Below are 55,314 nucleotides of genomic sequence, written 5' to 3'. Positions count from 1 at the left end.
CATGACCTTGACCAACCCCGCGACCTCCATCGTCTGGCCGCTGCGGAAGAACAGGTGGATGGCGAACCACAGGGCCAGCTGGCCGATCACCCCGACCGAGGCGGCCGAGATCAGGGCCAGGGCCCGCGCGGGCTGAAGCTCTCGCCCCCAGCGCTCGAACAGTGGCCCGCCGGCGAAGATCCACAGGAACGACGGCGCGAAGGTCACCCAGGCCGCCATCAGCCCGCCCAGCACGGCCAGCAGCCACGCCCACTCGGCCGGCGCGGTCTGGAAGGCCCCGACGAAGCCGACGAAGACGAAGACCAGGATCAGCGGCCCTGGCGTGGTCTCGGCCAGGCCCAGGCCGTCCAGCATCTGGTTGGCCGTCAGCCAGCCGAACCCCGAGGCAGCCTGGCCGATATAGGCCAAGGCCGCATAGGCGCCGCCGAAGCTGATCGCCGCCAGCCCGCCGAACGACAGTCCCATCCAAGCCAGGACCGAGCCCGGCGCGACCAGCCACGCCAGGGCGATCGGGGCGATCCACAGGGCCAGGCACGCCAGGGCCGTCTTCGCCTGCCCCTTCAACGGCGCGGGGCGCGGCGCCGACTTGTTCCCCGCCTTGGTCGTCGCCCAGCCCAGGACGCCGGCGGCCAGGATCACCAACGGGAACGGCAGGGTGGTGAAGGACAGCGCCACGAAGGCCGCGCCACAGACGAAGGCCGCCAGCCGGTCCTTAATCGCGCGTTTGCCGATCTTGATGAGCGCCTGCAGCACCAGCGCCACCACCGCCGCCTTCAGGCCCAGCAGCACCGGCCCGGCCCAGTCCGAGCGACCGTGCGCGACATACAGCGCCGACAGCCCCAGCATCACGGCCAGGCCCGGCAGCACGAACAGTAGCCCCGCCGCCACGCCGCCCCGCACGCCATGCAGTCGCCATCCCAGCCAGGTGGCCAGCTGCTGGGCCTCCGGCCCCGGCAGCAGCATGCAGAAGCTCAAGGCCCGCGCGAACGTGTCCTCGTCGATCCAATCGCGCTGTTCGACCACTTCCTTATGCAGCAGCGCGATCTGGCCGGCCGGACCGCCGAACCCCAGCAGCCCGATCTTCAGCCAGACCGGCAGGGCCTGCGCCAGGGTCGGCGGCGTCTTGCTCACGTGCGCCAGACGCGCGAGCGGCCGCCCTTGTCGCCCAGGCGCGCGGCGATCCAGTCGCCGGCCTGCGCCGCCGCCTCGTCGATCGCGGCGGGCGCGCCGATCATCACCATCGCGCAGCCGTTCATCTTCATGGGATCCGTCAGGGGCCGGAGGCGGAGCTCGGCCACTAACAGGTCACCTGTGACGGTTTCCATCATCCGCAGGAAGGCGTCGAAGGTCTCCAGGTCCTTGATCGGCAGCCAGATGGCGAAGGTCGCGTCAGGCGCGCGGGCCAGGGCCGCCTTGGTCGTCTCGGCGATGCGCTTGTAGTCGTCCGGCCGCTCGAACGGCGGGTCGATGACCACGAACGCCCGGCCGCCCCTGCCCGCCTGCTGGACGGCGGTCGCGAAACCGTCGGCTTCCAGGGCCTGGGCGTTGGCGTAGGGCGCCAGGGTCTTGCGCAGCAGCGCCGCGTCGTCGGGGCGCAGCTCGCAGCCCGCATAACGATCGGCCTTGCGCAGGCCCCGCGCCATCAGCAGCGGCGAGCCAGGATAAAGATCGCCCTCCCGCCCGCCATTCATGTCAGCCACCGCCTTCAGCAGCGGACCAAACACCGCCGGCGCGTCATCGGCCGCCTTTAGTCGGAAGATCCCCGCCTGGGCCTCGCCCGAACGCCGAGCCATCTCGCCGGACAGGTCATAGCCCCCTGCCCCGGCATGGGTGTCGACCATCGACACGGCGTCGCTCTGGTCCTGGAGCGCCGACAGCATGGCCAGCACGATCGCGTGCTTGTGCAGGTCGGCGAAGTTGCCGGCGTGGAAGGCGTGGCGGTAATTCATCCCCGCTCCTACCACGCCCCGTGGGCGCGACCAGCCTCACGAAGCTCCTGGACCATCATGTCCTTCAGGACCTGCGGCCCGACGATCTCGATATCGCCGCCCCAGGTGAACAGGTGCCAGGACAGCTCACGCATGCCGCCGGCCCGGAAGGTCACCGTCACCGAACCGTCCGCTTCCTGGGTCACCTTCTGGGTGGCGTGGAAGCGCCAGCGCAGGGCGTCCTCGGCGCGGCGCGGATGGATCCGCAGCACCACGTCCTGGATCTCGTCGTGATAGATGCCGAAGCTCTCGTCGGCGAAGGCCTGCAAGCTGAAGTCCTCGGGCGGCGAGGCCGGCCTATCCAGAACCTTCAGGTCGCTCATCCGGTCCAGGCGCCACGAGCGCGGACCGCCCGCTCCTTCCGACGCCACCAGATAGTTGCTGCGCCCGAACAGGACGCCCAGCGGCGTCACCTCCCGCGTGCGGCCCGGCGTGGTGCCGCCCTTGTAGGTGAACGACAGGGCCGACAGGCCCATGATCGCCGTGCGGATGGCGGTCAGCAGCGCCTGATCCTCGAACGGCCGCGGACCGGCGTGGACGGCGATGGTCTCGGCCTGGACCAGGGCCTCGACGTCGGGGGCCACCTTGCGGCGGGCCGCGCCGCGCAGGGCCGACAGCAGCTTGCCCTCCAGAGCATAGAGCGAGGCCGCCCGCGCCTCGGCGCCCGAGGCCTTGTAGCTGTCGGCGGCCGAGCGCAGCGCCGCCAGCTCCTCGGCGGTCGGGGTCTGGAACACGCCGTCCAGGCCCGAGGGGATTCGGAAACGCTTGGTCGGCGGGTCGTCGATCGCCTCCATCTGCGGGAAGGCGGTCCAGACGGCGTCACGCATCCGCTCGGCGGTGCGGCGGCCCACGTCCAGGGCGCGCGCCATCTCGTCCAGGGTCATGCCCTCGGCCGAACCGGCCAGCATCCGGGCCAGATCCAGGAGCCGTGTAGCTTTCTCGTGTCTCATGCGTTCCTCAAGCGGAGGGGCAACTTACGACCGCTTCTGACGCAATGCCTGGTCATTGTTCGGATGTCGAGACTGGAGAAGCCAATGTCCCGCTTTGCTTGCAACCCCTGGACCACCGCCCCCGTGAACCAGGCCATGATCTCGGCAGTGATGGACTTCGCCGACATCCATCGCGACATGGGCAACGGCCGCACCCTGCGCCGGATCAGCCACGAGCGCGCGGCCAAGGCCGACATGTTCCTGCTGCTGGGCCGCGACGTCGAGCGCGTGATCGACATCGGCCTGGTGTGGAACGACCGCGAGGACCAGATCGTGCGTGTCACCGACGACGCCGAACTGCGCGAATCCCGCCTGCAGGTCTGGGAAGAGGCCTTCGACCTCTTCGAGACCGAAGAGACGGACGAAATGGCCCCGCCGATGCGCCTCGTGGCGTGAAACTCGCCAGGCACGCACCTTCCGCGTGCAAAGCGGGCGTACCCAACTGCCTAAAATCCGAGACCTGCCGCCGCGCAAAACGGCGCCATTGAGGCGCCGGCGCGGTTGTGACCGTTTCTAGAACAGCTCCCATTGCCGAACGCCGGAACCTGCCTCCCCATGAATTCATCGGGGGAGTATCCGATGATTTTTTGCGTGAATGTCAAAAATCATAATCGTCGGGAGAAAAACGCCATGGAAGAGGGAATCATTACGCGTCAATAAACACAATGAGGGGGTTACTAATGACTCGGCGTTTTAAACCTGCCCTTCTGGCGGGTATTTCCGCGCTATCTGTTACTTTCGGATACTCTGCACAAGCTTTCGCCGCCGCACCTGATGCGCCGGCCGATCAGAACGAAATCGACGTCGTCATCGTCACCGGCACGCGCCAGACTGGCCTGCGCGTCATCGACAGCCCCGCCCCCGTCCAAGTCGTCGACACCAGCACGCTGGAACGCACCGGCGCGGTCGACCTGCGTCTCGGCCTGGCCAACCTGGTCCCCTCGTTCAACGCCCAGGCCTTCGGCGGCGACACCGCCAACCTGACCCTTTCGGCCCGCCTGCGCGGCCTCTCGCCCAACCAGGCCCTGGTGCTGGTCAACGGCAAGCGCCGTCACACCACCGGCAACCTGGCCGTGCTGTCGGGCGTCTACCAAGGCGCCGCCGCCGCCGACCTGGGCTTCATTCCGATGGCCGGCATCGGCCGCATCGAAGTGCTGACCGACGGCGCCGCCGCCCAGTACGGCACCGACGCCATCGCCGGCGTCGTCAACATCATCCTGAAGAAGAACGTCTCGGGCGGCTCGATCTCGGCCACCGGCGGCGAATATTTCGACGGCGGCGGCAAGACGGCCGGCGGCTCGGTCAACATCGGCATGGCGCCGACCGAGAGCAGCTATCTGAACATCACCGTCGAGAGCAAATACCACGGCTTCTCGAACCGCGGCCTGGGCGACCAGCGCGTCGTCAACCCGGCCAGCCCGGGCTACTCGGCCGCCAACAACGCCGTCGAAAGCCTGATCCCAGGCTATCCGAACCTGAACCTGATCTCGGGCGACGCCGAGTACCGGATCAACAACCTGGCCTTCAACGCGGGCGTCGAGCTGCCGGGCGACTTCGAGGTCTATTCGTTCGGCACCATGGGCCACAAGGACGCCTCGGCCTACGAGAACTACCGCCGCTACAACCGCATCCAGGGCAAGATGGGCGCGGCCGATCGGCCCTTCCCGCTGGGCTTCTCGCCCCGCGAGCGCATCATCGAGGACGACTACGGCCTGACCCTGGGCGTCTCGGGCAAGCTGGCCGGCTGGGACATGGATCTGTCCTCGACCTACGGCAAGGACGACATCGAGGTCCGCGTCGAGGACTCGGCCAACGCCAGCCTCTACACCGACACCTCGACGACCACGACCAAGGGCTTCACCCCGACCTCGTTCCACGCCGGCAGCTGGCGCACCACCCAGTGGACCAACAACCTCGATCTGCGCCGCGGCTTTGACGTCGGCCTGGCCACGCCGCTGGACGTCGCCCTGGGCTACGAGCAGCGTCGTGACACCTATCGCATCGGCCAGGGCGACGCGGCCTCGACCTACAAGGAAGGCTCGCAGTCGTATCCGGGCTTCCAGAAGACCGACGCCGGCGGCCACGCGCGCACCAGCTGGGCCCTGTACGGCGACTTCGCCGTCAGCCCGATCGAGGCCTGGAAGATCGACGCGGCCATCCGCTACGAGAAGTTCAGCGACTTCGGCGACACCACCGTCGCCAAGCTGACCAGCCGCTATGACTTCAGCGAGATGTTCGCCGTCCGCGGCACGGTCTCGACCGGCTTCCGCGCCCCGACCCTGGCGGAATCGTTCTACTCGGCCACCAACGTCTCGCCGACCAGCGCCTTCGTGCAGCTGGCCCCGAACTCGCCGGCCGCCCGCCTGCTGGGCATCGACGCTCTGAAGCCGGAGAAGTCGAAGAACTACAGCCTGGGCATCGTCGCGCACCCGATCCCGAAGATGACGGCCACGATCGACGTCTATCAGATCAATCTGAAGGACCGGATCTTCGGCTCCAGCTCGGTCTACGGCATCCGCAACGGCGTCGTGGTCAACAGCAACGTCAACGCCGCGATCGCCGCCAACGGCAACATCCTGGACAGCACGGTCGCCAGCACCGGCATCAACATCTTCTCGAACGGCCTGGACACCCGCACCCGCGGCCTGGACTTCGTGGTCTCGTACCCGACCGACCTGGGCGACGCGGGCCGCATCGACTGGACGCTGTCGGGCAACTTCAACAAGACCAAGATCACCAAGGTCAAGACACCGCCGGCGGCGCTCGCCACCACCAGCGCCGCCTTCCCGACCGGTCAGGTCCTGTTCGCCGGCAACGCCGCCTCGCTGCTCGAGAAGGCCGCGCCGAAGTACAAGATCGGCCTGAACGGCCTCTACACGTTCGGCAAGGTCTCGCTGTCGCTGACCGAAACCTTCTACGGCAAGGCCGAGGCCCTGTCGGATCCCGGCACCGGTCCGTTGCTGAACACCGTGGCCAGCGCCACGGCGATCACCGACGTCGAGCTGTCCTACAAGTTCCTGAAGGGCGTCACCGCCGCGATCGGGGCCAACAACGCGTTCAACAAGTATCCGGACAAGTTCACGACCGCCTTCCAGACCGCCTGTATCGCTTCGGGCGGCGGCTGCGTGACGCAGTACCCGGGCTTCTCGCCGTACGGCATCAACGGCGGCTACTACTACGGCCGCCTGACCTACGCCTTCTAAGGCTTGGGATCAGACTGAATAGCGAAGGGGCGGACCGCAGGGTCCGCCCCTTTTGCTTTGGGGATCAGAGCCCCTTGCCCATCCGCATCAGCGGCACGCGGTAGCCGCCCGAGGTCACCGCCTCGAACGCCTCGATGTCGTGGTAACCGCAGGCGCGGTACAGCGGCACGCCGCCCATGGTGGCGGCCATCTCCACGTTGGCGAAGCCCTCGGCGCGGGCGGCGTTCTCGCAGGCGTCCAGGATCAGACGGCCAACGCCTTTGCGGGTGTGATCGGGGTGGGTGTACATGGCCCGCACCCGGGCGGCGTCGACCTTGGGGTCCAGCAGCGCCGCGTCGCGTCCGGCCGAGTGGTCGCCGCCGAACAGGGTGGCGCGCCGGCTCCAGCCGCCGCAGCCGGCGATCTCGCCCCCGTCCTCCACCACGAAGTACGTGCCGTCGGCGATCAGCTGGGTGTCCAGGCCCATGATCTCGAAAGAAGCCTTCACGCCCTCGGGCGGCAGGAAGTCCTGCAACAGCTCGCCGATCGCGCGGTCCATCAGGGCCTTTAGCACCGGCATGTCGTCGGTGCGGGCCAGGCGCAGGATCAGGGCGGGTGCGGACGAAGTCATAGGGGCTCCATGTCGGGTCGCCGAGCGGCGAGCAAAACAGGGATTCGGCGAGTCCGTGGCGATCTTTCGACCCCGCCCACCGATCGCTCAAAGACCGCCCCAGGCGCCCAATGGTCAGGCGTCGGACCGGTCATCCTGCGTCTTTACTGAAAACGGATTGCGCGGCGAAGGTCAGGATTTCGAGATGCAGGCCAACCGGCGCGACGTGATCCGCCGGCAATAACGGGCGGGGATGTAATGAGCGGATTGGACACGTCTTCGGCGGGTGGCGTACTCACACGCCGTCGGTTCTTCGAAAGCTTGGCCGCGGTCGGCGGCATGTCGTTGGTTCTGTCGGGCATGGAGGCCCTGGGCTTTAGCCAAGCTTCGGCCACCGAACTGCCGCCCGAGCTGACGGGCGGGGCCAAGAACACCAAGGTGGTGATCCTGGGCGCGGGCCTGGCGGGCATGACCGCCGCCTACGAACTCAGCAAGGCCGGCTACCAGGTGCAGGTCCTTGAAGCCCGCAGCTTTGCCGGCGGCCGCTGCCAGACCGCGCGCAAGGGCTTCAAGCACACCGACCTGATCGGCCACGAACAGACCTGCGAGTTCGACGACGGCCACTACATCAACCACGGCCCGTGGCGGATCCCGTACCACCACCGCTCGACCCTGCACTACACCAAGCTGTTCGGCGTGCCGCTGGAGAGCTTCGTCAACGACAACGACGCCGCCTACATCTATTTCGAGAAGGGCAAGGGCCCGCTGAACGGCAAGCCGGTCCGCAAGGGCGAAGTCGCCGCCGACATTCGCGGCTACACCGCCGAGCTGGTCGCCAAGGCCGCCAGCCAGGGCCAGCTCGACGCCCCGCTATCGGGCATGGATAAGGAGCGCTTCGTCGCCTACGTGGTCAACGAGGGGCGCCTGTCCAAGGACCTGGCCTACAAGGGCACGGAAGGGCGCGGTTTCTCGATCCACCCCGGCGCCGGCGTCGATCCCGGCCCCGGCAAGGAGCTGGCGCCCTACGCCTTCAAGGACGTGCTGGACAGCAACGCCTGGAAGGTCCTGAGCTCGGTCACCGGCTACGAGCAGCAGCGCACCATGCTGCAGCCGATCGGCGGCATGGACCAGATCGCCAAGGCCTTCGAGAAGCAGGTCGGCCCGATGATCCGCTACGGCGCGGTGGTCGAGAAGATCAAGCAATCGCCCACCGGCGTGACGGTCGCCTACAAGGGCGCCGACGGCAAGGCGGCCGAGGTCACGGCCGACTACTGCCTGTGCACCATCCCGCTCAGCGTGCTGAAGCAGATCGATGTCGACGCCTCGGCTCCGTTCAAGGCGGCGATGGAGGGTGTCGCCTACGCGCCGGTCAACAAGATCGGCCTGCAGATGAAGAACCGCTTCTGGGAAGAGAAGCACCACATCTATGGCGGCCACATCTATACCGACCTGGCCGGCATCAACTCGATCACCCTGCCCTCCTATGGCTGGCAAGGTCAGAAGGGCGTGCTGCTCGGCTACTACGCGTTCGGCGGCGAAGCGGCCCGGATCAGCGCCAAGAGCCCGGCCGAACGCGCGGCCTTCGCCGTGGCGGCCGGCCAAAAGATCTTCCCCGAATATGCCGACGCCTACGAGAACGCCTTCTCGTTCAGCTGGCACCTGGCCGAATATAATCTCGGCGGCTGGGCCGAGTGGGGCGAGACTGGCCGCAAGGACAGCTATCCCGTCCTGTGCCAGCCCGACGGCCGTCTCTATCTGGCCGGCGAACACTTGAGCTACCTAGGCGGGTGGCAGGCCGGCGCCATCGAGTCGGCCTGGCAGCAGATCGCCAGAATCCACGCCCGCGTGCAGCAAGCTTAAGACTTCGAGGACCTGATGACCTTCGCTTATCGTCTCGCCGCCCTCTGCTTGGCCGCCGGCCTGGCCGCGCCGGCGATCGCCTCCGCCGACGGCAAGTCGCTGTTCAACGACAACTGCTCGGCCTGCCACCAGGTGACCGGCAAGGGCGTCAAGGGCGCCTTCCCGGCCCTGGCCGGCTCGCCGTTCGTGCAAGGCCCGCCGCTGGTCGTGACGACCACGGTGTTGAACGGCCGCGCCGGCATGCCCGCCTTCAAGGACGACCTGAACGACGCCGACCTGTCGGCGATCCTGACCTATGTCCGCGCCTCGTGGGGCAATAAGGGCGCGGCCGTCCAGCCCGCCGACGTCGCCAAGGCCCGCGTGGCCGCCAAGGCCGCCGCCAAGGCGCGCGGCCTCCAGGCTCACTGATCTTTCGTACCGCTCAAAGGGAGAAGACCATGAAACGCCTCATCGCTCTGGCCGCCGGCATCGCCGCCCTCGCCGGCTTCGACGCCGCCGCCCACGCCCAGGACATCGTCCGCGGCGGCGACCCCAAGTCGCCGATCGCCAGCGTTGTCACCGTGCCGGCCGGCTACGACACCATCTACGTCTCGGGCATGACCCCGCCGGTGATCGACGAGAAGGCCACGGGCGTCGCCAAGTTCGGCGACACCAAGACCCAGACCCTGGGCGTCATCGGCCGTATCGAGGCCGCCCTGAAGAGCCAGGGCGCGACCCTGGGCGACGTCGTCATGATGCGCGTGCTGCTGGTCGGCGACCCGGCCAAGGGCGGCAAGATGGACTTCGCCGGCATGATGGAAGGCTACAAGACCTTCTTCGGCACCGAAGCCCAGCCCAACAAGCCCGCTCGCATCACCAGCCAGATCACCGCCCTGGTGCAGGACGGCATGCTGGTCGAGATCGAGGCCCAGGCGGCGCGGAAGAAGTAGCGACAGAACCGAAACCTCGCCCTTCGACAAGCTCAGGGTGAGGTTTCTGCTGATACGCCGTGCCAACCCTCGCCCTCACCCTGAGCCTGTCGAAGGACGAGGACGACGCACCGCAGACCCGATTTCACCGTTACGCGAAATTAATTTCGTGACAACGTTGTCAGATCGATTTCAAACGTCTATATGGAATTCAGCCCTTTCGGGCGTTTCCTCCCAATGACTCGGCCGCCTTCTTCTCCTGGAAGGCGGCCGTTCTTTTGTCTGGGCTACAGGAAACCCTCTCTCATGGAGAGAGGGAGGGACCCACGCCGCAGGCGTGGGAGGGTGAGTGGGTACACCGCCGCCCGATAGTCCGCCCCGTTGCGAACCTCCGAACCAAGCGGCACCTTCATGGCATGAGCGAAGATGCGCCGAACTTTGAAGAAGAATGGCAGCGCCAATCCTTGGCGGCGGTCGACCAATTTGCATCGACCCTAAGAGGCCTGCACCGGACAAATCCCTGGCCGGAGCGTTCGCTGCTTCCCAGCGCCATCAATCACCTGATGACGGAACTTTGGGATCTAGGCTTTACCCAGACTGAAATCCGAGAAGCGTTCGAGGAAGCGATAGCTGACATGCCGCGCTACGCAGCTGGTGAGAACCTCTAGATCCCGTAACCTCTCACCCTCCCACCGCTTCGCGGCGGGCCCCTCCCTCTCTCTATGAGAGAGGGGTCTTAGGCTCTCCCGACGAGGACGGATCCTCCGGCTTCGGCTTCTTCTTGCCGCCGAACTTGATCAGGCCGAAGCCGACGGCGAAGCCCAGGATCAGGCCGATGGCCATGTTGTCGATCAGCGCGCCGAAGATGATGCCGCCACTGACGCCCAGGACGAAGCCCACGCCACCCTTCTTGTCCATCTGACGCCTTTCGCGGTTCGGTTGAGGCTTAGCTTCTGGGTGCGCCGGGGTGGAGGTGTCAAGCGGCGAACACCGCCCCTCCCGATACTCGATCGGACCAAACAGCCCAAAACCAAGACATACTTCGATACGAACTAGCAATTCTTTGAAATCATTCAATTTTTCAATGTATAAATGCTCAGCCAATGAGCTTCCGGACGCTCAATATTTAATCTGAGACCAGCATACAGGCGCACTTCATCGTCACTATGCTTCGTCGAAGGCAGTTCACGTCTCAGCCTTTGGACATTCGACACGTCCTTCCGCTCGACCGGAAGACCACGGGGTCGTCGTCCAAAGGGGATAGATAATGAAATACGCCAAGACCGCCGCGCTCGCCGGCGCCGCCATGATGCTGGCCCTGGCCTCGGCCGGGTCGGCTTCCGCCCAAGCCATGACCACGCCCTCGATGAGCTGGCCCCTGGCCGCCAATCCCAAGCCCAGCACGATCGACGCCGGGCCGTTTGGCAATGTCTATGTCACCGGCGCGATCAGCGGCATCGGCTATACGCAGGATCGGGCGGCCAGCAGCGACAAGAAGTCCCGCGTCGACTTCTCGAACGCCCAGGTGATGGTCCAGACCACCGAAGGCCCGATCCAGTTCTTCGCCCAGTTCGGCGCCTATTCGTTCCCGACCGTGGGCGTGCCGTATGGCAAGGCCATCGACAACACCAAGAACACCTTCGGCGTCATGCCCCAGGCGTTCGTGAAGTTCGTGCCCAATGAGAACTTCTCGATCATGGTCGGCAAGCTGCCCACGCTGATCGGCGCCGAGTACAGCTTCACCTTCCAGAACGCCAACATCACCCGCGGCCAGCTGTGGAACCAGGAGAACCTGATCAACCGCGGCGTCCAGGTGAACTACGCCTCGGGTCCGCTCAGCATCTCGGCCTCGCTGAACGACGGCTTCTATTCCAACAAGTACAGCTGGGGGTCGGCCCTGGTGTCCTATGCCGTCGACGACAAGAACGTCATCGCCTTCGCCGGCGGCGGCAATTTCGACAAGGCGACCGACAAGGCCACCTCGGCCACGCCGCTGCTGCAGAACAATTCCGAGATCTACAACCTGATCTGGACCCATACGAACGGCCCGCTGACGATCATGCCGTACGTCCAGTACACGCGTGTTCCGAAGATGCCGGCGCTGGGCGTCACCGAGAAGGCCTCGACCATGGGCGTGGCGGTGCTGGGCAAGTACAGCTTCAACGAAAACGTCTCGCTGGCCGCTCGCGCCGAGCACATCTCGAGCGATGGCGCCGGCGTGACCAACCTGCTGTACGGGACCGACAGCAAGGCCACGACCCTGACCCTGACACCGACCTATCAGAAGGGCGCGTTCTTCATCCGGGGCGAGGTCGCCTACATCAAGCTCAGCGACTACGACGCCGGCTCGGGCCTGGGCGCCAATGGCGACAAGAAGTCCCAGACCCGCGCGCTGATCGAGACGGGGATCCTGTTCTAGGACCGGGGTTCGCCCCGTCTCCTAGGGAGGCGGGGCGGCCGTCACCACCCGGCCGTCCCTCGCTTCCACCGGCCACGGCGACAGACGCGCGCCGACGCAGGGACCGCCGACGCAGGTCCCCTCCTCCACGGTGAACACCGCCCCGTGCCAGGAGCACATGATCAGGCCGCCGTCGGGGGTCAGGTAGCGGTCCAGTTCCTGGGCCAGCGGCAGGCCGGCGTGCGGGCAGCGGTCGACATAGCCGAACACCGCCTCGCCCCGGCGCACCACGAAGCCGTGGAAACGCGCCTCGCCGATCTGCAGCACATAGTTGCGCGCCTTGCCGTCGGGGATCAGGTCCAGCGGGCCGAGATTGATCCCGGCCCGGGTCGACCAGATCCTGGCGATAGCAGGCGCTTCTTCCGTCAAACCCGCTCGACCGTCTGTTCGATGGCGCCGAAGATCGAGTGGCCCTTGGCGTCCTTCATCTCGATGCGGATGGTGTCGTCGCCCAGCAGGAACGGCGTCTTGGCCGCGCCGTGCAGGATGGTCTCGACGGTGCGCAGCTCGGCCAGGCAGGAGTAGCCCAGGCCGCCTTCGCTGACCGGCTTGCCGGGGCCGCCGTCCTCGCCACGGTTCGACACCGTGCCCGAGCCGACGATCGTGCCAGCGCAAAGGCTGCGGGTCTTGGCGGCGTGGGCCACCAAGGTCCCGAAGTCGAAGGTCATGTCGACGCCGGCGTCGGCGCGGCCGAAGTCCTTGCCGTCCAGTTCGACCAGCAGGGCGCCGTGCAGCTTGCCGTCCTTCCAGGCGTCGCCCAATGCGTCGGGCGACACCGCCACCGGCGAGAAGGCGCTGTGCGGCTTGGACTGCACAAAGCCGAAGCCCTTGGCCAGCTCGGCCGGGATCAGGTTGCGCAAGCTGACGTCGTTGCACAGCATGACCAGGCGAATGGCGGCCAGGGCCTCCTCGCGGGTCGCGCCCTGCGGCACGTCGTCGACGATCACGGCGACTTCGCCTTCCAGGTCGCAGCCCCAGGCGGCGTCGCCCAGCGGGATCGGATCGCGGGGGGCCAGGAAGCCGTCCGACGCGCCCTGGTACATCAGGGGATCGGTCCAGAAGGTCTCGGGCATCTCGGCGCCGCGCGCCTGGCGCACCAGCTGCACGTGATTGACATAGGCCGAGCCGTCGACCCACTGGAACGCGCGCGGCAGCGGGCTCAGGGCGTCGTGCTCGTGGAAGCGTTCCTTGGGCACGCCGCCATGCTCGAGGCTCTCGGCCAGGCCGGCCAGCATCACCCCGCAGCGCTGCCAGTCGTCCAAGGCGGCCTGCAAGGTCGGCGCGATGGTCCCGGCGTCGGTGAACCAGGCCAGGTCGTTGGAGACCACCACAAGCCGGCCGTCACGGCCGCCCTTGAGAGACGCGAGCTTCATCAGCGCTTCCTCTTTCCCAGTTCTAATTAAGGCAGACGGGCTTTGGGAAAACCCGACCAGCACGCGTCATAGTCATCCTGAAGCGCGGAAGTCTCCAGAGCGAATTTCGTCGGCCGGATCACCCAGCGGCTTTCGAACATGAAGGCCATGGTCCCGTCGATCTTGTGCGGGGCCAGTTGGGCTTCCGTCGCCTTGTGGTGGCTGGCCACGTCGGGGCCGTGATCGCTCATGCAGTTGTGCAAGCTGGCGCCGCCGGGGACGAAGCCGCCCTCCTTGGCGTCATAGGCGCCGTGGATCAGGCCCATGAACTCGCTCATCACGTTGCGGTGGAACCACGGCGGGCGGAACGTGTGCTCGGCCACCATCCAGCGCGGCGGGAAGATCACGAAGTCGCAATTGGCCGTGCCCGGGATCTCGCTGGGCGAGGTCAGGACGGTGAAGATCGACGGATCGGGATGGTCGAAGCTGACCGTGTTGATCGTGTTGAAGCGCGACAGGTCGTAGCGGTACGGCGCCAGGTTGCCGTGCCAAGCCACCACGTCCAGCGGGCTGTGGTCCCACTCGGCAGCCCACAGCTGCCCCTGGAACTTCTGGATGACCTGGGTCGGGACGTCGATGTCCTCGAAGGCCGCCACGGGCGTCTCGAAGTCGCGCGGATTGGCCAGGCCGTTCGAGCCGATCGGCCCCAGGTCCGGCAACTTGAACGCCGCGCCATAGTTCTCGCAGACATAGCCGCGCGAGGGGCCATCCAGCTCGACGCGGAAGCGCAGGCCGCGCGGGATCACCGCGATGTGGCCGGGGCCGGCCTTCAGCACGCCCAGCTCGGTGACCAGGGTCAGCACGCCCTGCTGCGGCACGATCAAGAGCTCGCCGTCGGCGTCGTAGAACACCCGGTTCTGCATCGAGACGTTGGCGACATAGACGTGGACGCCCAGGCCGTTCTGGGTCGCGACGTCGCCATTGCCGGCCAGGGTTACCAGGCCGTCGACGAAGTCGGTCGGCTCGGCCGGGATGGCGATCGGGTCCCAGCGCAGGCGGTTGGGGGTCACGGGCTCGGCGAACGGACCGCTGACCAGCTTGGCTTGCGCGTAGGGCTGGTAGGCCCCGTGCCCGGCGCTGGGGCGCAGGCGGTAGAGCCAGCTGCGCTTGTTCTCGTGGCGCGGGGCGGTGAAGGCCGTGCCCGACAGCTGCTCGGCATAGAGCCCGAACGGAACCCGCTGCGGCGAGTTCTGGCCGATCGGCAAAGCGCCGGCCACGGCCTCGGTGGCGAAGTGGGCGCCGAAGCCGGTTTGGTAGCGGAGGTCCATGGTTGGGTCCTTGGATCTTGACGCAAGCGGAGCCGCCCTCGTCCTTCGACAAGCTCAGGATGAGGGCTACTCTAATGATCGCAGTAAACACCTCATCCTGAGCTTGTCGAAGGACGAGGTGTGGGTCCTCAGGCGTCTACCGTGATCACCCCACGGCGGATCTGGTCCAGCTCGATGCTCTCGAACAGGGCCTGGAAGTTGCCGTTGCCGAAACCCTGGTTGCCCTTGCGCTGGATGATCTCGAAGAAGATCGGGCCAAACAGGTTCTCGGTGAAGATCTGCAGCAGCAGGCCTTCGTCGCCGACATTGCCGTCCAGCAGGATGCGGTTCTTCTTCAGGCGCTCAAGGTCCTCGCCGTGGCCGGGGACGCGCTTGTCGACCAGCTCGTAATAGGTCTCGATCGTGTCCTGCAGCTTGACGCCGCGGGCGCGCAGCTTCTCGACCGTGCCGTAGATGTCGTCCGTGGTCAGGGCCAGGTGCTGGATGCCCTCGCCGTTGTACTGGCGGATGAACTCCTCGATCTGGCTCTTGTCGTCCTGGCTCTCGTTCAGCGGGATGCGGATGGCCTTGTCGGGCGCGATCATCGCCTGGCTGAACAGGCCCGTGGCCTGGCCCTTGATGTCGAAGTACTTCTGCTCCTCGAAGCCGAAGACCTGATTGTAGAAGGTCGACCAGGTGCGCATCTGGCCGCGCTTGACGTTGTGGGTCAGGTGGTCGAGCAGGTCCAGGCCGACATTGTTCTTGGCCTCTTCCAGGGCCGCGCCCGGAACCTGTTCCCAGCTGTCATAGATGGTGCCGCCATCGCCGTAACGATCGACGAGGTACAGCAGGCTGCCGCCGATGCCTTCCAGCACCTTGGCGTCCGAACCCAGCAGCGAGCGCGAGGCGTCGGCGGCCTTGGCGCCGCGCGCCAGGGCGTCGGCATAGGCCTGTTCGACGTTCTCGACGCGGAAGGCCATGCCGTTGGCCGACGGGCCGTGGGCTTCGCGGAAGTCGGCGACCTGGCCGGCCTCTTCCTGGTTGACGATCAGGTTGATGCGGCCCTGCTTGTAGCGGGTCGCGGCCTTGGTCGGGTGCTTGCTGGCGGCGACGAAGCCCAGCTGCTCGATCAGGCCGATCATGGCCGCCGGATCGGGGCTGGTGAACTCGACGAACTCGAAGCCGTCGAGGCCCAGCGGGTTCTGTTCAGTCACGAGGGTCATGCGGGTTCTCCCTGCAGGCAGGCGTTCAGCGCCCGCGCGAATGTGTCGATGTTCTCAACGGTCAGACCGGCCAGATTGATGCGGCCGGAACCCGCCATGTAGATGCCGTGGTCCTCGCGCAGCTGGGCGACCTGGGCCGGCGACAGCGGCAGCAGGGCGAACAGGCCGTGCTGACCGGCCAGCGGGGCCAGCAGCGGGACCGCCGTCGCCAGGCGCTGGCGCAGGTCGGCCACACGCTTGCGCATGGCTTCCAGTTCGGACTTCCAGAGCGTCGTGAGGGCGTCGTTTTCCAGGATAACACGAACCGTGGCGGCGCCGTGATCCGGCGGCATCGACCAGTTGGTGCGGGCGAGAGCCCGGATGTTGCTGGCGGCCAGGTCGAGCGTCGCCGCGTCGCGGGTCAGGGTGTAGAGGGCGCCGACGCGCTCACGGTAGAGGCCGAAATTCTTGTCGCAGGAATAGGCCAGCAGGCCGTCCTCGGCGGCGGCCAGAACCAGGCGCATGCCGGCGGCGTCTTCCTCGAGGCCCAGGCCCAGGCCCTGATAGGCCAGGTCGATCAGCGGAACGATCCCCTTGCGGCCAACGACCTCGGCGATCGCCGCCCATTGCTCCAGGCTGTAGTCGGCGCCCGACGGGTTGTGGCAGCAGGCGTGCAGCAGCACCGCATCACCGGCCCGCGCCGTCTCCAGCGTCGCCATCATGTCGTCGAAGCCCAGCTTCTGGGCGCGCTGGTCGTAGTGACGGAACGTGACCGTCTCGATGCCCAGTTGGTCCAGGATCTGGGTGTGGTTGGGCCAGGTCGGGGCGCCGATGAACATGCGGATGTCGGGCTTGGCGGCCAGCAGCAGCTCGCAGGCCAGGCGCACAGCGCCGGTGCCGCCCGGCGTCTGGACGCCAAACACCTCGTGGTCGACCGCGTCGCCGAAGATGATCGGCTTCAGCAGGTCCAGATAGCCGATGTCGCCTTCCGGACCGAGGTACGACTTGGTGGCCTGGGTGTTGAGCAGGATCTGCTCGGCGGCTTTCACGCTCTCCAACACCGGCGTCGCGCCGGCGTCGTCACGGAACACGCCCACGCCCAGGTCGATCTTCTCCGCGCGCGGATCGCGGCGGTACATGCCGATCAGCGACAGCAGGGAGTCCGGCGCCTGCGGCGTCAGGCCAGTGAACACGGAGGAGGTCATGAGGCGCTTCCCGTCGATCTAGGGGAAGCAGCTTATCGCTGAGACCGGGTCAGAACCTGCCGATTATGACCCGATGTGCATCGAATACGGTCACATCATGACATTGCCTGGCATCGCACCGCTCATGCGTGCCAACGCCGGCGCGCTGCCGCCTTAGAATCGCGATTGACGATTGTAGTTTTCACCCCGACACTCGTTCTACGAACGTAAATCGGAGGAATCATGAAGCGGACCTACACCCTGGCCATCGGCCTGCTGGCGGCGCTGGCGAGCGCCGGGCCGGCCTTGTGCGAGAACGCGGTGCGACCCGGTGCGAACGGCAACAAGTTCGGCTCGGTGTTCCTGGACATGGGGCCGTTCACCAAGGCCCTGACCCTGGTGCTCCTGGTCCTGATCGCCGTGGCCCTGGTCGGCGCGATCCGCCGCTGGCCACCCGGTGCGCGGCTGTCGGCGCGGCTGGCCTATGGCGGCGTGCTGCTGGGCTTGGGTGGCGCGGTGTACCAGGCCACCAACATGGTCGTGCGTGTGGTCTATGACGGCGGCGCCCCGCCGTTCGTGGTCTGGGCGCCGGGCCTGGCCGAGATGCTGCTAATGCTGACCGCGGGCCTCCTGACGTCGGCCGTCGGCATCTTCACGCGGTGGACAGTCGAATAGCGCCTATTCCATATAATCCAGCGGCAGGGCCGTGGAATCCTTGATCGTGTCCATCACGAACGCCGACCGCACGTCCTTGACCGCCGGCATCTTCAAGAGGCGCTTCATCATCAGCTCGCCATAGGCGTCGAGGTCGGGCGCCACTACCCGCAGCAGGTAGTCGAAGTTGCCGGTCATGACGTAGCAGCCCACCACCTCGGGCTCGCGCAGCACGGCCGCCCGGAAGGCCTCGGCCGCGCCCTCGGTGTGGTCGACCTGCACCTCGACATAGGCCAGCACGCCCAGCTGGGCCTTGCGGCGATCCAGCAGCGCGACATAGCCGCTGATCAGGCCCGAGGCCTCCAGCTGCTTGACCCGGCGCAGGCACGGACTGGGCGACAGCCCCACCCGCTCGGCCAGGTCGACGTTCGAGATCTTGCCGTCCTCCTGCAGGATCTGGAGGATCTTCCGATCGGCGCGGGTGAGCTTCATCGTGACCGGTTCAGGCTGTAAATTGGCAGATCATGACCGTCTAGCGCATTTCGCGGTCCACGTGGAGACGAGCCTTGCGCATGGCGCCGCTTGAGGCTCTACCATCGGGCGAGACGAGCCACGCCAGGATCCCGCATGACCGACGGCCCCTTCGCTTCCAGCGCGCCCAAGAAGCTGAAGTCTCCGTTCCAGAAGCAGGGCCAGCGGGTCTTGGGCGGCACGGCGATCGTGCTGCTTCTGCTTCTGGGCTCGTGCAGCGTGCTCAGCCACAGCACCACGGTCGAACCGGGCAATGTCGGCGTGAAGATCCGCACCCTGGGCGCATCGGCCGGCGTCGCGCCCGAGCCCCTGCCCGCCCGCTGGTACTTCCGGGGCATCGGCGAGCGGATCATCCAGTATCCGGTGATCCAGCGCACCTACAGCTACACCCGCGAGAAGGACGAGCGCGGCAACGAGAACGAGGAGATCACCTTCTCCGACAACACCGGCCTGCCGATGACGGCCGACATCTCGGTGACCCTGCAGGTCAATCCGGCCTCGGCCCCGAACCTGTACCAGACCTATCGCCTGTCGTTCGACCAGCTGCTGGACGGCCCGATCCGCAACGACGTCCGCTCGGCCGTCGCCGCCGAGGCCGAGAAGGTCGGGGTCGAGACGCTGTACAGCGGCGGTCGCCAGATGGTGATCCAGAAGGCCTATGCCCGGGTGTCCAGCAAGTGGGCCCGTCATGGCGTGACGGTCTCGCAGCTCGACTGGATCGGCTCGATCCGCTACCCGGCCGCCATCATCCAGCAGATGCAGGCCAAGACCCAGCTGGAGCAGGAAGCCTTGGCCGCCAAGGCCCTGGAAGCCAAGGAAACCGCCCTGGCCAACGCCGCCATCGCCAAGGCGCGCGGCGAGGCCGAGTCGATCCGCATCAAGGGCGAGGCCCTGCGCGCCAACCCGCAGGTGCTGCAGCAGCTGGCCATCGAGAAGTGGAACGGCGAGCTGCCCAAGGTGACGGGTGGATCTACGCCGTTCGTGAAGATCGACTAGGGCGCGGACGGCAAGGTCAGCGTCGCGGCCTCCAGGCCGGGCGCGCTGGCCTTGACGGTCAGCTTGCCCGTGCCGCCCCCACGCACCAGGGCCGTCGCCGTGCCGCGATAGGTCGCGCGGACCGGTGAGGCGAACGGCGTGTGGTCGGCGGGCGAGGCGTTGTCGGCGGCCACGAACTTGCCAGCACCCGACACCGCGAAGGTGATGGCCGCCTCGGCCGAGGGCACGACCACCCCCTTGGCGTCGACCACCTTGGCGCGGACGAAGGCCAGGTCGTCGAAGCCCGTCCCGACCGCCTTGTCGTCGCTGGCTAGCACGATCTTCTTGGCCGCGCCGGCCGTGCGCAGCACGTCACGCGGTCCGCCGCCGACGCAGCTGGCGACCACCTCGCCCGGCGCGAAGGTCACGCTCCACTGGCGGGGCGAGCCGTCGGCGGGCAGCGGCTTGGCGCCCAGGGCGCGGCCGTTCAGGGTCACGTCGACCGAGGGGCAGTTGCTGTAGACCTCGATCGTCTCGGGATGCGCCGACAGGTCCTCGGGCGTCCAGTCGTCGAAGATCCGGGGCTTCTGGGCGGGCGTCGCCACCGCGACCATGGTCGGCAGGGCCGGCGCGGGACCGGCCCCGTCGTTGGAGGGCGGCGGCGCGGCCGGGGCGGCGTTGCGCACCACGTGGATGACCGGCGTCTCCGACCACCAGCCCGCGCGCTGCATGCCGGTGACCTTCACCTGGCCGGTGCGATCCAAGAGGCCGGCGGGGTTGCCGATATTGGGCCAGCCGCTGCGGTCGGACTCGCCCAGATAGTCGACGCCGGTCCACAGGAACATGCCGGCATAGGGGGCGAAGTCGCGTACGGCGACCCACGAGCCGCGCGTATGGCTGTTCTCGGTGCCGACGATCTTGCGGGTGGGCTTGTCGGTGCTGGCCTTGGTCAGCTCGCCTTCGCGATAGTTCTGGCCGACCACGTCCAGCATGTCGGCCAGGCCGTTGCTGTAGTCGCCCGTCACGTTGGGTCGGAACAGACCCATGGTCACCGGCCGGGTCGGATCGGTGGCGTGCATGACGTTGAGCAGGCTGCTCAGCGCCGCCTTGGCCTGGACCGGATAGGCGGTGTCGTGGATCTCGTTGCCGGCGCTCCAGATCACCACGCTGGGGTGGTTGCGGTCGCGGCGCAGCATGTCGCGGGCGTCGCGCTTGTGCCAGTCGCTGAAGAACAGGTGGTAGTCGCCGGGCGTCTTGGCGACGTTCCACTGGTCGAACAGCTCGTCCATGACCACGAAGCCCATACGGTCGGCCAGGTCCAGGAACTCCGGCGACGGCGGGTTGTGGGCGGTGCGGATGGCGTTGACGCCCAGGGCCTTCAGGGCCGTGAAGCGCTGGCGCCAGACCGCCAGGGGCACGGCCGCCCCGACCGCGCCGCCATCGGCGTGCAGGGCCACGCCCTTGAGCTTGAAGTTCTTGCCGTTCAGCCAGAAGCCGCTCTCGGCCTTGAACTCGGCGGTGCGGATGCCGAACGGCACGGTTTCGAGATCGCCGGCCTGGCCACCTTCGCCGATCACCCGGATCGAAGCCTGGTAGAGGTTGGGCGTGTCCAGGTCCCACAGCTTGGGCGAAGCGATCGCCAGCTCGGCGGTCAGGGTCTCGGTGCGGCCGACATCGACGGCGACCGGCGCCGCCGTCTGGCGGGCCACGACCTTGCCGTCGGGACCGGTGACGACGATCTCCAGCCCGGCGCGGGCGTTGGTCTTGCCGCCGTTGGTGACGTCGACCTGGACCTTGGCGGTCGCCTGGTCCGCGCTGATGACGGGCGTGCTGACGAACGCCCCGCCCTGCTCGACATAGAGGTCGCCCGTCTCGATCAGCCGGACCTTGCCGTAGATCCCCGAGCCCGCGTACCAGCGCGACGAGGGGGCGAAGGCGGTGTCGGCCCGCACGGCCAGCACGTTGCGGCCGTCGGCCTTGAGAAAGTCGGTGACGTCGTAGCGCAGGCCGACATAGCCGCTGGGGCGGTGACCCAGGTGGTGGCCGTTGATCCAGACGCCGCTGCGCTCCATCACCCCGTCCAGCTCGACGAAGACCCGGCGGCCCGGGGTCGGCTTGGCGTCCAGCATCCGGCGGTACCAGGCCACCCCGGTCGGCAGGAAGCCCCCTGCTCCACCCGCCCGCGCCTTGACGTCGAACGGCCCGGCGATGGCCCAGTCGTGCGGGACCGAGACCTTGGTCCAGCCGGAGTCATCGAGTGCGAGCGTCTCCGCGCCTTCGGGATCGCCAACGAAGACCTTCCAGTCCTCGGTCAGCGGCGTCGTCTGGCGATCAGCCGCGCTAACGGCGGAGCCAAGCAGCAGCGCGAGCGTCGCGCCGGCGAACAAGAGGCCCGTTTTCGACAAGCCGTCCTCCCTGGTGTCGCCGAACGCGGCAACTCTCATTATTCGGGACGATATCCCATTAAATGAAAGGCTAGCGTCAAAGCGGCAGGGTGGTCAATCAGGCGTAGCGCTCAAGGCAAAACGCCCCGGGTTTCCCCGAGGCGCTCTGTCATTTCTTAGATCCGGGCCCCTTATCGGGGTCGCCCTTTCAGTTGGCCAGACGGCGCAGGAAGGACGGGATTTCCAGGTCTTCGCCGTCGTCGGTCTGCGGCGTCTCGATCGGCTGCAGCTGCGGACGCACGCTCTGGGTCGAGCGGGCCTGCGGTTGCGGAGCCGAGGCGGTCTGCTGCTCGTAGCGCTGGCGACCACCGCCGAACATCGAGAAGAAACCACCACCCTGCTTCTGGGGGCGACGCTCTTCGTAATAGTTCTGCTCGGGGAACAGAGGCTCCTCAGAGACCGGAGCGTCATCGACCATCGGGTCGACGATGCGGGTAACCTGGCGAGCGGCCGGCTGGGTGATGCGCGGCTCTTCAGCGACGGGTTCGTCGTAGTAGAGCTCGGCTTCCGGTTCCGGTTGCGGCGCCGACATGACGATCTCGGGCTCAGGCGCCATCGGCTCCGGCGCGAAGGCCGACGACGGACGCTCTGCCGGGCGAGCGGCTTCGTAGCGGGCGGTCGGACGGGCCGGTTCCGGCTGCGGGGCCGGACGGGTGGTGTCGGCGATCAGCGGCTGGGTCGTGGTGTTGCGAGTGACGGGCTTGGGCTCGATCTGCTGGATCGAGGCGCCGTCCATGCCGGTGGCGACCACCGACACGCGGATCACGCCTTCCAGCGACGGGTCAAAGGCCGCGCCGAAGATGATGTTGGCTTCCGGGTCGACCTGGTCCGAGATCGCGTTGGCGGCCTCGTCGACTTCCAGCAGGGTCATGTCCATGCCGCCGGTCACGTTGACCAGCACGGCCTTGGCGCCCTTCAGCGAGACTTCGTCCAGCAGCGGGTTGGCGATGGCGTTCTGGGCGGCCATCAGGGCGCGGTCTTCGCCGGTGCCCTCGCCGGTGCCCATCATCGCCTTGCCCATCTCGGTCATGACCGTGCGGACGTCGGCGAAGTCGAGGTTGATCAGGCCCGGCAGGACCATCAGGTCGGTGATCGAACGGACGCCCGAGTGCAGCACCTGGTCGGCCATGCCGAAGGCTTCGGCGAAGGTCGTGCGCTCGTTGGCGACGCGGAACAGGTTCTGGTTCGGAATGACGATCAGGGTGTCGACGTAGCGCTGCAGCTCCTGGATGCCGCTATCGGCCAGGCGCATGCGGTGACGACCTTCGAAGTGGAAGGGCTTGGTCACGACGCCGACGGTCAGGATGCCGCGCTCACGAGCGCACTTGGCGATGATCGGGGCCGCGCCGGTGCCGGTGCCGCCGCCCATGCCGGCGGTGATGAAGACCATGTGCGCGCCGTCGAGGTGCTCGCCGATCTCCGGGAAGGATTCTTCAGCCGCGCTCATGCCCACTTCGGGATGCGCGCCGGCGCCCAGGCCCTGCGTGATCTGCACGCCGAGCTGGATGCGACGATCCGTTTTCGCGAACTGAAGCTGCTGCGCGTCGGTGTTGGCCACCACGAACTCAACACCCTCGAGACCCGCCTCGATCATGTTGTTCACAGCGTTGCCGCCAGCGCCGCCCACACCGAACACCACGATACGCGGCTTCAGTTCAGTCGTACGCGGCGCGGAAAGAGAAATAGCCATGGGACCCTCGCGTCCTTAACGCCGAAATCGTCGAACTAGACCTCGGCGACACCCGATCGCCCAGGATTGCCTCGACGATCGTGTTAACAGAACAACCACCATCGTTAATCGGCAGTTAACTGCATAATCTGAGTCGTGGTCGGGTCGAGCGCGACCGTGGGATAAATTGTGGTCTATCAACAGAAAACCCAAGCGAACTAAGGGTTCAGCAAGGATCCACAGCGGCGTGCGACCGAACGACGCTGAGTCGCAATTCTGGCCAATACCGGCCGTTTGGAGCAGCAAAAAGGCCCGGCGAGAAGCTCGGCCGGGCCTTCAAGGTTAAACAGTAGAGTTAATCACGCTTAAAACTTGAAGCGTCGGTTTAGTCCGAAAACCGGTCCCCACTTTTCGGACCGACGCTTAAAACTTAAGAGCTTGGCTACAGACCCAAGCTAGAGGTTGTCGCGCAGCCAGGCCGCGGCCTTGGCCATCGGCGAAGCATTGGGATCCAGCGGACGCTTGCGAGCCACGCCGCCGGCCAGGGCCTTGGACGAGACAGCCTCGCGCGGGCCGAAGGCGGTGCGGTGCAGCGTGCCGGCGGCGGCGCAGAAGGCCGGACCCGAGGCGGCGTCGGCCAGGTGCGGCACCCGGCGCGGACGGCCCAGGCGGACGGGACGATCGAACACGCGCACAGCGACTTCGCGGACGCCGGCCAGCTGGCTGGCGCCGCCCGTCAGGACGATGCCCGCGCCCGGCTCGACCGGCGCGCCCGAGGCCTTCAGGCGCTCGCGCAGCAGTTCCAGGGTCTCTTCCACGCGCGGCTGGATGATGCCCTTGAGCAAGCTGCGCGGCGCGATCACCGGACCCGCGCCCGGATCGTCGCCGCGCGGCGGGGCTTCGATCATCTCGCGGTCCTCGTTGGCCGAGGCGATGGCGCTGCCGTGCAGGGTCTTGATGCGCTCGGCGCCGACCACCGAGGTCTGCAGGCCACGGGCGATGTCCTGCGTCACGTGCCCGCCGCCGACGGCCAGGCTATCGACGTGGCACAGGGCGCCGTTGTTGAACACGGCCACCGAGGTCGAGCCGCCGCCCATGTCGATGCAGACCGCGCCCAGGTCCATCTCGTCCTCTTCCAGCGCGGCAAGCGCGGAAGCGAACGGCGCGGCGACCACGCCTTCGAAGGACAGGTGGGCGCGTTCGACGCAGTGGGCCAGGGTGTGGAAGATGTTCTCGTTGACCGAGACGACCAGCAGTTCCAGGCCCAGCGAGCGGCCGAACATGGCGCGCGGGTCGCGGATGCCGCGCTGGCCGTCGACCGACCAGGCGATCGGCAGCAGGTGGATCGGCTTGCGGCCGGGAATACGAACCTGCGCCAGGGCCGAAGCGATGGCGCGCGACAGGTCGCCGTCGCCGATCGGGCGGGCGCCCAACGAAACCTGAGTGTGGACGCGGTTGGACGCCAGCTGGCCGCCGGCGGTGCAGACCGACACGCCTTGCACGTTGACGCCGGCCACGGTCTCGGCGCGTTCGACAGCCTGGGCGATCGCTTGCGCGGCCTCGTCCAGGTTGACGATCGCGCCGCCCCGCACGCCGCGCGACTGGACGTAGCCCACGCCGGCCGTCGTCAGGGTGCGGTTCTCGCGGTGAACGCCGTCGGCCTTCATGATGAAGCACGTGACCTTGGACGCGCCCAGGTCGACGGCCGCGATGGCGGGCTGGCGCACGAGCGTGGCCTTCAGGCCCTCGCGAGCTTGCTTCCGTTCCTCCAGTCGCGACATCGCTATCGTCACCTCAGCACACTAAATCTACGCGCCACCGGCCGCGGGCTGCCCAGGCAGCGCCGCGTCGCGGGGTCGAACAGCCACCATTTCGGGGTCGCGCAGATCGATCCGCGCAAAACCCATGTCCAGGATTCGCTGTCGTTGGTCGAGCTGATCCAATTGAATCAGCGCGGATTCTTCGTCAATGGCCGGCAGCTGGATCAGCGAGCCGTCCTTCAGTCGAAGATCCCAACGACGGTCATCCACCCGCACCAGCGCTTCCAGTCGGTCGCGCAGACGCGGTCGAGAAGCGACGGCCGGCAGGATCAAGCCCGCGGCCTGGTCCGCCCCCTGCCCCACCACCAGCGGCAGCTGGGGGAAGCGGGCCGGATCGGCCTCGGTGATCACGCGGCCTTCGCCGTCGATAACCTTCATGCGGCCCTGGTTTTGCCAGACCGCCAGCGCCGGCCGCTCTTCCACCGCGATCAGCACGGTGTCGGGCAGCATGCGCACGACTTTCGCGTCCTTCACCCAACCCACGCCCTGCACCTTGGTGCGGACGTCGTTCAGGTCCATCCCCAGCGTCGGCTGGTTCAGATAGAGGCCCGAGGCCGCCAGGATGTCGGCCTGGGCGGTCGAGGACGCGCCACGAATATGAACCGTCTTCAGCTTGAAGCCGGCGGAAGCGAAACTGTTGTCGACGCCATGGACCATGGACATGCCGATGCGCTCGGCCCGATGGCCGGTCGCCAGCATCACCACAAGACCGAGACCCAAGGCCGCGCCGGCAACCGTCAGGGCGACCGTGGGCGACAGACCCACGCCCTTGGCGGCGTGCAACTTGGCGGCCGGCTGCGCCCCCCGGGGCGCCGGCTTACCTTTGCTCGGACTTGCGGGCGCTTCGGCCCGGGGTCGCCTAGGCTTAGGCAGTCCCCCCCGCACTACAGCGGGCATAAGCGTCCTCCACGATCCACAAAACTAACTGGTCAAACGGGATCCCGACGTGATCGGCCTGCTCGGGAGCGAGCGAGGTCGGCGTCATGCCGGGCTGCGTGTTGACCTCTAGAAGGACCAGAATGTCGTTAATGTCGTCATAACGGAAATCCGACCGGGTTACCCCTTGGCAACCAAGAGCCGAGTGCGCCAGTTCGGCCATCCGCATGGCGCGATCCCTTACGCCATCAGGGATTGGGGCGGGTAGGACGTGGATCGATCCGCCTTCGGAGTACTTGGCCTCGTAGTCGTAGAAACCTGTGGATGCACGGATATCCGTTACCGCCAAAGCCCTGGGACCATTTGACTCACCCAGCACCGCCACGGCCAATTCCAACCCCCGGATGTAGGGCTCAACCATGACTTCCTCGCCGAAAGTCCAGGAAGGCGAGGCAAGTTCTTCCGGCGGACGGTTCGCGCCCTCGAACACCAGGAACACCCCGACCGACGATCCCTCGGCATTGGGCTTAACGACATAGGGGGGCTGCAACACATGGTCGCGCGCGACATCGTGTCGGTTGTAGAGGCCGCCGCCCGGAACGATCACGCCGGCGGCCGCCAGCACGGCCTTGGCCTTGGCCTTGTCCATCGCCAGAGCCGACGGCAGGACGCCCGAGTGGGTGTAGGGCAGCTTCAGGGTTTCCAGTACGCCCTGGACGCAACCGTCCTCGCCCCATTCGCCGTGCAGGGCGTTGAAGACCATGTCGGGCTTGGTGGCGGTCAGGACCTGGGCGACGTCCTTGCCCGGATCGATCCGCGAGACCTTGGCCCCCAGCCGCTCCAGCGCGTCGGCGCACTCGCGGCCCGACACCAGGCTGACCTCGCGTTCCGACGAAGGGCCGCCGAGCAGGACGGCGATGTGGCGGCCAAGCAGGGGCTGGGTGGTCATGTGGGCGGACACTCTTAGGAGCTGCGACGTTGAGCCACTCCTAGTCAGCGCCGATGACGCTGCCAACTGTCCAATCGTCAAACGAAGCGTGTCATCCCGGCCGCAGCGAAGCGGAGAGCCGGGACCCAGGGCAACCGCACTGCGCCGGCCCCTGGGTCCCGGATCGGCCTACGGCCGTCCGGGATGACACGGTGTTTGCAGTCGTTAGTGCGAAGCCGGCCCGCCCGCCGCCTTGATCACGCGGAAGTCGATGCCCGTCTCGGCCACCAGGTAGATCAGGCTGGCCCAGGCGGCGACGTTCTGCGCCAGCTCGTCGGGACGCACCTTGTTCAGGGTGTCGTCGGCGGTGTGGTGGTAGTCGAAGTAGCGGGTGGCGTCCTGCTCCAGCTCGACCGAGGGCACGCCGGCCTCTTCCAGGCCCTCGATGTCGGCGCCGCCGTGGGTGGCGGGGGTGCGGCTGACATAAATCTTCAGCGGGGCCAGGACATTGGCGGCCACCGTGGCGAACGGATGGGCTTGGGCGCCGGCCGGCAGCTTCAGCGCGAAGACACGGTCCGCGCCGGTGTCGCTTTCGCCCGCCAGGACGATCTTGGCGACCTCGTCCTTGTGGGCGGCGATATAGGCTTCCGACGAGCCGCCGCTTTCTTCCGAGCCGAACATCACCACGCGGATGGTGCGCTTGGGGTGCTTGGGCAGGTCGCCGATCAGCTTGGCCGCGGCCGTGGTGATGGCCACGCCCGTGGCGTCGTCCAGGGCGCCGGTGCCGACGTCCCAGCTGTCCAGGTGGCCGCCAATAACGATGACTTCGTCCGGCTTTTCCGAGCCCTTGATCTCGCCCGAGATGTTCCAGGCCACGTCATTGGCGTCGGTGGTCGAGGCCAGCTTCAGCTTGATGCGCAGCGGCTTGCCTTCCTTAGCCAGGCGCTCCAGCTGCTCGGCTTCCGGCACGCCCATGGCGGCCGAGGGGATCGAGGCGACGCCGTCGCCGAAGGCGGTGACGCCGGTGTGCGGCACGGTCGAGTCCGAGGTCGAGATCGAGCGGATCAGCAGGGCCACGGCGCCGCGCTTGGCGGCCTCCACCGGACCCGAGCGGCGCGAGATGCCGGCGACGCCATAGCCCGAACCGTCCTGGGCCTTGACCATCGGCTGGGTGATGACGGCGATCTTGCCCTTCAGCGCGCCCTCGGGGGCGGCCATCATCTCGGCATAGGTGCGGAACAGGGCGACGTCGGCTTCGATGCCTTCGGCCGGGGTCGGCACGGTGCGGCCCAGGCCCACGATGCCCAGCTTCATCGGATAGGGACCGACCAGCTCGGCGCTCTCTTCACCGCGCGTCCACGACGGCTTGGCGAACTGCTCGACCTTCACGTCGGTGAAGCCCAGAGCCTTGAACTTGGCCACGCCCCAGTCCTTGGCGCGCTCCATGGCCGGCGAACCGACCAGGCGCGGGCCGATATTGGTGGTCAGGTCCTCGGTGATGTCCCAGGCCAGGCGGTCCAGCAGCGCCTTGTCGCGCAGGGCCTCAGCGGTGGCGACGGGGTCCTTGGCCGGGGCGCCGTCGAAGTAGTCCTTGATGCCCTGCTTCTGGGCGGCGGTGGCGCTAGCCTTGGCCGGCTTAGAAGTCTGGGCATGGGCGACGCCCGAAACGAGGGCCAGCGCGGCGGTGGCGACCAGAAGACGACGGTACATGAGCAAGGATTCTCCCCAATGGCCGGGGAGTCATAGCACCGGTTCCTGACATGGGGAGTCAGCAATGGAGCGCGGGATGGCGATGCCTAAAAGATCCTCCCCCTAGCGGGGGAGGTGGTCGCGGAGCGACCGGAGGGGGAAGTGCTGCCGAGCCGGCCCCTTCCCTCTCCGTCGCCTTGGGCGACACCTCTCCCCTGGGGAGAGGGTCTTAAACCGATCGCCCGATCCGCTTGATCTCCCAGTCCAGCTGCACGCCGGTCTTTTCCAGCACGTCGGCCCGCACGGCCTCGCCCAGACCTTCCAGGTCGGCGGCGGTCGCCTCCCCCGTATTGATCAGGAAGTTGCTGTGCAGCGGCGAGAACATCGCCCCGCCATACGGCTTGCCGCGCCAGCCGGCCTCGTCGACCAGCTTCCACGACGAGTGGCCCGGCGGGTTCTTGAAGGTCGAGCCGCCGGTCTTTTCGCGGATCGGCTGGGTGGTCTCGCGGCGGCTGGTGATCTCGGCCATGCGGGCCTTGATCGCCTCGGGTTCGTCGGCGGTCCCTTCATAGATCGCGTCCAGCACGATCAGGTCCGCGCCCATCAGCGCGCTGTGGCGATAGGTGTAGTCGAAGCCTTCGCCCGAGATCTCGGACACCTCGCCAGCACGGTTCATCACCCGCGCGGACTGGATGACATTGACGGTCTCGGAGCCATAGCAGCCGGCGTTCATGATCACCGCGCCGCCGATCGTGCCGGGGATGCCGGCATAGAACTCCAACCCGGCGATGCCGGCTTCCGCCGCCTTGCGGGCCAGGATGGCGTCGGGCACGGCGCTGCCGGCCTTGATGCGATTGTCGCCCAGGGCCTCGACGGTGTTGAAGCCCTTGCCCAGGCGGATGATCACCCCGTCGACGCCGGCGTCACGGACCAGCAGGTTCGAGCCCACGCCGATGGCCAGCACCGGCACGGCCGGATCCAGGGCCTTCAGGAAGTCCGACAGGTCCTGCTCGTCGGCCGGCAGGAACACCACGTCGGCCGGACCGCCGACGCGGAACCAGGTGAACGGCGCCAGCGCCTCGTCGATCAGCAGCTTGCCCCGGACGGCGGGGAGATTGGTTTTCCAGGTCATGTCAGGCGGAAACCTTGCGCGATCGCCTGCGAGAGGCCCAAACAACGAAGACAAACGCGACGGCGAGAACGATCGCGCCGCCTTCCAGCAGGCCGATCAGCGCTCGATCCGTCGCCGAGATGAAGACGGTTCCCGCCTTAACGACCAGCGGAATCGTATGGTCGCCGACCGCCTGATGGGGCCGGTCATTGGCCAGGGCATGGCCGAAACCATAGCGCCCCAGCATGTCGGCCAACATCAGCCCCAGGATCGTCGCCCTGGCGACAAGCCATCCCCGTTGCGTCACTTGGACAGCGCTTCCAGCTGACCGGGCAGTGCATAGGACCACGAGGTGATGTCGCCCGCGCCCAGCAGCACGACCAGGTCGCCGCTGGCCGCCTCGGCCGCGATCAGCTCCGGCAGGGCCGCCGGGCTCTCCAGCGGCAGCGCGCGGCGGTGGCCGAACTTCTTGAGGCCTTCAACCAGGTGGTCGCGGTCGACGCCCTCAATCGGCTGCTCGCCGGCCGTATAGACGTCGGCGACGATCACCGTGTCGGCGTCGTTGAAGCAGCTCGAAAACTCGGTCATCAGGTCGCGCAGGCGCGTGTAGCGGTGCGGTTGGACCACGGCGATGACCTTGCCTTGCGTGACCGCGCGGGCGGCCTTCAGCACGGCGGCGATCTCGACCGGGTGGTGGCCATAGTCGTCGACCACGCGGATGCCGTTGGCGACGCCCGTGGTGGTGAAGCGGCGCTTGACCCCGCCAAAGCCCGCCAGGCCCTTGGCGATGGCCGCCGCGTCGATGCCCAGTTCGCGGGCCACGGCCACGGCGGCGGTGGCGTTCAGCACGTTGTGGTGGCCGGCCATCGGCATCTTCAGGCCGTCATAGCGGACCTGCTCGCCGTTCAGCGGCGACACCACGATGTCGAACTTGGCGCCCTCGGGGCCCATCTCGATGTTGGAGACGCGGACCTCGGCTTGCGGGTTGGTGCCGTAGGTCACCAGGCGACGGTTCTCGATCCGCGAGGTCAGGGCCTGCACTTCCGGGTGGTCGGTGCAGACAGCCGCGAAACCGTAGAACGGGATGTTCTGGATGAAGTCCTGGAAGCCCTTCTTCACCGCATCGAAGTCGCCCCAGTGGTCAAGGTGCTCGGCGTCGATATTGGTGACGATGGCCACGGTGGACTTCAGCTTCAGGAAGCTGCCGTCGCTCTCGTCGGCCTCGACGACGATCCAGTCGCCCTCGCCCACCTTGGCGTTGGTGCCATAGGCGTTGATGATGCCGCCGTTGACCACGGTCGGGTCCAGGTCGCCGGCGTCCAGCAGGGCCGCGACCATCGAGGTCGTGGTCGTCTTGCCGTGCGTGCCGCCGACGGCGACCGAGAACTGCAGGCGCATCAGCTCGGCCAGCATCTCGGCGCGGCGCACCAGGGGCAGGCGCTTGTCGCGGCCGGCGGCCATCTCGACATTGTCGGCCTTGATCGCGGTCGAATAGACGATCGCCGACGCGCCTTCGACATTGGCCGCGTCCTGTCCGATGAAGATGCGCGCGCCCAGCTTTTCCAGCCGCTCGGTATTGGCGCTGGCCTTGGCGTCGCTGCCCTGAACGGTGTAGCCGATACGCAGCATGATCTCGGCGATGCCGGACATGCCTATGCCGCCGATGCCGATGAAGTGCACGGGGCCGAGTTCGAAGGGGACGGGGCGTCGACGCTGGATCATGAAAAGCCGATTAGACCAATTCCGCGCGGCGGGAAACGCCCTCCTGGCTCTGTGCGTGTGCGTATCGCCCGCATCGGCTCAGGCCCAGCTTGAACTGCGCCTGGCCGATGTCGGCCGCTTCGCCGTGTTCGTGGACATGGGCAGCGTCCAGTGGACCGGCCGGACGGCCAAGCTCCGCGTGCTCCAGGTGACCGAAGGCGGCTTCAAGGCCGGGGCCGAAGAGTTCTGGGGCGGCTGGCGCCACGAAGTCATCGACTGCGACGCCCGCACCATCGCCCATGCCGGCTTCGGCAGCATCCGCGCGGGTGGGCGCGAAGGGCCGGTAACGGGCGACCTGCGCCCGGCCGCGCCGTTGCCAGCGGGCAGCGCGGACGAGGCGGTGGCCAAGGTGGTGTGCGACGGCTGGCGGCCGTTCGCGAAGGTTGCGGCGCCGACCAGCGTTGAGGACGCTGTGACGATCGGGCGACCGCTGATCGAGACCGGCGCCGAACCCTGAGCCCACGCAACCGCAGAGCGCCTGGCGCGCTCTGTCGGCATGACCCTGTCCCGCGAAATCCTGATCGACCGTCTGGTCAAGGCCGGCGAGGCCGAGGTCGCCGGCGCGCCGGCCGACGAGATCGCCAGCTATTTCGACACCGAGACTTTCCGCTTCCACGGACCGGATGGCTTCGAGACCGACTATGCGGGGCTGAACGCCTATTTCGAGTCGATCCGCGCGGCCTTCGACGACCGGACCATTCGGCGCGGCATCATCGTCGTCGACGGCGATACGGTCGCCTGCCAGACCTGGATCGAAGGGACTTTCGTCCGCGACTTCACGATGTCGCCCGCCGGCCCGCTGCCGCCCAACGACGCGCGGGTCACCTGGGACCTGATCAACATCTTCCGCTTCGATGACCAGGGCCGACTGATCGAGGAGTTCGTGCGCACGGACTATCGCAGCTTCCTGCGCCAGCTGGGGGCGGAAGGCCGCTAGCGCGCCGTCCGCTCCACCAGGTCCGCCAGCTTCTCGGCCGCGTCCGGCGTGGCCACGCTGCGCGCGCCTTCGGCCATCCGCGCCAGGCGTTCGGGGTTCTTGAGCAGGGCGTTGAGCGCCCCCGCCATGGCGTCGACCGTCAGTTCGTCTTCCAGACACACGGCCGCGCCGCCCGCCTCTTCCAGGAGCTTGGCGTTGAAGCGCTGGTGGTCGTCGGCGGCGATCTTCAGCGGCACCAGGATCGAGGGCCGGCCGGCGACGGCCAGCTCGGTGCAGGTCGACGCGCCCGAGCGGCCGACGACCAGGTGGGCCTGGCGCAGATAGCCGGCCATATCGCGGAAGAACGGCGCGACCTCGCAGTCGACCATGGCGTTGCGATAGGTCTTGCGCGCGCCTTCCATGCTCTCGGCGCGGGCCTGCTGGAACACCTTGAGGCGGCCGCGGATGTCCTCGGGCAGCTTGGCGATGGCTTCCGGGATCAGCTCGGACAGCAGGCGCGCGCCCTGGCTGCCGCCGGTCACCAGAATGCGCAGCTGCACTTCCGGGGCGATGTAGGGCACGTCGTAGAGCGCCCGCACCGGCGGGCGCACGGGATTGCCGACGACGTGAGCCTTGGCCTTCACCGCCGGCTTGGCCATCTGCAGCGTCGGGAAGGCGCAGGCGACCTCGTTGACGCGCGGGGCCAGGAAGCGGTTCACGCGGCCCAGGACCGCGTTCTGCTCGTGGATCACCGTGGGGCGCTTCTGGCTGAGCGCGCCCAGCAGGGCCGGCAGGGCGGGATAGCCGCCGAAGCCGACCACGACGGCCGGGTCCAGGCGCTTGAAGGCCGCGCGAGCCTCCATCACGCCCTGCATGACGACGAAGCCGGCCTTGATCATGCCCAGCGGGTCGTTGGACTTGGCCGTGGCGGCCGACAGCGCCAGGCGCTCTTCGGCCGGGAACTTGTCGGCGTACAGCGCGCCGCGATCGTCCGTGGCCAGCACGACGCGCCAACCGCGCGCGGCCAGGGCTTCAGCGAGCGCCTGGGCGGGGAACATATGGCCGCCGGTTCCCCCGGCGGCGACGACTGCCAGCTTGCTCATATCAGGCGAACGCGCCGCCCAGGCTGAACTCGCCCGTCGCCCCGTAGGCGCCGGGGCGCTTACGCACCAAGGCCAGGGCCATGCCCAGCGTCAAACCCATCGCCAGCATCGAAGAGCCCCCGTAACTGATGAACGGGAGCGTCATGCCCTTGGTCGGGATCATGTTCAAGTTCACGGCGATGTTAATGATGGCCTGCTGGCCCACCAGGACGAACAAACCGGCCGCCGCGACCTGCTCGAACGGGTCGTTCAGCTTCATGGCCTTGTACAGCCCGCGCACCACGACGAAGGCGAACAGCGCGATCAGGGCCCACGAAAAGATCAGGCCGTATTCCTCGGCCGCCACCGAATAGATGAAGTCGGTGTGCAGGTCGGGCACGTGGCGCTTCATGACGCCCTCCCCCGGCCCGCGCCCGAACAGGCCGCCGGCCCGGATGGCCTCGGCGGCGCGAGTGATCTGGTGGGTGTCGGCCTGGTCGGGGCTGAGGAACTTCTGCACGCGGGCATGCACGTGGTCAAACAGGAAGTAGGTCGAGCCCAGGCCCGCCAGCGCCACAGCGCCCAGGCCCATGATCCACGAGATCGGCACCCCAGCCATCCAGAAGGCGGCCCCGAAGGCGATGGTGATCAGCACGGTCTGGCCCACGTCCGGCTGCACCAGCAGCAGGGCCACGGCGATGAAATAGAGCAGGAAGGCGATCGACACGCCGGGCACGCCCTCGCCCTTCTGGCCTTCCGAGAACATCCACGAGACCAGCACGATCAGCGCCGGCTTCATGAACTCGGACGGTTGCAGGGTGAAGCCGCCGAACTGCAGCCAGCGCGTCGCGCCCTTGGCGTTGTGGCCGATGAACGGCAGGGCGATCATGATCGCGATCGCGGCGATGTAGATGAAGAACGCCGCCCTCCGGATGCCCTTGGGCGACAGCATCGACACCGTCAGCATCACCACCGTCGAGGCGGTGGCGAAGAAGCACATGCGGATGGCGAAGTGGAACTGGTCGTCGATGCCGATCCGCTGGGCTGCGGCCGGGCTCGAGGCGAACGACAGCAGCATGCCCAGGGTCACCAGCAGCGCGGTGGCGCCCAGCAACCAGCGATCGGTCGTCCACCACCAGATGCCGAGCGCGGTGCGGTCGGTGCGGGCGAAGGCATGTGTCGCGTTGGAGGCCATGGCCGGAGAGTCGGACCGCAGGGTTAATCAAAGCTTGCTGCGCCGTTGTACGCCGGTGGACATGCGGCGAAAAGCGCGTGGAAGACGACCCGATCCGAGGTAGGAGAGGCTCATGTCCGCCTCCGACGACCTCCGCACGCTCGAAACGACCGCCGACGCGGCCGAACGCAACACCCTGGCGCTGAAGCTGGCCGAGCAGAAGACACAAGGCCTGGACGTCGTGCTGGCCCGCCTGATCCAGCGCCCGGACCTCATCGACAAGCGCGGCACGCTGGTCCACGCCCTGGGCTATCTGGACTGCTCGGACCATGTCGGCCTGTTGGTCGAGCTTGTCCTGACCGCCGACTTCGAGGTCGCCCACGAGGCTCTGCAGGCTCTGGAGACCGTCGAGGAAGCCGACGGCGAGGACATCGAACAGGCCTTCGACCGCTTCCAGGCGGTCCACGCCGACCCGAACCTCCCGGCCTGGCGCAAGGAGCTGCTCGAGGACCTCTCCGAGATGTTCGACTAGCCCAGCGCCTGCCTAGTCCAGGCGACAATCTGGGCCGTGCTCATCGCGCCCGCCTGGCGAGCCACGGGCGCGCCGTCCTTGAACAGGATGAGAGTCGGGATGCTGCTGACGTTCAGCGCCCCGGCGGCGGCGGGTTCGGCTTCCGAGTCCAATTTCAGCAGACGCACGGCCGGCTCCAGCTGACGGGCGGCGGCCTCGAAGTGTGGAGCCATGGTCCGGCAGGGTCCGCACCACGGCGCCCAGACGTCCAGCAACAGGGCCGTACCCTTGGTCAGCCGGCGATGGCGGGCGAGATCGGCGCCGGTCACCGCCGTCGGCTTGCCGGTGAACAGCGATTCCTTGCAGCTGCCGCACTTGGCCGACAGCGGATCGCGGTCCTGCGGCAGGCGATTGCCGGCGCCGCACGCGACGCAAACGACCTGTGACATGGCTTCGGGCCTCCTTCGCCCTTCGAACACTCGTGCTTAGAAGGCTGTTCCCCTGAAACACGAATGGCTCAGCTTGAATTCGCCGGCCAGCCGGTGATCATGGTCAGGGTTGTAGGGGCGTATGTGTGGCTGACGAGGGATCCGACAAGACCGTGCTGGAAGGCGCAGGGGTCTATTTCCTCAGCGTGGTCGAGGCCAGTCAGGACTGCATCCGGGTGATCAGCCCCGAGGGCGCGGTCGAATATATGAACGCCCAGGGCAAGAGCCTGTTCGAGATCGACGACTTCGACGGCCGCAACCGCCAACGCTACTGGCCTGACATGTGGCCGCCGCAGAGCCGTGACGCCGTCGAGCAAGCCTTGCGCACCGCCCAGGCCGGCCATGCCGTGGCCTTCCGCGCGTTCTGCCCCACGGCCAAGGGCGCGCCGCGCTGGTGGGACACCACCGTCTCGCCGATCCTGGAGAACGGCCGCGTCACCCGCGTGCTGGCCACCTCACGCGACGTCACCGGCGAACGCCTGGCCGAGAGCCACCGCCAGCTGCTGGTCAACGAGCTGAACCACCGGGTCAAGAACACCCTGGCCACCGTCCAGTCGATCGCCAAGCAGTCGCTGCGCAACGCCGGCGTCGGCTCGGACGTGCGCGACGCCCTGGAAGGCCGGCTGATGGCCATCGCCGCCACCCACAACGTCCTCACGGATCACAACTGGTCCGCCGCCAGCCTGCGCCAGATCGTCGACGGCTCGGTCGCGCCCTACAGCGCCAATCCCAGCCAGCTGACCATTACCGGCCAGGACCTGCAGGTCTCGCCCAAGCCGGCAGTGGTCATGGCCCTGGCCTTCCACGAACTGGCCATCAACGCCCTGAAATACGGCGCCCTCTCGGCCGCCGACGGTCATGTCGACATCCGCTGGTCGATCCAGCCCGGCAACGAGCTCTACATCGAATGGGCCGAACGCGGCGGCCCGGCGGTGCGCCCGCCGGAGAAGCGCGGCTTCGGCTCGCGGATCGTCGAGACGGCGTTGCCCAACGAGCTGGGCGGCGCGGTGGAGGTGGACTACCGGACCGAGGGGCTGAGGTGCTCGATCCGGTCTCCGCTGGCGGCGCTGGACAAGGTGGATGCGTTCATGCCGCTGGGGTGAGGCCCGCCCGGCCGCTACGCCTCGGTAGCGACTTCCCGGAATTCGTCGGCGGGAACGAAGGCGGCGCCCTCCTCGTCCAGCACCCACGCTCCGACGAATGCGGGATGGGCCGGGTCGACGTCCTCGTCGATCAAGTCGCCCTCATAGAGCCCGACATTGCTGTAGTCGAAGTCGAGCGAGAGCTGATGGGCCATTTCGATCATCTCCTCGGCCATCCGGCGCGAATAGCCCTGAGCTTCGCTCTTGTCGCCGAAGTCGGCCGTCAGTGTGCTGACTTCGGCCGCATCGCTGCCCTGGGTCGCGCTGGTGGTGACAATGGTGAAGGCTGGCATGGTGATCTCTTTCAGGTCTGTCCCCTTCCCTAACCCGTTCGTTCGCGGAAGCGGCCCGTATTCTGAAAAAACTTCTTACAAGAACGGCGAGAGCCCCGGCGCCGCCGAAGATCAGTCGCCGCCGCGGCTGTCCTTTTTTGTTGTGCGATAAGCCTTTTGCTGTGCGCCGAGGCGGCGACGTTCCGCGTCCTTGGCCTGGCGCTCGGCCTTTCCTTCCACAGCGGCCAGTTCCAGCTTGAGCTTCTGGAAGTGGTCCCAGCGCTTGTGGTCCAGCGCTCCGCTACGCAGAGCGTCCTGAACCGCGCAGCCGGGTTCGCCGCCGTGACCGCAGTCGTTGAACCGGCAGGTTTCGGCCAGTTGCTCGATATCGTCGAACACCGTGTCGACGCCTTCGTCCGCTTCGATCAGGCCAACCTCCCGAATGCCGGGCGTATCGACGATCAGCCCACCGCCGGGCAGCAGGATCAGTTCGCGGTGGCTGGTGGTGTGGCGGCCTTGGTCGTCGGCCTCGCGGATCGCGCCCACGGCCATGCGCTGCTCGCCCAGGAAAGCATTGACCAAGGTGGACTTTCCCGCCCCGGAAGAGCCGATCAGCACGCAGGTCCGCCCCTCGGTCAGATAGGCCGACAAGGCGTCCAGACCCAGACCCTGCCGCGCCGACACGAGGATAACTGGACAGCCGGCCGCCAAGGCCTCGATCTCGGCGACCTGGGCCTGCGGGTCGGCGCACAGATCCGACTTGGTCAGCACGACGACGGGCTGAGCGCCGCTTTGCCAGGCGGCGGCCAGATAGCGCTCGATACGGCGAGGATTGAGGTCGGCGTTCATCGAGGTGACGATAAAAGCCACGTCGATATTGGCGGCGATGACCTGCGGCGTCTGCACGCCATCCACGGCCCGGCGCACGAAGGCGGTGCGGCGCGGCAGGATGGCATGGATGGTGGCGGAGCCTTCCTCAAGGTTCATCGACAAGGCCACCCAGTCCCCCACGGCGGGGTGGCCGGCCTCGCGCGCCTCATGGCGCGCCCGGCCCGAGAGCTTCGCGCGAAGCTCGCCCTGGTCGGTGGCCACCAGATATCCGCTTCGCTGCTGGACGACGACGCGACCAGGCGCGTGGCCGGCCCGCGCGTGGGGCTCGAAAGCCCGCGCCAACAGGTCGGACCATCCATATTGCTCGATCAAGTCAGGTGCATCCCATCGCAAACGCCTTGTGCGTCTAGCCGAGGATTGGACGGCGATAACACCGGCGCCGTGTGGCCTAAGCCACCGCCGCCTTGCCGCCCCCGGCAACCAGTCCGTTCACCGCCGCCCGAAACGCCTCACCCCGCGCTTCGAAATCCGAGAACTGGTCGAACGATGCGCACGCCGGCGACAGCAGCACAATCGCCTCCTCGCCGCTGGCCGCCGCGTCGGCATAGGCCTGTTGCACGGCCTTCTCCAGGGTCACGCTCATCTTGACCTCCGCCTTGCCGGCCAGGGTGGTGGCGAAGACGTTGGCGGCCTCGCCGATCAGGTAGGCCGTGGCGATGCGCGGGAAGAGGTCCTTCAGGTCGTCGATGCCGCCGGCTTTCGCGACGCCGCCGGCGATCCAGTAGAACTTGGGATAGGACGACATCGCCTGGCGGGCGGCGTCGGCGTTGGTGGCCTTGCTGTCGTTGACGAAGCGGACCTTGCCGATCTTGCCGACCGTCTCCATCCGGTGGGCCAGGCCCGGGAAGGTCATCAGGCCGTCGACGGCGTCGGACACCGAGATGCCGATGGCGCGCGCGGCGGCATAGGCGGCGGCGGCGTTCTGCCAGTTGTGACGGCCCGGCAGGCTGCGGGCGCGCAGCAGGTCGGCGACCTCGACCACGCGCTCGCCGGTGGCGTCGTACAGCACGCCTTGCAGCGCATAGACGCCCCGGCCCATCGCCTTGCCGGCGCTGATCGGCCAGATGGTGCGGCGGTTGGCGGCGGTGATCTCGGTGCAGATCTGCTGGCACCAGGCGTCGTCGACGCCGATGATCGCCGTGTCGCCCTTGCCCTGGTTCAGGAAGATCCGGCGCTTGGCGGCGATGTAGCCGTCCATGCCGCCGTGACGGTCCAGGTGGTCGGGCGAGATGTTCAGCAGCACCACCGCGTCGGGGTGCAGGCTGGACGTCAGGTCCAGCTGGTAGGACGACAGCTCCAGCACGTAGACCGCGCCGCCGTGCATGTCCTCAAGACCAAGGACCCCTTGGCCGATATTGCCGCCGACGCGGGTGTCGCGGCCCGCCGAGGCGCACAGATGGCCGATCAGGGCGGTCGTCGTCGACTTACCGTTGGTGCCGGTGATGGCGATAATCTTAGGGCGCTTGTGCACCGGCGCGGCGTTGACCGTGCGGGCGAAGAGCTCGACATCGCCCAGGATCTCGACGCCGGCGGCCTTGGCCTTCTCGACAGTCCAGTGGGGCTTGGGATGGGTCAGCGGCACGCCCGGCGACAGCATCAGGGCGGCGAACTGGCTCCAGTCGGCGGCCTGCAGGTCGACGACGGGGAAACCCTCGGCGGCCGCGGCTTCGCGGCTCTCCGGTTTCTCGTCCCATAGGGCGACCTTCGCCCCACCCGCGATCAAGGCGCGCGCGGCCGTCAGTCCGGTGCGGCCCAGGCCGAACACCGCGACGGTCTTGTCCTCGAATCCGCGGACGGGGATCATGCTCTCAGGGCTCCTAGCGCAGCTTCAGGGTGGCGAGGCCGACGAAGGACAGCATCATCGCCACGATCCAGAACCGGATCACGACGGTGGATTCAGCCCAGCCCAGCTTCTCGAAATGGTGGTGGATCGGCGCCATCAAGAAGACCCGCTTGCCGGTCTTCTTGAAGTAGGCGACCTGGATCATGACGCTGAGCGCCTCGGCCACGAACAGGCCGCCGACGATGCCCAGGACCAGCTCGTGCTTGGCGCAGACGGCGATCGCGCCCAGCGCGCCGCCCAGGGCCAGCGAGCCGGTGTCGCCCATGAAGATCTTGGCCGGCGGGGCATTGTACCAGAGGAAGCCCATGCCCCCGCCGATGATGGCGCCGCACAGCACCGCCAGCTCACCCACGCCCGGCGCGAAGTGCAGGTTCAGATAGTCCGCGAACTTGTAGTTGCCGACCAGGTAGGCGATCAGGCCGAAGGTCGAGGCGGCGAACATCACCGGCACGATGGCCAGGCCGTCCAGGCCGTCGGTCAGGTTCACCGCGTTGGAGAAGCCGGCGATCGTGACCGCCGCGAACACCACGTAGAACCAGCCCAGATTGATCACCAGCGCCTTGAAGATCGGGAAGACCACGCTGGTCTCCATCCCCGGCGTCATCGGCGACTTGGGCGCGAACAGGATGAGAATGACGGCGGCGATGATCGCCACCGCGAACTGGGCCACCAGCTTCTGCACGCTGGAGAGGCCGGCCGTGGTCTGCTTGGTGACCTTGGCGTAGTCGTCCATGAAGCCCAGGATCCCGTAGCTGCCGGTGATCAGCAGCACGACCCAGACGTGGATGTTGCGCAGGTCCGCCCACAGCAGCGAGCCGACGAACAGGCCGGCCAGGATCATGAAGCCGCCCATGGTGGGCGTGCCGGCCTTCTCGGTGACGTGACGGGCGATGCCGTCGGTGCGGATCGGCTGGCCCTTGCCCTGCTTGGCCTTCATCCAGCGGATGAAGCGCGAGCCCATCGCGACGGCGACGATATAGGCGGTCAGCATCGCCATGCCCGACCGAAAGGTCAGGTATTTCAAGAGGTTCATCGCCGGGACATGCTCTTGCGAGCGCGCCAGCCATTCATACAGGAAGTACAGCATCAGCCCTGTTCCCCAAGGTCGAGCGCCGCCAGGGCCCGGGCGAGAACCCCGGCCTTGGAGCCATTCGACCCCTTCACCATCACCACGTCATCTGGACGGATCGCCCCCGCCAGCTGCGCCGTTAACTTTTCAGTAACTTCCGCGTAGCCGCCTCGCCGAGTCGGCGGAAGCTGCTCCCACAGCGATTTCATGTGGACGCCTGCGAGAAAAACCACGTCAACGTTTGCACGGTCGATCGGGCCTGCAAGCTCGGCGTGAAACGCCGCGCTGCCCTCGCCCAGTTCGAGCATGTCGGTCAGCACGACGACCCGTCGGCCGGCGACCTTGCGCGCGCCAAGCGTCTTCAAGGCGGCCTGCATCGAGACCGGATTGGCGTTGTAGCTCTCGTCCACCAGGGTGAAGGCGCCGCCGTCGATGCGGACCGTCTTCTCGGCCCCGCGGCCCTCGATCGGGGCGAAGGCGGCCAGGGCCGCCAGCGCCGTCTCGCGCGGCACGTCCAGGGCTTCCAGCATCAACAGGACGCACAGGCTGTTGGGGCCCCAGTGCACGCCGGTCTGGCGGATCGGGAAGCTGATCGCCTCGCCGCGCAGCTCGACCGAGACGGTGGCTCCCTCGCCGTCCACGGTGAAGCCGGTCAGGCGCGCGGTCGCGCCATCGGCCTCGCCGAAGCTCCAGACCAGGGCGCCGGCCTTGGCGGCCTCGCCGCGCAGCAGTTCGAACCACTTGTTGTCGGCGTTGAGAACGGCGACGCCGCCAGGCTCCAGCCCCGCGAAGATCTCGGCCTTGGCCAGCGCCACGCCCTCTTCGTTCGGGAAGTTCTCCAGGTGCACCGGGCCGACCGTGGTGATGGCCACGGCGTGCGGGCGGACGAACTGGCTGAGCGGGGTGATCTCGTCGGCGTGGTTCATGCCGACCTCGAACACGGCGCGCTCAGTGTCGCGCGGCATCCGGGCCAGGGTCAGGGGCACGCCGATGTGGTTGTTGTAGCTCTTCACCGAGGCGTGGGCCTTGCCCGCCAGGCGCAGGCCGGCTTCGACGGCGCGGGTGACACTGGTCTTGCCGACCGAGCCGGTCACCGCCCCGCGCTTGCACTGGGGCGCGCGTTCGCGAGCGGCGACGCCGAGCAGCTCGAGCGCCTTGAAGGTGTCCTCGACCATGACGGCCGGAGCGTCCACAGCCTTGGCGGCCAGGACGCCGGTCGCGCCGGCGGCCACGGCTTGGCCGACGAAGTCGTGGCCGTCGCGCGCGCCGACCAACGGCACGAACAGGTCACCCGGCTCGACGCTGCGGGTGTCGATCGAAATCCCCGTGACGGCGAAGTCGCCGGCGACCTTGCCGCCGACAGCCTGCGCGATCTCTTCAGCGGTCCAGAGGGCGTCAGGCATGCACGCCCTCCAGCGCTTCCAGGGTTTCGGCCACGTCGTCGAACGGGTGGACGACGCCGGCCACGATCTGCCCCTGCTCGTGGCCCTTGCCGGCGATGACCAACACGTCGCCCTCGCCCATCAGCTGGACGGCGGCGCGGATGGCGGCGCGGCGGTCGCCGATCTCGCGGGCGCCCGGCGCGGCTTCCAGGATGGCGGCGCGGATCGAGGCGGGCTCTTCCGAACGCGGGTTGTCGTCGGTGACGATGGCGATGTCGGCCAGCTTGGCGGCGATGGCGCCCATCAGCGGACGCTTGCCGCGATCGCGGTCGCCGCCAGCGCCGAACACGGCGATCAGCTTGCCGCGCGTGTGCGGACGCAGAGCCTCCAGCACGGTCTCCAGACCATCGGGCGTGTGGGCGTAATCGACATAGGCCTCGCCGCCCTTGGGGCCGCGACCGACGCGCTGCAGGCGACCGGCGGCCCCCTCCAGCGTCTCGAGGGCCTTCAGCACGGACGCGGGGTCCTCGCCGGCGGCGATGCACAGGCCGGCGGCGACCAGCACGTTCGAGGCCTGGAAGGCGCCCGCCAGCGGCAGCGCGATGTGGTGGATGTCGCCATCGATCTCGACCGCCATGTCCTGGCCGGCCGGGGTCGGGGTGCGCGAGATCAGGCGCAGGCCTTGGCCGTCCTCGCCCACCGAAAAGATGCTCTGGCCCGAGGTGACGGCGGCGGCGGCGAAGTTGGGGAAAGCGTCGCTGTCGGCGTTCAGCACCGCCGTCGCGCCGCCCGGCGTCAGGGTGTCGAACAGGCGCAGCTTGGCGGCCCGGTACTCTTCCATAGAGCCGTGATAGTCGAGGTGGTCCTGGGTGAAGTTGGTGAAGCCGGCGGCGCGCAGCTTCACGCCATCGACGCGACGCTGGTCGACGCCGTGCGAGGAGGCTTCCAGGGCCAGGTGGGTGACGCCCATCTCGGCCAGGCGCGCGACCATCTCGGCGACGTCGCCGGCGTCCGGCGTGGTCAGGCCGGGCGGGGTAAGTTGCTGGTCGGGCTGGCCCTTCTCGCTGACCACCACGCCCAGGGTGCCCATGCTGGCGGCCTTGTGGCCCAGCTTGGCGAAGATCTGGCGGGCGAAGCCGGCGACCGAGGTCTTGCCGTTGGTGCCGGTGACGGCCACGCACATGGCCGGCTGCTTGCCCCAGAAGGCGGCCGAGGCCAGGGCGTAGGCGCGACGGGCGTCTTCCGAACGGACCACCGGCACGCCCAGGCCTTCCAGCCCGCCCTCGGGAGCCAGCACGGCGGCGGCGCCCTTGGCCACCGCGCCCGGCGCGAAGTCTCGGCCGTCGACCTTGGTGCCCGGCAGGGCGGCGAACAGCCAGCCGGCCGTGACCTTGCGGCTGTCGGCGGTGACGCCGGCGATCACCGGGTCATTGACGAAGGGACGGTTGAACAGTTCCGACAGATGTCTGGTCATAGCCCCGCCTCCGGTACGGCGTTCTTCGGTGGGCTGGCGATGGTCACCAGCTGCGTCTTGCGTTGCACGCCCAGGAACGGCGCGATGCGTTCGATCACCTTGCCGGCCGGCGGCGCGCCGACCCAACCGCCGGTCGAGAAGCCGGCCGACTTGGCGTTGCCATGCGGCTCGTCCATCAGGATCAGCACGAAATAGCGGTCGGCCTCCAGCGGCCCGTCGGTCGGGAACACCGCCGCGAACGACGAGACCTGACGCTGGTGATTATAGCCCCGGATCGAGGGGTCGTACTTCTCGCCCGTGCCGGTCTTGCCGCCGACCGACAGGCCCGGCACGTCGGCTTTGCCGCCGCTGCCGCCTTCGCCCGGAATGACGTTGGCGCGCATGATCTTCAGCATCTCGGCCGAGGTGTTCTCGGAGATTACCCGCTTGCCTTCCGGACGCACGCCCGGCGGCAGCTTGCGGATGGTCAGAGGGATCGACTCGCCGCCGTTCAGCAGCGCGCCCATCGCCTGGGCCAGGGCCAGCGGGCTGACGTTCATGCCGTGGCCGAACGAGGTAGAGGCCACCGCGTCCATGTCCCACTTGCGCGGGGTCAGCGGACGGGCCGACTCCATCAGCTCGACCTTGGCCGGCTTGGTCAGGCCGAGAGCGGTGAAGTACTTGGACAGCCGTTCGCCGCCGATCTTTTCGGCCAGCATGGCCGTGCCGATGTTCGACGAGTGCTTGAACACCTCGACCAGGGTCAGGATAGCCTTGGCCGCGTGGTAGTCGTGGATGGTGCGATAGCCCAGCTTGAACGGCTCGCGCGCGTCGAAGGTCGAGGACGGCGTCGCGACGCCGGTATCCAGGCCGATGGCCACGGTGAACGCCTTGAAGGTCGAGCCCATCTCATAGACCGAGGCGGCCGCGCGGTTCAGGCGCTGGTCGTCGGTGGCCTCGCCCGCCTTGTTGGCGTCGTAGTCCGGATAGCTGGCCAGGCCCAGGATCTCGCCGGTGTGGACGTTGGTGACCAGGCCCACCGCGCCCTTGGGCGTGAAGTCGGCCGTGGCCTTGCGCAGTTCGTCCTCGAGGGCCGCCTGCACGCGCACGTCGATCGACAGCTGGGTCGGGCCGCCTTCCCCGCCCGCGGCCTTGCGGATCGGATCGTCCAGAGCGCGTTCGGCGCCGGCCAGGCCCTTGCCGCCGCTGTCGACGAAGCCGACCAGGTGCGCGGCCGTCGGGCCCATCGGGTACATCCGGCGCTCCTGCTCCTCGAATGAGATGCCGGGCAAACCGAGGTTGAAGATGGCGTCCTTTTCGTCGGGCGTCAGGCCGCCCAGGACGAAGGCGCGGTGGTCGCCGAACACGGCCTTGTCCAGGCGCTTGGCCGGCACCTGCGGCAGGGCCTTACCCAGAGCGCGGCGCACTTCCTTGGCGTCCCAGACCTCGCGCGGATCGACATAGAGGGCGTAGTGGGCCAGGTCGACGGCCAGCAGCTTGCCGTTGCGGTCGACCAGGTCGCCACGCGCGCCTTCGGCGCCCTGGGCGTAGCCGTTGCCGCGCCCGGCATTCGAGAACAGCGCCGCCCAGCCCGCGCCCAGGCCCACGCCGACGAAGCACAGGCCAAAGAAGCCCATGACCAGGAAGATGCGGATGCGGGTGTCGTCTTCGGGCTTGGCCTGAGCGCGTGAGCGCTCGAAGGCGTGCTCAAGGCGCCAGACGCGCTCGATCAGCCACCGCCAGAACGGCGACTGGAAACCACCGGGCCCGAGGTTGGAGAGGCTCATCGCGGCGCCGCCGGGATCTGGGGCGGCGGGGGCGGCGGCGGCGGAGGCGGCAGGTTGGCGTCGTCCGGCAGCGCCTCGGGGCCATCGGCGGCCAGGTCCTCGGGCCCGACCGGCGCGGCCGAGATCGGGGCGCGTGGCAGCTCGCGGCGGCGCGCCACGTCGATCAGGGCGTCCTCGGTGATCTCATGGTCCGGCGCGATCGGCTTCAGTTGCATCATCAGCGCCAGCTGCTCGATGCGGCGCGGCTGCTCCAGGTGGGCGACCTCGGCCTCGAGCAGGCGCTTGCGGACGCCCTCGTTGCCGATCTCCTGCTCGATGCGGCCGATCTCCTGAAGCTCGCGACCGGCGAAGGTCTTGGCCAGGTAGACGCTGGTGAACAGGGTCAGCAGGATGCCCACGCCCGCGACTTCCACGATGCGGAAGCCCCGGACCCGGCGATTGAAGAGGCCCGAGACACTCATGCCAGGGCCTCCCAAACGGGAGCCTCGGTACGCACGGCGGCGCGCAGCTTGGACGAACGCGCGCGCGGATTCACGGCCAGCTCGGCCTCACCCGGCGCGATGGCCTTGTTGGCGATCAGCTGGAAGCTGGCCGGCGCGCCGGTCGGCGCCTGCGGCAGGTGGCGCGAGCCGCCCGGCGTGCGCCCTGCCCGCTCGGCCAGGTAATTCTTGACGATGCGGTCTTCCAGCGAGTGGAAGGTCACCACCGCCAGGCGCCCGCCCGGCTTCAGGATCCGCTCGGCGGCGTCGAGACCCGCCTCCAGCTCACCCAGCTCGTCATTGACCGCGATGCGCAGGCCCTGGAACGAGCGCGTGGCCGGATGGACCTTGGCGCCCTTGCGACCGCCCAGGGCGCGCTCGATCACCTCGGCCAGATCCAGGGTGCGCTCGAACAGGCGCTCTTCCCGGCGGCGGATGATGAAGCTGGCGATCCGGCGCGAGGCATGTTCCTCGCCGTAGACGTAGAGGATGCGGGCCAGCTCGGTGTGGTCCAGCGTATTGACCAGGTCGGCGGCGGTCGGGCCGGTGTCGCTCATCCGCATGTCCAGCGGACCGTCTCGCATGAACGAGAAACCGCGCTCCGCCTCGTCCAGCTGCATGGACGACACGCCGATATCCAGCACCACGCCGTCGACCGACTGCGGCGCGAAATGCTCGGCCATCTGCGAGAAGCGGTCCTGGATCAGGCGGAAGCGGTCGGTCGGCAGACCTTCGGTGAAGCGCAGCACGGTCGGATCGCGGTCGAAACCGACCACGCTCGCGCCGGTCGCCAGGATGGCGCGCGTATAGCCGCCCGCGCCGAAGGTGCCGTCGATGATGGTCTCGCCGGGCTTGGCGCCCAGGGCCTCGACGACCTCATCCAGCAGGACCGAGATGTGCGGGGCGTCGCTCACGAGGCGCTCCCCAGCTTGGCCTGGCGCTGCTGGACGCGCAGGGCGGCCAAGCCTTCCCGGGCCAGATCACGCTGGACCGCGCGATGGGCCTGGAAGGCTTCGCGGGACCAGATCTGAAAACGCTCACCCATACCGACGACGGTCACCCAATCCGTGAGACCGCACATTTCGCACAGGTGATCCGGCAGCGTAATGCGACCAGCTGTATCAAACGACAGCTTGGACATGCCGCCCAGGATGCTGACCTCCAGGGCCGAGCGCGTCGGATCGCCAAACGGCAGCTCCTCGATCACGCCCAAGTAACGGTCGAACAAGGCTTTTCCGCCAGCTTCCAGGCAGTCGGCCTCGATGGCGGGGAAACAGAAGATCCCGTCGAACATGCCCGAGACAGCCGCGCGGAATTCCTGCGGCACAACGATGCGCCGCTTGCTGTCGAGCTGTTTCTCGAACGTCGAGAGAAACACTGAAGCCGAACCCCGCCAGTCCCAAGTCGGTCGGCGACCCAACACATCGCCCCGATGGCAATTGGGTTAACATGGGATGAATTGGGAGACAATGACACCAAGGCCCATTTCATCGAGAATTCAAAGGTGTCGCACCCCTTGTTCACGGAGCGTGATAGTTAATCCACAGAACATACACAGAACTGATTGAACGGAGGTCTTGGGCGGTGTCATTCCGGCCCAATGAAGGTCAGTTTTGGGGACGGCGATAAGGGACCCTCCCCCTAGCGGGGGAGGTGTCGGCGCGTAGCGGCGACGGAGGGGGAAGGAGCAAGCGCTCAAGCACTTCCCCCACCGGCGCTTCGCGCCACCTCCCCCGTCAGGGGGAGGGTCTATATGGACCAGATGATCTGTAAGCCGGGTTCTGTTCCGCTCCCGAAAGAACGGCGACGATCATTCCTCTAGGCCGGCCATTGCTGGACGGCTCTCGCGACCTACCCGGACCCTCTCAGCCAGTGACGGCCTATCCGACGCGAGGTCGGCGCGGGGTCCCTATTCGGTCTTGCTCCAGGCGGGGCTTGCCATGCCGTCCCTGTCGCCAGGTCCGCGGTGGGCTCTTACCCCACCCTTTCACCCTTCCCGCCCCGTAGGGAGGAGGTTTGCTTTCTGTGGCGCTATCCCTGGGATCGCTCCCGGTGGGCGTTACCCACCGCCTTGTCACCGTGGAGCCCGGACTTTCCTCGGCGTCCGAAGACGACGCGACCGCCCGACCATCTGGTCCGGGAGGGTGTTTGACGGCGCGGAGCCCAAAGGTCAACGCTTCAGCGTCAGAGGCCGCGCATCAGGTCCGCGATCGGATGATCGCCCAGGCCCTTGGCCGCGCCGAGGCGATCGGCGTCGTTCTTGTTCTGCGAGAGCTTGAACGTGCCCTCCAGCCGCTCGACGAACAGGCGGCCGCCCTGGATGCCGCGCAGCAGGTTCTCGAACTTGCCGGGCTTCATCTTGTCGCGGGTCCAGGGCTTCTTCGGCAGCAGCCGCGCCTCTTCCTGGGCCGAGAGGTCGTCGAGCAGGGCGATCAGCTCTTCGTCGTTCAGCGGCGCGACCGAGCCTTCGGCCTCGACGGACTGGTAGTTCCAGGTCGGCACCTGGTCGGCGATCTCGTACCAGTCGGGGCTGATATAGGCGTCCAGGCCCGTGGCCAGGGCCACGGCGCGGAAGCCCTGGGTCAGGTGTGGCGTCAGGACGTTGCCGCGCGACAGATGGAAGTCGAGGGCGATCTCGCCATCCAGGTCGCGGATCACCACCGGGCTCTGGGCCACGAACGGCCGGCCGCCGACGGACGCCGCAAAGGTCACGAACGGATGCGCGGCGATGAAGTCCAGCAGGATCGCGCGGTCCTCGACGCGGAAGCGATTGTCCGGATGCATTACTCGGCCGCCGCGCGCAGCAGGCCCACCAGTCGGGCTCGGGTCTCGCCGTCGGCGATGCCGTCGAAGCGGCTCTGCAACCAGTGGCGCTGGAAGGCGCCGACCACGGTCGTCGTCCACTCGTCGTACTTGCCGGTCGGGGCGCAGTCGAAGCCCAAGCGGGTCAGGCCGGCCTGCAGGGCGAAGACGCCGGTCCCCTCCTCGCCCTGGCCCAGTGGCGCGCCGGGCGACGGGGCCGGCTCGATCCACAGACCGTGGCCGCTCTCGGCCAGACGCTTCCACGGGAAGAGCTCGCCCGGATCGATCTTGCGAGCGGGGGCGATGTCGGAGTGGCCCAGGATGCGGCTGTCGGGGATCATCCAGCGCGAGCGCACGTCGGCCAGCAGGTTGATCACCGAAGCGATCTGCGCCTCGGGGAACGGGCGATAGCCGAACTCGTGGCCGGGATTGACGATCTCGATGCCGATCGAGGCCGAGTTGATGTCCTTGACGCCCTTCCAGAAGGCCGCGCCCGCGTGCCAGGCGCGGCGCTCTTCGGGCACCAGGCGGAAGATGCGGCCGTCTTCCTCGACGCAGTAGTGGGCCGAGACCTTGGCCTCGGGATCGCGCAGGCGCTCGATCGCCGCCTCGCCGGTCTCCATGCCCGTATAGTGCAGCACCACGGTGTCGGGCACGGCCTTGCGGGCGTCGAAATTGGGCGACGGGGCCTCGATGACACTAATGCTCATTGGCCAAGCTCATTGGGCGCGGTTCCGGATCGACATCAGTAGCGGCATGACCTGATTCCGCCGAAGCGCGATGATCAGAACACCCAGCAAGGCCAGCGCCGCGCCGATCCCCATCCGCAGATCGAAGTGATCGTGGGTGATCAGCACGCCCAGCAGGATGGTGAAGAGCGGCGTCAGCAGGGTGAGCGGAGCGATCAGGTTGGCCTCGTAACGCTGGATCAGCCCGTAATAGGCCGTATGGGCCACGACCGAAACCACCAGGGCCGAGAACAGCACCGCGCCGATGAAGGGCCAGCCCGCCTGGACGCCGGCGGCGACCTGGCCCGGCTCCATGAAAGCGCTCATCGCCGCCAGCGGCCAGAACGACGAGAAGCCCACCCAGGCCTGGAACTGCAGCGGTTTCACGCCCTCGACCTGCTTCATCAGCACCGCGCCCAGCGAGCCGGTGAAGGCGGCCGCGACGATCAGCCAGAGGCCCGCCGACAGCTCCAGCCCCTTGGGGCTCCACATGACGACCACCGCGCCCAGCAGCGTCAGGGCGATGCCCAGGCCGCGCCGCCAGCGGATCTTCTCGCCCAGGATCAGCACCGACAGCAGGGTCGTGAACGGCACGCCGACCTGGATCACCACCGAGGCCGCCGACGGCGAGGCGGTCTGGAAGCCCATGAACAGCAGGGCGAAGTTGCCGCCGCCCATCAGCAAGCCCACCAGCACCATCCGCCAGGTCGGCCGCGGCGCGGGCAGCAGCCACGGCAGGGTCAGGATCGCGACGACCGCGAAACGCACGGCGGCGTAATACAGCGGCGGCACGCCCCAGTGGGCGACGACCAGCTTGGAAATGATGTTGCTGCTGGCCCAGACCAGGCAGACGAGGACCAGGATGCCGAAGTCGCGAAGAGACATGAAGTGACCCGATAGGCCGCAGTTGACGTTCGGTCAAAACGGTCGTTTGTTAGTGAACACTGTTCACATACAGCCACGCCGGGTCAACCGGCGGGCATCCAGACCGGGCGGGAAACGAAATGACCATGGAACATGTCGACGTCCTGATCGTGGGCGCGGGGCTTTCGGGGATCGGCGCGGCCTATCACCTGAAGAAGCACTGCCCCGGCAAGACCTATGCGATCCTGGAAGGGCGCGAGGCGATCGGCGGCACCTGGGACCTGTTCCGCTATCCCGGCATCCGCTCCGACAGCGACATGTACACCCTGGGCTACAGCTTCAAGCCGTGGAAGGCCGCCAAGGCCATCGCCGACGGACCGTCGATCCTGGGCTACGTGCGCGAGACCGCCCGCGAGCACGATGTCGACCGCCACATCCGCTTCAAGCACCTGGTCAAGCGCGCCAGCTGGTCCACCGAGACGGCGACCTGGACGGTCGAGGCCGAGCACGACGGGCAGATCGTCCAGTACAGCTGCGGCTTCCTCTACATGTGCGCCGGCTATTACCGGTACTCGGCCGGCTACACGCCCGACTTCCCCGGCGCCGACCGCTTCAAGGGCCAGGTCGTCCACCCGCAGCACTGGCCGGAAAATCTGGACTATGCCGGCAAGAAGGTCGTGGTGATCGGCAGCGGCGCCACCGCCGTGACGCTGGTCCCCGAGATGGCCCGCACCGCCGCCCACGTCACCATGCTGCAGCGCTCGCCGACCTATGTGGTCTCGCGTCCGGCCGAGGACGGGGTGGCCAACTGGCTGCGCTCCAAGCTGCCGGCCATGACCGCCTATGGCATCACGCGGTGGAAGAACGTCCTCTTCCAGATGCTGTTCTTCAACATGGCGCGGAAGAAGCCGGAGAAGGTCAAGGAACGGCTGCTGGGCATGGTGCGCGACCACCTGGGGCCGGACTACGACATCGGCACCCACTTCACGCCCCGCTACAACCCGTGGGACCAGCGGCTGTGCCTGGTGCCGGACGCCGACCTATTCGCCTCGATCAAGGCCGGCACGAGCTCGGTGGTCACCGACCATATCGAGACCTTCACCGAGGGCGGCATCCTGTTGAAGTCAGGCAAGACCCTGGAGGCCGACGTCATCGTCACCGCCACGGGCCTGCAGCTGCAGCTGATCGGCGGCATGGAGGTCGTGGTCGACGGCAGGACGGCCCAGCTGTCGGAGTCGATGAGCTACAAGGGCATGATGTTCAGCGACGTGCCGAACCTGGCCTCGGCGTTCGGCTACACCAACGCCAGCTGGACGTTGAAGGCGGACCTGACCAGCGAATATGTCTGCCGGCTGCTCAACAGCCTGGACCGCGCCGGCGCCGACTACTGCGTGCCGCGCATCGACGGGGCGATGGAGGTCGCGCCGTGGCTGGACTTCTCATCCGGCTACGTCATCCGCTCGATGGACCAGTTCCCCAAGCAAGGCCTGCGCAAGCCGTGGAAGGTGCACCAGAACTACGCCCTGGACCTGGTGGCCCTGCGCTTCGGCAAGGTCGAGGACGGGGTGATGGAGTTCGGGAAGAAGACGGGGGTGAAGGCGCAGCCCGTCACCGCCAAGGCCGCGTAACCCCTCTTTGTTTCCCTAGGCCTTGTGCCTAGGGCCCAGCGCTCCGCCCACTCTGCGCATCTCGATGAGCGCCGAGCCTGGCGGCGCCATGGGTCCTCGCCACAAGGGCGAGGAAGGCGGATTGTGGGTTGGCTGAGGGACAAGAAGTTTCCCTATCGAATTTGATAGGTTGTGAACTCCGGCCCCGCCCCCGACCTTTCTACGGGAAGGAGATCGCGTATGGCGCAACCGTCCTCGTACCTGGGCTGGAAGATCGACTACGCCAATCCGCCCGGCGAGCCCGCCTATCTGGACCCCGGCTCGATGCACTGGCGGGTCTACAAGAACCCGATCGCCCTGGCGGTCGGGGGCGTGGCCGCCGTGCTGCTGGAGTTCGCCGACGCGCGGATCCGCTCGGGCGTCTGGGACCACTCGACCTATAAGGTCGATCCGATCGGACGCTCCAAGCGCACCGGCATCGCCGCCATGGTCGGGGTCTATGGCCCACAGGCCGCCGCCCGGCGGGTGATCCAGGGCGTCACCAACATGCACACGCGTGTGGCGGGCCAGACGCCGAAGGGCGAGGCCTACAAGGCGCTGGATGTCGAGCTGCTGGACTGGGTCAGCGCCACGGCCGGCTACGGTTTCCTCAACGCCTATGACCGCTTCGTCGAACCGCTGACGCAGGCCGAAAAGACCCGCTTCTACGAGGAAGCCCACCCGATCGCACGGCTCTACGGGGTGAAGTACTCGCCCTCCTCCCAGGCCGACTTCATGGCGATGATGGACAAGCTCGCGCCCCGCTTCGAGCCGCACCCGATCGTCGGCGAGTTCCTGGACATCATCCAGTCGGGCCAGGCCGCGCCCGCGGCGCCGAAGTTCCTGCACAAGGCCCTGGCGCGGGCGTCGGTGTCGCTGCTGCCGCCGATCGTGCGCGAGCGGCTGCGACTGGGCGCCGAGTACGACCTGACCACCGTCGACCGCCTGGCCCTGAAGGCCGCCGGCCGGCTGGCCGAGAAGATCCCGGTGAAGAGCTCCCCGCCTAGCCAGGCCAGCGTACGCCTGGGGCTGCCGTACGACTTCCTGTACCGCAGCCGCGCCGAGCAGACGCGGCTGCTGGCCGCCTCTACTTCTTCAGGTACTTATCCAGGAAGTCCACGTACGCATCCGACGCCTTGATGCGGTTGTCGCGCTTGAGGAAGCCGTGGCCCTCGTCGGGGAACACGACGTACTCCACCGGCGTGCCGCCCGCCTTGACCTCGGCGACCAGCTCGTCGCTCTCGACCTTCAGCACGCGCGGGTCGTTGGCGCCCTGGATGACCAGCAGCGGCTTCTTGATGTTCTTGGCGTGGAACAAGGGCGAGATGGCGCGGTGGCGCACGCCGTCAGTGGCCGGGTCGCCCATCTCGTCATAGAGCGACTCCTTGAACGAGGCCCACCACGGCGGGATCGAGGTCAGGGTTCGCACCCAGTTGGTGACCCCGAAGATGTCGATGCCGGCGTCGAACACTTCGGGCTGGAAGGCCAGGGCCGCGGCGGTCATGTAGCCGCCGTACGAGCCGCCGACCACCGCGATGCCGTTGTCGGCGATCCAGTCCTGGCCCTGCAGCCAGGCCTTGGAGGCCACCACGTCCTTCAGGTCGACGTCGCCGTGCTTCTTGTCGTCGAGGTGGAAGAAGGTCTTGCCGTAGCCCGACGAGCCCCGGTTGTTGATCGCATAGACCGCGTAGCCGTGGTTCACCAGGTGCTGAACCATCGGGTTGTAGCCCTTGCGGCTCTGGCCGCCGGGACCGCCGTGGACCAGCACGATGGCCGGAACCGGCTTGGCGGCCGAGGCGTCCTTGGGCCGGTACAGCACGCCCGGCACCTCCAGCCCGTCATAGCTCTTGAACCGCGCCACGCTGGCCTCGACCAGGTCGCTCTCGGCGATGGCCGGGTTCTGGGCCTTGGTCAGGCGCTTGGCCTGGCCGGTCTTGAGGTCGGCCACGAAGATGTCGACCGGCGAGGTGTCGGAGGCCACCGCGACGGCGATGGCGCTTTCGTCGCGATTGAAGCGCACGGCGCCGATGTCGCCGTCCGGCAGGCCGGTCAGCTTCACCGCCTGGCCGGTCTTCTGGTCCAGCAGGGTCAGCTCAGTCGAGGCGTCGGCGTTCAGGGCCGAGACACGGTAGCGACCCGACTTGGAATAGCTGACGTCCTGGACGTCCCAGTCGGCCTTGATCAGCGGGGCCTTGGCGCCGCCGGCCAGGGCGTAGGTCCAGGCCTGGTTGAACTCGCCATGCTCGTCGGTGGCGAAGACCAGCGCCTTCCCGTCCGGCGTGAAGCCATAGACGTTGTACGAAACGTTGCCGGTGTGCGGCGTGATCAGCTTGGGCTCGCCCTTGGCCTTCAGGTCGACGAGGTACAGGTTGCCGTCGGCGCTGGTGCGCGGCTTGGACAGGGCCAGGGTCCCGCCATCCGGCGAGATGTCGCCCAGCTCGTAGCCCGCGTTCTGAAACACCAGGGTGCGGGCATAGGTCTTGGCGTCATAGGCGTAGACGTCGAAGGTCTTGGCGTCGCGCTCGTTGGTGTAGAGCCAGAAGTGATCGCCCGAGGCGCTCCAGCCCACGAAGCCGGCCTTGACCTTGTCGCCGGGCGTCAGGTCCTTCACCGCGCCATCCAGGCCGCGCACATAGACGTGGCTCAGCTCGTTGCCGCCGCCGTCGGCGCTGAACAGCACGCGGGCGTCCTTGGGAAACCAGCTGATGGCGAAGGTGGCGTTGGTGGTCGAGGTCGTCAGCGGCGTGGCCGCTCCACCGGCCACCGGCAGGCTGTAGACGTTGTAGACCCCGGTCTGGTCGCCGGAGATCAGCAAGCTCTTGCCGTCCGGCGAGAAGCTGAAGCCGGCGTCGGGCGCGGCCCGGTAGCTGGTGGTCTCGTAGAACGCCTTGGCGGAATAGGTCTTCACCTGGGCCAGGGCGGCGGGCGCGACGCCGCCCATCAGCAGCGCCGCGCACAGCGCGACCGACATCGAACGAAGCTTCATCGCCGTCCCCCCGATTGTTTGAGGAGGCGAGCTTAACCCTTGGCGGTTGGCTGGCAACCGCTCAACCGGAGACGTTTAGTCCTCATCGTCGAACGGCGCGTCGTCCTCGACCACCGCCGGCTTAGCCGCCACCTTCGGCGCCTTGCGCTTCACGAACCGCAGCGCGGTGTGGCTCTGCGAGAACGCGCAGACCTTGGTGTCGACAAAGCCCAGGCCGCGCACGGCCTCCAGGATCTCGACGTCCTTCAGCGGCGCGCCCTTGCCCTTCTGGGCCACGATCCAGATCGCGCCCTTGGGCCCC

53 protein-coding genes, 1 other RNA gene and 2 pseudogenes (2 of these 56 only partly in view) are annotated in these 55,314 nt (G+C 67.7%); 16 read left to right on the top strand and 40 right to left on the bottom strand.

What is annotated here, in order from left to right; all coding sequences use genetic code 11:
• The 3 genes in view from chrA to AC07NF_RS18640 are tightly spaced (at most 8 nt apart) and all read right to left on the bottom strand, a layout consistent with a single transcriptional unit that may run on beyond the window.
• A protein-coding gene (chrA, locus tag AC07NF_RS18650) for a chromate efflux transporter (protein ID WP_494629683.1) crosses the window boundary here: on the bottom strand, positions 1-1,131 show its 5' portion. 150 nt of this gene lie to the left of the window's left edge; the window shows 1,131 of its 1,281 coding nt (coding positions 1-1,131); the start codon lies at positions 1,129-1,131; its stop codon lies off the left edge, out of view.
• A complete protein-coding gene (gene rlmJ / locus AC07NF_RS18645; RefSeq protein ID WP_494629679.1) occupies positions 1,128-1,949 on the bottom strand; it encodes a 23S rRNA (adenine(2030)-N(6))-methyltransferase RlmJ in 822 nt (273 codons plus the stop codon). Before rlmJ ends, chrA begins: the two co-directional genes overlap by 4 nt.
• Positions 1,950-1,957: 8 nt before the next feature.
• Entirely contained in the window at positions 1,958-2,938 is a 981-nt protein-coding gene (locus tag AC07NF_RS18640; RefSeq protein ID WP_494629675.1) for a helix-turn-helix transcriptional regulator, read from the bottom strand.
• Between the two features lie 84 nt (positions 2,939-3,022).
• Between AC07NF_RS18640 and AC07NF_RS18635 the strand changes: the two genes are divergently transcribed.
• A complete protein-coding gene (locus tag AC07NF_RS18635; RefSeq protein WP_492816960.1) occupies positions 3,023-3,373 on the top strand; it encodes a hypothetical protein in 351 nt (116 codons plus the stop codon).
• A 284-nt stretch (positions 3,374-3,657) separates the two neighbouring features.
• On the top strand, positions 3,658-6,180 hold the full coding sequence (locus AC07NF_RS18630; RefSeq protein WP_494629671.1) for a TonB-dependent receptor plug domain-containing protein: 2,523 nt from the start codon (positions 3,658-3,660) through the stop codon (positions 6,178-6,180).
• 64 nt (positions 6,181-6,244) lie between these two features.
• On the opposite strand, the gene AC07NF_RS18625 is transcribed toward AC07NF_RS18630, so the two are convergent.
• On the bottom strand, positions 6,245-6,790 hold the full coding sequence (locus AC07NF_RS18625; protein ID WP_494629669.1) for a GNAT family N-acetyltransferase: 546 nt from the start codon (positions 6,788-6,790) through the stop codon (positions 6,245-6,247).
• A gap of 237 nt (positions 6,791-7,027) precedes the next feature.
• Here AC07NF_RS18625 and AC07NF_RS18620 point away from each other — a divergent pair, with 237 nt between their 5' ends.
• The 4 genes from AC07NF_RS18620 to AC07NF_RS18605 all read left to right on the top strand — a co-directional run bounded on the left by AC07NF_RS18620 (position 7,028) and on the right by AC07NF_RS18605 (position 10,205).
• Complete coding sequence (locus AC07NF_RS18620) at positions 7,028-8,629, top strand: flavin monoamine oxidase family protein (RefSeq protein ID WP_494629667.1); 1,602 nt, start codon at positions 7,028-7,030, stop codon at positions 8,627-8,629.
• Between the two features lie 15 nt (positions 8,630-8,644).
• Entirely contained in the window at positions 8,645-9,037 is a 393-nt protein-coding gene (locus tag AC07NF_RS18615; RefSeq protein ID WP_494629665.1) for a c-type cytochrome, read from the top strand.
• A 29-nt stretch (positions 9,038-9,066) separates the two neighbouring features.
• A complete protein-coding gene (locus AC07NF_RS18610) occupies positions 9,067-9,558 on the top strand; it encodes a RidA family protein (protein WP_494629663.1) in 492 nt (163 codons plus the stop codon).
• A gap of 395 nt (positions 9,559-9,953) precedes the next feature.
• A complete protein-coding gene (locus AC07NF_RS18605) occupies positions 9,954-10,205 on the top strand; it encodes a hypothetical protein (protein WP_494629660.1) in 252 nt (83 codons plus the stop codon).
• 52 nt (positions 10,206-10,257) lie between these two features.
• Here AC07NF_RS18605 and AC07NF_RS18600 read toward each other — a convergent pair whose 3' ends face one another.
• Positions 10,258-10,455 carry a hypothetical protein gene (locus AC07NF_RS18600; RefSeq protein WP_494629657.1) on the bottom strand — a complete coding sequence of 66 codons (198 nt, stop codon included), beginning with the start codon at positions 10,453-10,455 and terminating at the stop codon, positions 10,258-10,260.
• 349 nt (positions 10,456-10,804) lie between these two features.
• Between AC07NF_RS18600 and AC07NF_RS18595 the strand changes: the two genes are divergently transcribed.
• Positions 10,805-11,956 carry an outer membrane beta-barrel protein gene (locus AC07NF_RS18595; RefSeq protein WP_494629654.1) on the top strand — a complete coding sequence of 384 codons (1,152 nt, stop codon included), beginning with the start codon at positions 10,805-10,807 and terminating at the stop codon, positions 11,954-11,956.
• A 21-nt stretch (positions 11,957-11,977) separates the two neighbouring features.
• On the opposite strand, the gene AC07NF_RS18590 is transcribed toward AC07NF_RS18595, so the two are convergent.
• From AC07NF_RS18590 to AC07NF_RS18570, 5 genes are all read right to left on the bottom strand, one after another.
• Positions 11,978-12,364 (bottom strand): Rieske (2Fe-2S) protein, encoded by a 387-nt coding sequence (locus tag AC07NF_RS18590; protein ID WP_494629650.1) that lies wholly within the window; start codon positions 12,362-12,364, stop codon positions 11,978-11,980.
• Positions 12,361-13,368 carry a fumarylacetoacetate hydrolase family protein gene (locus tag AC07NF_RS18585; protein WP_494629646.1) on the bottom strand — a complete coding sequence of 336 codons (1,008 nt, stop codon included), beginning with the start codon at positions 13,366-13,368 and terminating at the stop codon, positions 12,361-12,363. Before AC07NF_RS18585 ends, AC07NF_RS18590 begins: the two co-directional genes overlap by 4 nt.
• 26 nt (positions 13,369-13,394) lie before the next feature.
• Entirely contained in the window at positions 13,395-14,675 is a 1,281-nt protein-coding gene (gene hmgA / locus AC07NF_RS18580; protein ID WP_494629642.1) for a homogentisate 1,2-dioxygenase, read from the bottom strand.
• Between the two features lie 128 nt (positions 14,676-14,803).
• Positions 14,804-15,877 (bottom strand): 4-hydroxyphenylpyruvate dioxygenase, encoded by a 1,074-nt coding sequence (gene hppD / locus AC07NF_RS18575; RefSeq protein ID WP_494629640.1) that lies wholly within the window; start codon positions 15,875-15,877, stop codon positions 14,804-14,806.
• Entirely contained in the window at positions 15,874-17,061 is a 1,188-nt protein-coding gene (locus tag AC07NF_RS18570) for an amino acid aminotransferase (protein WP_494629638.1), read from the bottom strand. Before AC07NF_RS18570 ends, hppD begins: the two co-directional genes overlap by 4 nt.
• Positions 17,062-17,283: 222 nt before the next feature.
• Between AC07NF_RS18570 and AC07NF_RS18565 the strand changes: the two genes are divergently transcribed.
• Positions 17,284-17,715: a hypothetical protein gene (locus AC07NF_RS18565; protein WP_494629635.1), complete on the top strand. Its 432-nt coding sequence runs from the start codon at positions 17,284-17,286 to the stop codon at positions 17,713-17,715.
• 3 nt (positions 17,716-17,718) lie between these two features.
• Here the strand turns inward: AC07NF_RS18565 and AC07NF_RS18560 are convergent, their stop codons facing one another.
• Positions 17,719-18,186, bottom strand: coding sequence for an Lrp/AsnC family transcriptional regulator (locus AC07NF_RS18560; RefSeq protein WP_494629634.1), 468 nt, complete (start codon positions 18,184-18,186; stop codon positions 17,719-17,721).
• A 135-nt stretch (positions 18,187-18,321) separates the two neighbouring features.
• Here AC07NF_RS18560 and AC07NF_RS18555 point away from each other — a divergent pair, with 135 nt between their 5' ends.
• On the top strand, positions 18,322-19,221 hold the full coding sequence (locus AC07NF_RS18555) for an SPFH domain-containing protein (RefSeq protein WP_494629633.1): 900 nt from the start codon (positions 18,322-18,324) through the stop codon (positions 19,219-19,221).
• Here the strand turns inward: AC07NF_RS18555 and AC07NF_RS18550 are convergent.
• The 6 genes and pseudogenes from AC07NF_RS18550 to AC07NF_RS18525 form a co-directional block, all read right to left on the bottom strand.
• Positions 19,218-21,605 (bottom strand): glycoside hydrolase family 2 TIM barrel-domain containing protein, encoded by a 2,388-nt coding sequence (locus AC07NF_RS18550; protein ID WP_492816992.1) that lies wholly within the window; start codon positions 21,603-21,605, stop codon positions 19,218-19,220. The genes AC07NF_RS18555 and AC07NF_RS18550 overlap by 4 nt on opposite strands.
• 187 nt (positions 21,606-21,792) lie before the next feature.
• On the bottom strand, positions 21,793-23,334 hold the full coding sequence (ftsZ, locus tag AC07NF_RS18545; protein ID WP_494629631.1) for a cell division protein FtsZ: 1,542 nt from the start codon (positions 23,332-23,334) through the stop codon (positions 21,793-21,795).
• 35 nt (positions 23,335-23,369) lie between these two features.
• Positions 23,370-23,436 (bottom strand): annotated as a pseudogene (locus AC07NF_RS18540) (hypothetical protein).
• 332 nt (positions 23,437-23,768) lie between these two features.
• Positions 23,769-25,094 carry a cell division protein FtsA gene (gene ftsA, locus AC07NF_RS18535; protein WP_454714756.1) on the bottom strand — a complete coding sequence of 442 codons (1,326 nt, stop codon included), beginning with the start codon at positions 25,092-25,094 and terminating at the stop codon, positions 23,769-23,771.
• 27 nt (positions 25,095-25,121) lie between these two features.
• A complete protein-coding gene (gene ftsQ / locus AC07NF_RS18530; RefSeq protein ID WP_494629630.1) occupies positions 25,122-26,030 on the bottom strand; it encodes a cell division protein FtsQ in 909 nt (302 codons plus the stop codon).
• Positions 25,999-26,958: a D-alanine--D-alanine ligase gene (locus tag AC07NF_RS18525; protein WP_494629628.1), complete on the bottom strand. Its 960-nt coding sequence runs from the start codon at positions 26,956-26,958 to the stop codon at positions 25,999-26,001. The genes ftsQ and AC07NF_RS18525 overlap by 32 nt, the downstream gene beginning before the upstream one ends.
• A 53-nt stretch (positions 26,959-27,011) precedes the next feature.
• Here AC07NF_RS18525 and AC07NF_RS18520 point away from each other — a divergent pair.
• Positions 27,012-27,194: pseudogene (locus AC07NF_RS18520) on the top strand (hypothetical protein).
• On the opposite strand, the gene AC07NF_RS18515 reads toward AC07NF_RS18520, so the two are convergent.
• The 4 genes from AC07NF_RS18515 to murC all read right to left on the bottom strand — a co-directional run bounded on the left by AC07NF_RS18515 (position 27,163) and on the right by murC (position 31,459).
• Entirely contained in the window at positions 27,163-28,653 is a 1,491-nt protein-coding gene (locus AC07NF_RS18515) for a M20/M25/M40 family metallo-hydrolase (RefSeq protein WP_492816999.1), read from the bottom strand. The pseudogene AC07NF_RS18520 and the gene AC07NF_RS18515 sit on opposite strands and share 32 nt — an antisense overlap.
• Positions 28,654-28,855: 202 nt before the next feature.
• Positions 28,856-29,758, bottom strand: a complete 903-nt coding sequence (murB, locus tag AC07NF_RS18510; RefSeq protein ID WP_494629624.1) for a UDP-N-acetylmuramate dehydrogenase — start codon at positions 29,756-29,758, stop codon at positions 28,856-28,858.
• A gap of 1 nt (position 29,759) precedes the next feature.
• Positions 29,760-29,996 carry a hypothetical protein gene (locus AC07NF_RS18505; RefSeq protein WP_494629621.1) on the bottom strand — a complete coding sequence of 79 codons (237 nt, stop codon included), beginning with the start codon at positions 29,994-29,996 and terminating at the stop codon, positions 29,760-29,762.
• 44 nt (positions 29,997-30,040) lie between these two features.
• The gene (gene murC, locus AC07NF_RS18500) at positions 30,041-31,459 is read right to left on the bottom strand and encodes a UDP-N-acetylmuramate--L-alanine ligase (RefSeq protein WP_494629616.1); all 1,419 of its coding nucleotides are present in this window, start codon (positions 31,457-31,459) and stop codon (positions 30,041-30,043) included.
• Between murC and AC07NF_RS18495 the strand changes: the two genes are divergently transcribed.
• On the top strand, positions 31,458-31,955 hold the full coding sequence (locus AC07NF_RS18495; protein WP_494629614.1) for a hypothetical protein: 498 nt from the start codon (positions 31,458-31,460) through the stop codon (positions 31,953-31,955). The two genes, murC and AC07NF_RS18495, sit on opposite strands and share 2 nt — an antisense overlap.
• 39 nt (positions 31,956-31,994) lie before the next feature.
• Positions 31,995-32,435, top strand: a complete 441-nt coding sequence (locus AC07NF_RS18490) for an ester cyclase (protein WP_494629610.1) — start codon at positions 31,995-31,997, stop codon at positions 32,433-32,435.
• On the opposite strand, the gene murG is transcribed toward AC07NF_RS18490, so the two are convergent.
• Both murG and ftsW read right to left on the bottom strand, forming a co-directional pair.
• On the bottom strand, positions 32,432-33,517 hold the full coding sequence (gene murG / locus AC07NF_RS18485) for an undecaprenyldiphospho-muramoylpentapeptide beta-N-acetylglucosaminyltransferase (protein WP_494629607.1): 1,086 nt from the start codon (positions 33,515-33,517) through the stop codon (positions 32,432-32,434). The genes AC07NF_RS18490 and murG overlap by 4 nt on opposite strands.
• Before the next feature lies 1 nt (position 33,518).
• Positions 33,519-34,691 carry a putative lipid II flippase FtsW gene (ftsW, locus tag AC07NF_RS18480; protein WP_492817011.1) on the bottom strand — a complete coding sequence of 391 codons (1,173 nt, stop codon included), beginning with the start codon at positions 34,689-34,691 and terminating at the stop codon, positions 33,519-33,521.
• Between the two features lie 112 nt (positions 34,692-34,803).
• On the opposite strand from ftsW, the gene AC07NF_RS18475 reads away from it, so the two are divergent.
• On the top strand, positions 34,804-35,202 hold the full coding sequence (locus AC07NF_RS18475; RefSeq protein ID WP_494629601.1) for a hypothetical protein: 399 nt from the start codon (positions 34,804-34,806) through the stop codon (positions 35,200-35,202).
• On the opposite strand, the gene AC07NF_RS18470 is transcribed toward AC07NF_RS18475, so the two are convergent.
• Positions 35,199-35,630 (bottom strand): thioredoxin domain-containing protein, encoded by a 432-nt coding sequence (locus tag AC07NF_RS18470; RefSeq protein WP_494629598.1) that lies wholly within the window; start codon positions 35,628-35,630, stop codon positions 35,199-35,201. The two genes, AC07NF_RS18475 and AC07NF_RS18470, sit on opposite strands and share 4 nt — an antisense overlap.
• A 125-nt stretch (positions 35,631-35,755) precedes the next feature.
• Here AC07NF_RS18470 and AC07NF_RS18465 point away from each other — a divergent pair, with 125 nt between their 5' ends.
• Positions 35,756-36,772: a sensor histidine kinase gene (locus AC07NF_RS18465; protein WP_494629593.1), complete on the top strand. Its 1,017-nt coding sequence runs from the start codon at positions 35,756-35,758 to the stop codon at positions 36,770-36,772.
• Between the two features lie 14 nt (positions 36,773-36,786).
• Here the strand turns inward: AC07NF_RS18465 and AC07NF_RS18460 are convergent, their stop codons facing one another.
• From AC07NF_RS18460 to AC07NF_RS18395, 14 genes are all read right to left on the bottom strand, one after another.
• A complete protein-coding gene (locus AC07NF_RS18460; protein WP_494629589.1) occupies positions 36,787-37,104 on the bottom strand; it encodes a hypothetical protein in 318 nt (105 codons plus the stop codon).
• 111 nt (positions 37,105-37,215) lie between these two features.
• Entirely contained in the window at positions 37,216-38,175 is a 960-nt protein-coding gene (gene rsgA, locus AC07NF_RS18455) for a ribosome small subunit-dependent GTPase A (protein WP_494655329.1), read from the bottom strand.
• A 187-nt stretch (positions 38,176-38,362) separates the two neighbouring features.
• Positions 38,363-39,778: a UDP-N-acetylmuramoyl-L-alanine--D-glutamate ligase gene (murD, locus tag AC07NF_RS18450; RefSeq protein ID WP_494629585.1), complete on the bottom strand. Its 1,416-nt coding sequence runs from the start codon at positions 39,776-39,778 to the stop codon at positions 38,363-38,365.
• Between the two features lie 13 nt (positions 39,779-39,791).
• Positions 39,792-40,904, bottom strand: a complete 1,113-nt coding sequence (gene mraY / locus AC07NF_RS18445; RefSeq protein ID WP_494629583.1) for a phospho-N-acetylmuramoyl-pentapeptide-transferase — start codon at positions 40,902-40,904, stop codon at positions 39,792-39,794.
• Positions 40,904-42,289, bottom strand: a complete 1,386-nt coding sequence (locus AC07NF_RS18440; protein WP_494629581.1) for a UDP-N-acetylmuramoyl-tripeptide--D-alanyl-D-alanine ligase — start codon at positions 42,287-42,289, stop codon at positions 40,904-40,906. The genes mraY and AC07NF_RS18440 overlap by 1 nt, the downstream gene beginning before the upstream one ends.
• Positions 42,282-43,742: a UDP-N-acetylmuramoyl-L-alanyl-D-glutamate--2,6-diaminopimelate ligase gene (locus tag AC07NF_RS18435; protein WP_494629579.1), complete on the bottom strand. Its 1,461-nt coding sequence runs from the start codon at positions 43,740-43,742 to the stop codon at positions 42,282-42,284. Before AC07NF_RS18435 ends, AC07NF_RS18440 begins: the two co-directional genes overlap by 8 nt.
• Positions 43,739-45,508: a peptidoglycan D,D-transpeptidase FtsI family protein gene (locus tag AC07NF_RS18430; protein ID WP_492817030.1), complete on the bottom strand. Its 1,770-nt coding sequence runs from the start codon at positions 45,506-45,508 to the stop codon at positions 43,739-43,741. The genes AC07NF_RS18435 and AC07NF_RS18430 overlap by 4 nt, the downstream gene beginning before the upstream one ends.
• Complete coding sequence (gene ftsL, locus AC07NF_RS18425; RefSeq protein ID WP_454714728.1) at positions 45,505-45,969, bottom strand: cell division protein FtsL; 465 nt, start codon at positions 45,967-45,969, stop codon at positions 45,505-45,507. Before ftsL ends, AC07NF_RS18430 begins: the two co-directional genes overlap by 4 nt.
• Positions 45,966-46,901, bottom strand: a complete 936-nt coding sequence (gene rsmH / locus AC07NF_RS18420; RefSeq protein WP_494629574.1) for a 16S rRNA (cytosine(1402)-N(4))-methyltransferase RsmH — start codon at positions 46,899-46,901, stop codon at positions 45,966-45,968. Before rsmH ends, ftsL begins: the two co-directional genes overlap by 4 nt.
• A complete protein-coding gene (locus AC07NF_RS18415; RefSeq protein ID WP_494629571.1) occupies positions 46,898-47,365 on the bottom strand; it encodes a division/cell wall cluster transcriptional repressor MraZ in 468 nt (155 codons plus the stop codon). Before AC07NF_RS18415 ends, rsmH begins: the two co-directional genes overlap by 4 nt.
• Positions 47,366-47,741: 376 nt before the next feature.
• An RNA gene (rnpB, locus tag AC07NF_RS18410) (RNase P RNA component class A) lies at positions 47,742-48,122 on the bottom strand.
• A gap of 49 nt (positions 48,123-48,171) precedes the next feature.
• Positions 48,172-48,771 carry an FMN-binding negative transcriptional regulator gene (locus tag AC07NF_RS18405; protein ID WP_494629568.1) on the bottom strand — a complete coding sequence of 200 codons (600 nt, stop codon included), beginning with the start codon at positions 48,769-48,771 and terminating at the stop codon, positions 48,172-48,174.
• A complete protein-coding gene (locus tag AC07NF_RS18400; RefSeq protein WP_494629564.1) occupies positions 48,771-49,499 on the bottom strand; it encodes an N-acetylmuramoyl-L-alanine amidase in 729 nt (242 codons plus the stop codon). Before AC07NF_RS18400 ends, AC07NF_RS18405 begins: the two co-directional genes overlap by 1 nt.
• A 9-nt stretch (positions 49,500-49,508) precedes the next feature.
• Positions 49,509-50,402: a DMT family transporter gene (locus tag AC07NF_RS18395; protein WP_494629561.1), complete on the bottom strand. Its 894-nt coding sequence runs from the start codon at positions 50,400-50,402 to the stop codon at positions 49,509-49,511.
• 119 nt (positions 50,403-50,521) lie between these two features.
• Here AC07NF_RS18395 and AC07NF_RS18390 point away from each other — a divergent pair, with 119 nt between their 5' ends.
• Positions 50,522-52,009 (top strand): flavin-containing monooxygenase, encoded by a 1,488-nt coding sequence (locus AC07NF_RS18390; RefSeq protein WP_494629559.1) that lies wholly within the window; start codon positions 50,522-50,524, stop codon positions 52,007-52,009.
• Between the two features lie 219 nt (positions 52,010-52,228).
• Positions 52,229-53,167: an oxygenase MpaB family protein gene (locus AC07NF_RS18385; protein ID WP_494629556.1), complete on the top strand. Its 939-nt coding sequence runs from the start codon at positions 52,229-52,231 to the stop codon at positions 53,165-53,167.
• On the opposite strand, the gene AC07NF_RS18380 is transcribed toward AC07NF_RS18385, so the two are convergent.
• Both AC07NF_RS18380 and AC07NF_RS18375 read right to left on the bottom strand, forming a co-directional pair.
• Complete coding sequence (locus AC07NF_RS18380) at positions 53,115-55,013, bottom strand: S9 family peptidase (RefSeq protein WP_494629552.1); 1,899 nt, start codon at positions 55,011-55,013, stop codon at positions 53,115-53,117. The genes AC07NF_RS18385 and AC07NF_RS18380 overlap by 53 nt on opposite strands.
• Before the next feature lie 75 nt (positions 55,014-55,088).
• Positions 55,089-55,314: the end of a DUF3052 domain-containing protein gene (locus AC07NF_RS18375; protein WP_494629550.1), read on the bottom strand. It continues 428 nt past the right edge of the window; 226 of the gene's 654 nt are visible here — the last part of the coding sequence; the start codon falls outside the window, past its right edge — the gene reads right to left on this strand; its stop codon occupies positions 55,089-55,091.

The sequence above is a fragment of the Caulobacter sp. GW821-FHT10A06 genome (genome assembly GCF_059415805.1).
Note: the sequence above shows the minus strand (reverse complement) of the source record. Positions and strands in the feature narration are given on the sequence as shown.

Excerpts from the sequence above, each read along its gene's own strand:
- AC07NF_RS18405 (WP_494629568.1), bottom strand. The coding sequence starts at position 48,771 with ATGCATCCGGACAATCGCTTCCGCGTCGAGGACCGCGCGATCCTGCTG.
- hppD (WP_494629640.1), bottom strand. The coding sequence starts at position 15,877 with ATGACCCTCGTGACTGAACAGAACCCGCTGGGCCTCGACGGCTTCGAG.
- rlmJ (WP_494629679.1), bottom strand. The coding sequence starts at position 1,949 with ATGAATTACCGCCACGCCTTCCACGCCGGCAACTTCGCCGACCTGCAC.
- AC07NF_RS18560 (WP_494629634.1), bottom strand. The coding sequence starts at position 18,186 with ATGAAGCTCACCCGCGCCGATCGGAAGATCCTCCAGATCCTGCAGGAG.
- AC07NF_RS18595 (WP_494629654.1), top strand. The coding sequence starts at position 10,805 with ATGAAATACGCCAAGACCGCCGCGCTCGCCGGCGCCGCCATGATGCTG.
- AC07NF_RS18470 (WP_494629598.1), bottom strand. The coding sequence starts at position 35,630 with ATGTCACAGGTCGTTTGCGTCGCGTGCGGCGCCGGCAATCGCCTGCCG.
- AC07NF_RS18460 (WP_494629589.1), bottom strand. The coding sequence starts at position 37,104 with ATGCCAGCCTTCACCATTGTCACCACCAGCGCGACCCAGGGCAGCGAT.
- ftsW (WP_492817011.1), bottom strand. The coding sequence starts at position 34,691 with ATGGCCTCCAACGCGACACATGCCTTCGCCCGCACCGACCGCACCGCG.
- ftsL (WP_454714728.1), bottom strand. The coding sequence starts at position 45,969 with ATGAGTGTCTCGGGCCTCTTCAATCGCCGGGTCCGGGGCTTCCGCATC.
- AC07NF_RS18475 (WP_494629601.1), top strand. The coding sequence starts at position 34,804 with ATGTCCGCCTCCGACGACCTCCGCACGCTCGAAACGACCGCCGACGCG.
- AC07NF_RS18525 (WP_494629628.1), bottom strand. The coding sequence starts at position 26,958 with ATGACCACCCAGCCCCTGCTTGGCCGCCACATCGCCGTCCTGCTCGGC.
- murC (WP_494629616.1), bottom strand. The coding sequence starts at position 31,459 with ATGATCCAGCGTCGACGCCCCGTCCCCTTCGAACTCGGCCCCGTGCAC.
- AC07NF_RS18440 (WP_494629581.1), bottom strand. The coding sequence starts at position 42,289 with ATGCCTGACGCCCTCTGGACCGCTGAAGAGATCGCGCAGGCTGTCGGC.
- AC07NF_RS18640 (WP_494629675.1), bottom strand. The coding sequence starts at position 2,938 with ATGAGACACGAGAAAGCTACACGGCTCCTGGATCTGGCCCGGATGCTG.
- AC07NF_RS18570 (WP_494629638.1), bottom strand. The coding sequence starts at position 17,061 with ATGACCTCCTCCGTGTTCACTGGCCTGACGCCGCAGGCGCCGGACTCC.
- ftsQ (WP_494629630.1), bottom strand. The coding sequence starts at position 26,030 with ATGCCCGCTGTAGTGCGGGGGGGACTGCCTAAGCCTAGGCGACCCCGG.
- AC07NF_RS18390 (WP_494629559.1), top strand. The coding sequence starts at position 50,522 with ATGACCATGGAACATGTCGACGTCCTGATCGTGGGCGCGGGGCTTTCG.
- murD (WP_494629585.1), bottom strand. The coding sequence starts at position 39,778 with ATGATCCCCGTCCGCGGATTCGAGGACAAGACCGTCGCGGTGTTCGGC.
- AC07NF_RS18400 (WP_494629564.1), bottom strand. The coding sequence starts at position 49,499 with ATGAGCATTAGTGTCATCGAGGCCCCGTCGCCCAATTTCGACGCCCGC.
- AC07NF_RS18585 (WP_494629646.1), bottom strand. The coding sequence starts at position 13,368 with ATGAAGCTCGCGTCTCTCAAGGGCGGCCGTGACGGCCGGCTTGTGGTG.
- AC07NF_RS18615 (WP_494629665.1), top strand. The coding sequence starts at position 8,645 with ATGACCTTCGCTTATCGTCTCGCCGCCCTCTGCTTGGCCGCCGGCCTG.
- AC07NF_RS18395 (WP_494629561.1), bottom strand. The coding sequence starts at position 50,402 with ATGTCTCTTCGCGACTTCGGCATCCTGGTCCTCGTCTGCCTGGTCTGG.
- AC07NF_RS18505 (WP_494629621.1), bottom strand. The coding sequence starts at position 29,996 with ATGTTGGCCGACATGCTGGGGCGCTATGGTTTCGGCCATGCCCTGGCC.
- hmgA (WP_494629642.1), bottom strand. The coding sequence starts at position 14,675 with ATGGACCTCCGCTACCAAACCGGCTTCGGCGCCCACTTCGCCACCGAG.
- AC07NF_RS18565 (WP_494629635.1), top strand. The coding sequence starts at position 17,284 with ATGAAGCGGACCTACACCCTGGCCATCGGCCTGCTGGCGGCGCTGGCG.
- mraY (WP_494629583.1), bottom strand. The coding sequence starts at position 40,904 with ATGCTGTACTTCCTGTATGAATGGCTGGCGCGCTCGCAAGAGCATGTC.
- AC07NF_RS18600 (WP_494629657.1), bottom strand. The coding sequence starts at position 10,455 with ATGGACAAGAAGGGTGGCGTGGGCTTCGTCCTGGGCGTCAGTGGCGGC.
- AC07NF_RS18625 (WP_494629669.1), bottom strand. The coding sequence starts at position 6,790 with ATGACTTCGTCCGCACCCGCCCTGATCCTGCGCCTGGCCCGCACCGAC.
- ftsZ (WP_494629631.1), bottom strand. The coding sequence starts at position 23,334 with ATGGCTATTTCTCTTTCCGCGCCGCGTACGACTGAACTGAAGCCGCGT.
- ftsA (WP_454714756.1), bottom strand. The coding sequence starts at position 25,094 with ATGTCGCGACTGGAGGAACGGAAGCAAGCTCGCGAGGGCCTGAAGGCC.
- AC07NF_RS18630 (WP_494629671.1), top strand. The coding sequence starts at position 3,658 with ATGACTCGGCGTTTTAAACCTGCCCTTCTGGCGGGTATTTCCGCGCTA.
- AC07NF_RS18555 (WP_494629633.1), top strand. The coding sequence starts at position 18,322 with ATGACCGACGGCCCCTTCGCTTCCAGCGCGCCCAAGAAGCTGAAGTCT.
- AC07NF_RS18495 (WP_494629614.1), top strand. The coding sequence starts at position 31,458 with ATGAAAAGCCGATTAGACCAATTCCGCGCGGCGGGAAACGCCCTCCTG.
- murG (WP_494629607.1), bottom strand. The coding sequence starts at position 33,517 with ATGAGCAAGCTGGCAGTCGTCGCCGCCGGGGGAACCGGCGGCCATATG.
- AC07NF_RS18385 (WP_494629556.1), top strand. The coding sequence starts at position 52,229 with ATGGCGCAACCGTCCTCGTACCTGGGCTGGAAGATCGACTACGCCAAT.
- AC07NF_RS18380 (WP_494629552.1), bottom strand. The coding sequence starts at position 55,013 with ATGAAGCTTCGTTCGATGTCGGTCGCGCTGTGCGCGGCGCTGCTGATG.
- AC07NF_RS18605 (WP_494629660.1), top strand. The coding sequence starts at position 9,954 with ATGAGCGAAGATGCGCCGAACTTTGAAGAAGAATGGCAGCGCCAATCC.
- AC07NF_RS18610 (WP_494629663.1), top strand. The coding sequence starts at position 9,067 with ATGAAACGCCTCATCGCTCTGGCCGCCGGCATCGCCGCCCTCGCCGGC.
- AC07NF_RS18620 (WP_494629667.1), top strand. The coding sequence starts at position 7,028 with ATGAGCGGATTGGACACGTCTTCGGCGGGTGGCGTACTCACACGCCGT.
- AC07NF_RS18635 (WP_492816960.1), top strand. The coding sequence starts at position 3,023 with ATGTCCCGCTTTGCTTGCAACCCCTGGACCACCGCCCCCGTGAACCAG.
- AC07NF_RS18490 (WP_494629610.1), top strand. The coding sequence starts at position 31,995 with ATGACCCTGTCCCGCGAAATCCTGATCGACCGTCTGGTCAAGGCCGGC.
- AC07NF_RS18430 (WP_492817030.1), bottom strand. The coding sequence starts at position 45,508 with ATGAGCCTCTCCAACCTCGGGCCCGGTGGTTTCCAGTCGCCGTTCTGG.
- AC07NF_RS18435 (WP_494629579.1), bottom strand. The coding sequence starts at position 43,742 with ATGACCAGACATCTGTCGGAACTGTTCAACCGTCCCTTCGTCAATGAC.
- murB (WP_494629624.1), bottom strand. The coding sequence starts at position 29,758 with ATGACCTGGAAAACCAATCTCCCCGCCGTCCGGGGCAAGCTGCTGATC.